Source organism: Pseudolabrys sp. (genome assembly GCF_035943735.1).
In the GTDB taxonomy this organism is placed as follows: domain Bacteria; phylum Pseudomonadota; class Alphaproteobacteria; order Rhizobiales; family Xanthobacteraceae; genus Pseudolabrys.
Map to the genome: position 1 here is coordinate 1 of NZ_DASZBV010000025.1, position 54850 is coordinate 54850.

A 54850-nucleotide genomic window follows, 5' to 3' on the forward strand; every position below is an offset into this window, starting at 1 on the left:
CGCATCTCCGACGCTCCCACCCCGGCCACCGCTCCCCGCCCCGCGTCTGGAGACGCTTGATCAGACGCCCCTCGGTAACGGGACGGGATGGCAGGCATATAAGTCTATCAATATAGGAATGTCAACAGTCCTAGATCACGATTTATTACATCCGGTCGTCCCGGGCGAGCGCAGCGAGGCCCGGACCCATACGCCGCAACAGGTCGAGACGGCGCGGCGATGGGGCCCCGCCGCAAGTCGGCTTTAGCCGACTTGCGCAGTGTGAGCGGCAGACATCGGGTAAACCCGATGCCTGCGCGCGGACGACAGAGCGGCGAGTCACAGCGCCATATCGCCAACGCATTGGCGCTGCGCAGCCGCCCCACTGGCGCGCGCGCGGCGGCTTGGCTAATGCTCGATTCATGACCGATTCCAGCGTGCCCGTGAGTCCCGAGGCCAGGCCCGTCAGCCCCGACGTCGGCGAATTGTTCCTGGCCTTCGTGAAAGTCGCGCTGTCCGGCTTCGGCGCCGCGCTGCCCTGGGCGCGCCGCATGATCGTCGATCGGAAGCAGTGGATGACCGCGCAGGAGTTCAACGAGTCCTTCGCGCTGTCGCAGTTCCTGCCCGGCCCGAACGTCGTCAATTTCTCGGTCGTGTTCGGCGCACGCTTTGCCGGCGTGCCCGGCGCGCTGGCGGCCTTCCTCGGCCTCATGCTGCCGCCGGTCGTTATCGTGCTGATTCTGGGCGTGCTCTACGCGCATTTCGGCGAGATGGCGGCCCTGAGCCGCATCCTCTCCGGCGTCGTCTGCGCGGCGATCGGGCTGTTGATCGCCACGGTCGCCAAGATGGCCAAGCCGCTGTTCACGCAGGGGTGGGACTGGGCGCCGCTGATCGCCATCGCCGCAGTCGTCGGCGTCGCCATCCTGCGCTGGCCGCTGCCTTACGTGTTCCTCGGATTGGCGCCGCTCAGCATCGCGCTCGCCTGGTTCAAGAAGGCAGGTCCATGACCGGCAACATCGGCGGCAACGTTCTCCTCACGATGGCCGGCTACTTCGCGAGCCTGTCGCTGTTTGCGTTCGGCGGTGCCAATGCGGCCATCCCCGACATGCAGCGAATCTCGGTCGACGTGATGCACTGGATGACGGCGAAGGAATTCGCCGACACCTTCGCCATCGCGCAAATGTCGCCGGGACCGAACGTCATCATCGTGGCGCTGATCGGCTATCACGTCGCCGGGCTGCCGGGCGCCGGCGTCGCCACCCTCGCGATGTGCGGACCGACGTGCGTGCTCGCCTTCGTCGTGTCGCGCGTCTGGGACCGCTTCAAGGCGGCGCGCTGGCGGGTCGTGCTGCAGAACGGACTCGTTCCGGTGGCGCTCGGATTGATCGCGGCGAGCGCCATCGTCATCGCGCGCACGGCGGACCACGGCCTCGTCGCGGTGGCGATCACCGTGGTCACGGCTATCGTCGCCTTCGCCACCCGCCTCAATCCAATGTGGCTGTTCGCCGCCGGCGGCGTGATCGGCCTGTCCGGCCTCGTCTGACCTCCGGATTCGAACGCGCTCCGGCGACGGCCAGGCGCCGTGCCGTGTCCGGTCCGTTACCTTTATCGGCGCGGTAGTCCGGCGACTGGACGTGCGACCTATGCGCGTGGCATCACTTTGTCACCTAGCGTACACTGACGTAAATTTCATGGCGCCACGATTTTCGGGTGTGTTCCTGTGCACTATTACAACCACATCCTGTCATATTTGCACCGCCGTTTCCCGGATTTCGTCGGCCAGCGCGCCCGACAGGTGTCGTTCGTGCACGGCGATATCATTGGCGAAACCGGCCGGCCGATCGAGCACGTGTTTTTTCCGAGCTCGGGCATGATCTCTGTCGTTGTCGATCTGCGCGACGGCGGCCGCGTCGAAGCGGCGATGGTCGGGCGCCGGAATGCGATCGGCGCCTCGGTCGTGTTCGGCGGCCGCACGCATCTGAACACGAGTTTCGCGCAGCTGCCCGGCAGCGGCTGGTCGCTGAAGGCCGCGGATGTGATCGAGCTGGCCAATCGCGAACTCGAGGTGCGGAACATTCTGTACGATAACGAGCAGTTCCTGCTGGCGCAGGCGCAGCAGACGGCGGCGTGCAATGCGCGCCACGTCATTCCGCAGCGGCTGGCGACCTGGATCCTGCGCGCCTCGGATGCGAGCGGCGGCGACGAACTGACGCTGACGCAGGAATATCTGGCGCAGATGCTCGGCGTTCAGCGGGCGAGCGTGTCGATGTTCGCCGGTGCGCTTCAGGACAAGGGCCTGATTTTCTACCGGCGCGGCCGCGTCAAGGTGCTCGACCGCAACGGGCTCGAGCATCAGGCCTGCGAGTGCCAGGCGGCGCTGCGCCACCAACACGCCAGGCTGTTCGAGGCTGATGTAAGTCAAACCGCATGATTTGGCGGCCGCTATCGTTAAAACGATAGGGACCACGGCGCACGGCCGTGGAGCGGGGCCGCATGCGCTATTTTTTCCATCTTCTCAGCGGGGACGACCGTCTCGACGACGATGCCGGGGTCGAGCACGCCGATGTCGCGCAGGCGCGGGCGGAGGCGCTGCGCGTGACGCGGGAGATGATCGCCGAATCGTTGCGCCGGAACCTGCCGATCGCCGAGGACGGCGTCATCGAGATCACCGACGAACGCGGCCGGCTGGTCGATCAGGTCCCGCTCATCACGGCCACCTTCGGCGACACCGCCGATCGGCGCTACCGGCGCATCTTCGAGGCCGCTCCGCAGAATTACCTCTTGTTGGCGCCCGACTTCACGATCATCGAAGCCAATCGCGCCTATCTGCGCGCCACGATGACAAATCTCGATGCCATCGTGCGCCGTCCGCTGTTCGACGTGTTTCCCGACAATCCGGGCGATCCGGAGGCGAACGGCGTGCGCAACCTGACGGCGTCGCTCGACGCCGTGCTGTGCGGCAAGGCCGAGCATGCAATGCCGCGGCAGCGTTACGATATCCGCCGGCCCGACGGCACCTGGGAGGTGCGGCACTGGAAGCCGAGGAACATCCCGATCCTCGACGCCAATGGCGAGGTCGAGGTCATCATCCACCACGCCGAGGACGTGACGCAGGCCGTCCTGGCTGGGCACAGGCGCGCCGGCTGAGCGAGCCGCGCGCTTTCAGCCGGCCAATGTCGCGGTGAGTCCCGCCACCCAGATCACGAGCTGGACGCTGAAGGCGGTGATGTTGACGTCCCAGCGCCCGGTGAAGATCGGCACCGGCGCGGCGAAGGGCTGGTAGCCGTTGGCGTCGTAGGCGCGGCCGCCATAGATCGGCATGGCAAGGACGGCGACGAAGAAAGCGGCGTAGACGATCGCGCCCATGATCGCCGCCAGATAGAGCCGTTCGATCGCCAGCGGGCCCGGCCACCAGATCAGGGCGAGCGAGAGCAGGCCGAAGCCGACATAGCTGCAGATCTGCCAGACGACGTGAAAGCGCGCGTGCGGCGTCCATTGCGGGTTGGTCGCGTGCGTCTTGTTGAAATCGGCGATGACGGTGGCGGCGGCGTAGCCGAGCGTCATCAGCGTGAACAGGATACGGGCGACGAGTAGATGATCGAAACTCATGGCAGCCCCCTTCGCAGTCCCCTGCGATCCCTGTGTCCAAGGTTCCGGCCTTGCCGGGCGGCGGTCAAGGGGCGGGGAGGCGTTGATAACGGCTGTGTGGGCGTTGCCGGGCGGGGTAAACTTCCCCATGTTGGCCCCGAGTCTGAATGAGGCCCGCCATGCGCCAATACCTCGAACTGATGGAGCGGATTCTCGATCACGGCGTCGAGAAGCGCGACCGCACCGGCACCGGCACTTTGTCCGTGTTCGGCCATCAGATGCGCTTCGATCTCGGCGACGGCTTCCCGCTGCTGACCACCAAGAAGCTGCATCTGAAGTCGATCGTCCACGAGCTGCTCTGGTTCCTCGCCGGCGACACCAACATCAAATACCTCAAGGAGCACGGCGTCCGCATCTGGGACGAGTGGGCGGACGAGCGCGGCGACCTCGGCCCGGTCTACGGCCACCAGTGGCGCTCGTGGCCGGCGCGCGACGGCTCGACCATCGACCAGATCGCCAATGTCGTCGCCTTGATCCGGCGCAATCCGGATTCGCGGCGGCTGATCGTGACGGCGTGGAATCCGGCCGACGTCGACCGCATGGCGCTGCCGCCGTGCCACTGCCTGTTCCAGTTCTACGTCGCCGAGGGGCGGCTGTCCTGCCAGCTCTACCAGCGCTCGGCCGACGTCTTCCTCGGCGTGCCGTTCAACATCGCCTCCTACGCGCTGCTGACGATGATGGTGGCGCAGGTGACCGGCCATCAGCCGGGCGAGTTCGTGCACACCTTCGGCGACGCGCATCTCTATCTCAATCACCTCGAGCAGGCGCGGCTGCAACTCTCGCGCCCGCCGAAGGCGCTGCCGGCGATGCGCATCAATCCGGCGGTGAAGGACATCTTCGGCTTCCGCTACGAGGACTTCGCGCTCGAGAATTACGATCCGCATCCGCACATCAAGGCCGAGGTGGCGGTGTGAGCGACGTGGAGCATGTGTCCCGGGCGCGGTGCAGCACGCAGTGCTGCTCCGCAGACCCGGGACCCCGGTTCAGCGGTCGCGCGATAGAAACCGGGGTCCCGGCTCAGCGGTGCACCGTTCCGCCAAAGCGCGGCGAAGACGCGCGCGCTTATGGCTGGACGCTGCACCGCATCCGGGACACGGGGTGGATGTCATGAGCCTCGCCATCCGCCGCGCCGCGCCGGCCGATGCGGCGCTCGTGTTCGCGCTGGTATGCGAATTGGCCGACTACGAGAACCTGCAGCACGAGGTCGACGCGACGCCCGAGGAGATCGCCAGGGCGCTGTTTTCGCCCGAGCCGCGGCTCTATTGCGATCTCGCCGAATGGGACGATCAGCCGGCAGGTTTCGCCGTGTGGTTTCTCAATTTTTCCACGTTCCGCGGCCGCCACGGCCTCTATCTCGAGGACGTGTTCGTGCGGCCGGAATTCCGCGGCCGCGGCATCGGCAAGGCGCTGATGCAGAGACTGGCGCGCACCTGCGTCGATAACGGCTATGCGCGCTTCGAATGGGCGGTGCTCGACTGGAACGCGCCCTCGATCGCCTTCTATCAATCGATCGGCGCCGAGATCAAAGGCGAGTGGAAGGTCTGCCGCATGAGCGGTCCGGCGCTGACGAAGTTCGCGGGGCAGGGGTGATGCAGCCGCAGGCCTATCAGCCGGAACAGTGGCGCGACCTCTACGTCATGCTCGGCACGTCGGCGGCGGCGCTGATCGGGCTGTTGTTCGTGGCGACCTCGCTGCACCTCGACGACGTGGTGCGCAATCCCGTCTATCACACGCGCGCCTACAACCAGACGCGCTATCTGGTGCTGCTCCTGGTCGAAGCGGTGTTCGTGCTCGTGCCGCAGCCGCCCGTGGCCTTCGGCATCGAGGTCGTCCTGCTCAACGCGCTCGGGCTATCGCTGCCGCTGAGCAACATCTACAGCTTCGTCTACAAGAACAAGGCGGCGGCCGTGCCGGGCGGCTGGGTGATCGGCCGGGCTTTGCGTTACGTCGTCGCCTTCGCCATCGGCATGGTCGGTGGCGCCATGATCGCGGCGGGTCTGGGCTGGGGGATTTATCTCGTCACGGCCGGCCACGTGCTGCTGCTCGTCGCCGTCATCGACAATGCCTGGTCGATCATGGTCGGCGTCGGACGCAAGGCGTGACGTGTTGAGCGGAGTTGCCATGAAGATCGTGCTCGTCGTCGCCGTCGCCGAAAACAACGTCATCGGCCGGGGCGGCGCCTTGCCGTGGCACCTGAAGTCGGAGCTCGGGCATTTCCGTCGGCTGACGCTCAATCATCCGGTGCTGATGGGCCGCAACACTTATCTCTCCATCGGCAAGCCGCTGAAGGACCGCACCAACATCGTGCTCACGCGCAAGGCCGGCGAGGCGGCGCCCGGCCTGATCTGGGCGTCGAGTCTCGACGAGGGCCTCGCGCTCGCGCGCGCCGATGCCGAGCGGCGCGGCGTCGACGCCGTCATGGTGATCGGCGGCAACGACGTGTTCGCGCGCACGCTGCCGATGGCCGACCGGCTCGAGTTCACCCGCGTGCATGCGTCGCCCGAAGGCGACGTTGTCTTCCCGCCGCTCGATCTGTCGCACTGGATGGAGACGCGGCGCGAGCGGCATGCGCGCGGGCCCGGCGACGACCACGATTTTACCGTGCTCACCTACGAGCGGCGGCGTTGACGGCTGCGGCCTTCCCGCTGCGGCCTTGGGCCACAGGGAAAACGCCCCGCCGCCGGATCGACACAATTGGCATGATCGCTGCGAACCGAACGATCTGACGGGGGAAGGGCGCAAACGGGCTCGCGTTGTAACGGGCCGTGCGGTCACCTATAACCCATGCCGACACGAGGGGTTGCCGGGCAATAAGCGCCGGCGCCGGGAGATTTTGACGAATGCCATGGAATACGCAGGGCGGTGGCCCATGGGGCTCGGGCGGCGGCAAGGGGCCGTGGGGCTCGGGACCGCAGCCGTCGTCGGGGCCGAATCCGCCCGATCTCGAGGAAATGCTCCGCCGCGGCCAGGACCGCCTGCGCCGCGTATTGCCGGGCGGCCAGCTCGGCGGCCGCGGTTTCCTGCTGATCGCGCTCGGCGTCGTCGCGCTGTGGGGCTTCTCCGGCTTCTTCCGCGTCGAGCCGGATGAGCTCGGCGTCGTGCTGCGCTTCGGCAAGGACGTGCGCGAGGTGCAACCGGGCCTGAATTATCATCTGCCCTATCCGATCGAGAGCGTGCTCACGCCGAAGGCGCTGCGCGTCAACAAGATCGACATCGGCATGCGCGTCGTCGACGACATCCGCCGCGGCGGCACCACGACGCGCGACGTGCCCGAAGAGAGCCTGATGCTCACCGGCGACGAGAACATCGTCGACGTCGACTTCTCGGTGCTGTGGAAGGTGAAGCCGACCGGCGTCGGCGACTACCTGTTCAACATCCAGAATCCGGAAGGCACGGTGAAGGCGGTGGCCGAGAGCGCCATGCGCGAGGTCATCGGCCGCTCCGACATCCAGCCGATCCTGACCGGCGCGCGGCAGACCATCGAGACTGCCGTTCAGGACCTGATGCAGAAGACGCTCGACAGCTACGGCGCCGGCATCGTCGTGCAGCAGGTGCAATTGCAGAAGGTCGATCCGCCGCAGCAGGTAATCGACGCCTTCCGCGACGTGCAGGCTGCGCGCGCCGACCAGGAGCGCTCGGTCAACGAGGCGCAGACCTACGCCAACCGCGTGATCCCCGAGGCGCGCGGCAACGTCGCCAAGATCACGCAGGCGGCGGAAGCCTATCGGTCGCAGACGGTCGCCGAGGCCACCGGCCAGACCTCGCGCTTCCTGCAGATCTACGACCAGTACAAGAAGGCGCCGGCCGTGACGCGTGAACGCATGTATCTGGAGACCATGGAGCGCGTGCTCGGCGGCTCCGACAAGGTGATCGTCGACCAGGGCGTCGGCAACACCGGCGTCGTGCCTTATCTGCCGTTGCCGGGCCTGTCGGCTGCGCCGAAGCCGCCGCAACCGCCGGCCGCGCCGCGCGCGCAGACGCCGTCCTCGGGAGGCCGCCAGTGAGAACGAACGTTTTCGGCGGCGTCGTCGCCATCGTCGCGGTCGCGGTCCTGATCGTCGCCTGGTCGTCCGTGTTCACGGTTTACCAGACACAGCAGGCGCTGGTCGTTCGCCTCGGCAAGCCGGTGAGCGTCGTCAGCCAGCCCGGGCTGCACGTGAAGGCGCCTTTCATCGACAACGTCATCGACGTCGACCGGCGCATCCTCGATCTCGAAGCGCCACCGCAGGAGGTGATCGCCTCCGACCAGAAGCGGCTGGTGGTCGACGCCTTTGCGCGCTACCGCATCCAGGATCCGCTGCGCTTCTACCAGACGCTCGGCTCGATCCCCGGCGCCAATTCGCAATTGTCGATCCTCTTGAATTCGGCACTGCGGCGCGTGCTCGGCGAGGTCACGTTCACGCACGTCGTGCGCGACCAGCGCGCCGAACTGATGAGCCGCATCCAGAAGCTGATGGATCAGGAAGCCAAGAGCTACGGCATCCAGGTCGTCGACGTTCGCATCCGCCGCGCCGATCTGCCGGAGCAGAACAGCCAGGCGGTCTATCAGCGCATGCAGACGGAGCGGCAGCGCGAGGCGGCGGAATTCCGCGCGCAGGGCGCCCAGCGCGCCCAGGAAATCCGCTCGCGCGCCGACCGCGAGGTGACAGTACTCACCGCCGACGCGCAGTCTAAAGCCGAGCAGATCCGCGGCGAGGGCGACGCCAAGCGCAACCAGATCTTCGCCGAGGCTTACAGCCAGGATCCGGACTTCTTCACCTTTTACCGGTCGATGCAGGCCTATGAGAACGGGCTCAAGAGCAACGATACCCGCTTCCTGCTGAAGCCGGATTCCAGCTTCTTCCGCTATTTCAATTCACCCGACGGCAAGCCGGCGGCCGCGCCCGGCCCGGCCCCGCAGGCCGGCGCGCCGACCGGCGGTACGCCGGCCGCCGCGGCCCGCTAGGCGGCGTTTGGCGATGGCGGACTTTCTCGCTGCGTTTGGCCTCGTGTTCGTCATCGAGGGCTTGATCTTTGCTGCCTGTCCCGGCCCGGCAAAGCGGGCGATGATGAGCGTGATCGAGACGCCGGAGCAGACATTGCGCCTGATCGGCATCGGTTCGGCGGTGGCCGGGCTGATTGTCGTCTGGCTGGTGCGCTGGACCTGAGGCGGCGTCCGGCGACTCGGCAAAATGCGGACGGGACGGCCTCCGGCCGCCCTTGAAACGCCGCGAAGTGCGGGCCACCTTTCCTCAAAGTTCCCCTCCCAGGAGACAGGACGCCCATGGGCGCACCAATGAGCCGACTGGCCAACCCCATCCGCCGCACGGGGCTGGCTGCGATTGCCGCTGCCGCGATCCTGTGGCCGGCCTTTTCCGAGCCGGCCGAGGCGCGCGGGCCGGATGGCATCTCCGACGTCGCCGAGCAGGTGATCGACGCGGTGGTCAACGTCTCGACCAAGCAATCGGTCGAGATGAACAGCGACGCGATTCCCGACCTGCCGCCGGGCTCGCCGTTCGAGCAATTCTTCGAAGACTTCCTGAAGAAGCACGGGCAGAACGGGCAGAACGGCCAGAACGGCCAGAAGCAGGCGCCGCGGCGCGTGAGCTCGCTAGGCTCCGGCTTCATCATCGACGCTGCGGGATACGTCGTCACCAACAACCACGTCATTGCCGACGCCGACGAGGTCAGCGTCATCCTCAATGACGGCACCACCTTGAAAGCCGACATCGTCGGCCGCGACACCAAGACCGATCTCGCGCTCCTGAAGGTGACGACCGATCACCCGCTGAAGGCGGTGAAGTTCGGTGACAGCGACAAGCTCAGGCTCGGCGAATGGGTGATCGCCATCGGCAACCCGTTCTCGCTCGGCGGCACGGTGACCGCCGGCATCGTCTCGGCGCGGCACCGCGATATCAATTCCGGGCCCTACGACAACTACATCCAGACCGACGCCGCCATCAATCGCGGCAACTCCGGCGGTCCGCTGTTCGATCTCGACGGCGAGGTCATCGGCGTGAACACCGCGATCATCTCGCCCTCGGGCGGCTCGATCGGCATCGGCTTCGCCATCCCGTCGAAGACGGTGGTGCCGGTGATCGAGCAACTGCGCCAGTATCATGAAGTGCGCCGCGGCTGGCTCGGCGTGCGCATCCAGCAGGTGACCGACGAGGTCGCGGAAAGCCTGAGCCTGAAGCCGGCGCGCGGTGCGCTGGTCGCCGGCGTCGAGGACAAGGGCCCGGCCAAGCCGGCCGGCATCCAGCCCGGCGACGTCATCGTCAAGTTCGACGGCAAGGACGTGAAGGAGATGCGCGATCTGCCGCGCATCGTCGCCGACACGCCGGTCGGCAAGGACGTGCAGGTCATCGTCGTCCGCAAGGGCAAAGAAGAGACCAAGACCGTCAAGCTCGGGCGCCTCGATGACACCGAGAAGAAACAGGCTTCGCTGACCACGAAGGAGCAGGCGCCGGAGACGAATTCCTCGGTCAAGAGCACGCTCGGGCTCAATTTGTCCGGGCTGACCGCCGACCTGCGCAAGAAGAACAAGATCAAGGACAGCGTGAAGGGCGTGCTCATCACCGGCGTCGACGACAATTCGCCGGCGGCGGAGAAGCGCCTGGCCCCGGGCATGGTGATCTCGCAGGTCGATCAGGAGGCCGTGAATACGCCGGCCGAGTTCGACAGCCGCGTCGCCAAGCTCAAGAAGGACGGCAAGAAGCTGGTGATGCTGCTGGTCGTCTCGCCCGACGGCGACCCGAGCATCGTAGTGCTGGGGATTAACTAGGCGACCCTAATAAAGTTCGAGACAGGCCGCGGGCTCAGACGCGAAGCGTTCGATAGCTTCGCGGTGTCTGCGCAGGAGGCGCTCTGTCGTGGCGGTCGATTGATTGCCGCGACGGAGCCAAATGACTTTCGGAGGCGCCCCGAACAAGGCGGCCAATTCTGCGAAATCCGCGTCAAGCGTCACAAACGCGTAGCCTTTGTCCCGAGCATAGCGCCAAAGCGTCAGGTCGTCGGCGCGTTCGAAGCCGAGGCGCCGGACATGCTCGCAGTCCGGAAACAGGTCGGACAGAAGCCCGCAGAGACGAAAGCTAAGGTTCTGATCGAAGAGCAGCTTCATTTTGCCGTGACGACGCGCCGCTCACGATCGGCTGCGTAAGCCAGGCAGGCGCGGATGTCGGTTTCGGTGAGTTCAGGATAGTCCTTCAGGATGTCCTGTTCCGACATGCCGGCGGCGAGCCAACCGAGGACGTCGGCGACGGCAATGCGCATGCCGCGCACGCACGGGCGGCCGCCGCGCTTGCCTGACTCGATGGTGATGACGTCCTGGTAAGTCATGGGGTGCATTATAGCACCCTTCGCCGGTCGGCGCGTTCAATTTTCCACGAACTCGCTCCGTGCGTAGCCCTGCACGTACAAGAGCGCCGTGAGATCGGCGTGGTCGATGCGCGCAGCGGCCGCTTCCGCGACCTTCGGCTTGGCGTGGTAGGCGACGCCGAGGCCCGCCTCGACGATCATGTGGAGGTCGTTGGCGCCGTCGCCGACCGCCATCGTCTCTTCCGGCTTGAGGCCGAACTCCTGGCGCAGTTCGAGCAGCGCGGCCCGCTTGCCGTCGCGGCCGAAGATCGGCTCGGCGACCGTGCCGGCAAGCGTATGGCCGTCGAGCACGGTCAGCGTGTTGGCGCGGTTCTGGTCGAAGCCGATCATGGCGGCGACACGATCGGTGAACAGAGTGAAGCCGCCGGAGACCAGCGCGGTGTGCGCGCCATGGACGCGCATGGTGCCGACCAGCGCCCGCGCGCCCGGCGTCAACTTGATGCGCTCGCGCAGCACCTCGTCGACGACGGAGACCTTCAGCCCTTCGAGCAGCGCGACGCGCTCGCGCAACGCCGGCTCGAAGGCAATCTCGCCGCGCATGGCCCGCTCGGTGATCGCCGCGACGTGCGCTTTGAGCCCGACGTAATCGGCGAGCTCGTCGATGCACTCCTGGCCGATCATCGTGGAGTCCATGTCGGCGAGGAACAGCTTCTTCTTCCGGTGCGCGATGGGCTGCACGACGACGTCGACCGGTGCCTCGAGGACGGCACGCATGCGTTGGGCGAGGGCGCGTTGGTCGAATTGGGATTCCGCGGTAAAGGGAACGTCGGCGGCCGTGCCGTCGGCAAGCCAGCGCGGCGCGGCGGCGCGGGCGAGCTGCGCACGCGCGCGGTCGACCAGCGCAGGTTCGAGCGCGCCGGGCCGGCCGGCGATCAGAGTAGCGACGTGAGTCATCGAATGTCCGAGACGAAACGAGCGGTGCTTATTGCAGGCCCGACCGCCAGCGGCAAGTCGGCGCTGGCGCTGCAATTGGCCGAACGGCTGGGCGGCACCATCGTCAACGCCGACTCGATGCAGGTCTATCGCGACCTGCGCATCATCACGGCGCGACCGCCGCCGGAGGAAGAGGCACGCGCGCCGCATCGCCTCTACGGTCACGTCGACGCGGCCGAGAACTATTCGACCGGCCGCTGGTGCCGCGACGTGGCGGAGGTGCTGGACGAGGTCGCCCGCGAAGGCCGCGTGCCGATCCTCGTCGGCGGCACGGGCCTCTATTTCAAGGCGCTGACCGGCGGGCTCGCCGCCGTGCCGCCGATCCCGGCCGACATCCGCGCCGATGTGCGCGGGCGGCTGGCGGCGGAGGGCGTGGCGCCGCTCTACAACGAACTCCTTGAACGCGACCCGAAGACCGCGCACCGGCTGATGCCGAACGACCGTTCGCGCATCTCGCGCGCGCTCGAGGTGGTGTTGGCGACGGGCCGCTCGCTGTCCGACTGGCACGCGCAAGGCTTGCCGCCGCTGATCGTTGGCGCGAGCGCGGCGAAGGTCTTCATCACCTGCGAGCGCAAGGAGCTGGTGCGGCGGATCGAGGCGCGCTTCGCCGCGATGCTTGCGGCCGGCGCGCTGGACGAAGTGCGGGCGCTTGCCGCGCGGCATCTCGATCCGACGCTGCCGGCGATGAAGGCGCATGGCGTGCCGTGGCTGATCCGCCATCTCAACGGCGATATCTCGCGCGACGAGGCCGCGGCCGGCGCGGTCATGGACACGCGTCGTTACGCCAAGCGCCAGGTCACCTGGTTCCGCAACCAGATGACCGACTGGCCCGCGGTCCCGGCCGAGCAGGGTTACGCCGAGATCGAACGGCAGTTGACGGTCGATGCCGGCGGGCAGACAAAGAGCGGCGGCCGGCCGGATTAGGTCCAAATTGGCCTCTTGACCGACATTGCTGCGCTGCCTATAACCCACGCAACGAAAGATCGGACCAGAACTATGTTGCGCAATATTATTACCCTCGTAGGAAAGGTTCGGACGCCTCCCGGCGCCCCTTGAGGGCCGTCGCTGCGGGAAAGCGTCCGGACCATGGGCCCCTTGCGGGCCTTTTTTATTGGCCGGGGCGGACAAGACGGACTGCGTTGGAAGAAGGATGACGAGCATGACCAAGGAAATGACCGGCGCCGAAATGGTGATCCAGGCTTTGGCGGATCAGGGCGTGCAGCACCTGTTCGGCTATCCCGGCGGCGCGGTGCTGCCGATCTACGACGCGCTGTTCAACCAGAAGGCCGTCCGGCACGTGCTGGTGCGGCACGAGCAGGGCGCCGTGCACATGGCCGAGGGCTATGCCCGCTCGACCGGCAAGGTCGGCTGCGTCCTCGTCACCTCCGGCCCCGGCGCGACCAACGCGGTCACCGGCCTGACCGACGCGCTGATGGATTCCATCCCGATCGTCTGCATCACCGGCCAGGTGCCGACGCACCTCATCGGCAACGACGCCTTCCAGGAGGCGGACACGGTCGGCATCACGCGGCCGTGCACGAAGCACAATTACCTGGTGAAGACCATCGAGGATCTGCCGCGCGTGCTGCACGAGGCGTTTCACATCGCCTCGAGCGGCCGGCCGGGCCCGGTCGTCGTCGACATCCCGAAGGACATCCAGTTCGCCAAGGGCGTCTATACGAAGCCGAAGACGTTCGCGCACACCGGCTATCATCCGCGCGTGAAGGGCGACATCGAGCGCATCAAGCAGGCGGTGTCGCTGCTGGCGCATGCCAAGCGGCCGGTGTTCTACACCGGCGGCGGCGTCGTCAATTCCGGCAAGCATGCGACCGAACTGCTGCGCGAGCTGGTGAAGATGACCGGTTTCCCGATCACCTCGACGCTGATGGGGCTCGGCGCCTATCCGGCGGCCGATCCGCAGTGGCTCGGCATGCTCGGCATGCACGGCACCCTCGAGGCCAACATGGCGATGCATGACTGTGACGTCATGATCTGCGTCGGCGCGCGCTTCGACGACCGCATCACCGGCCGGCTCGATGCCTTCTCGCCGGGCTCGAAGAAAATCCACATCGACATCGATCCGTCGTCGATCAACAAGAACGTCAAGGTCGACGTGCCGATCGTCGGCGACTGCGCCAACGTGCTCGAGGACATGCTCCGGCTGTGGAAGGGCGAGGCGCTGCACCCGGACAAGAAGGCGCTGTCGATGTGGTGGACGCAGATCGACAAGTGGCGCGCGCGCAAGTCGCTCGCCTATCGCCCGTCGAACGAGGTGATCAAGCCGCAATACGCGATCCAGCGCCTGTACGAGCTGACCAAGGACCGCGACACCTACATCACCACCGAAGTCGGCCAGCATCAGATGTGGGCGGCGCAGTTCTACGGCTTCCAGGAGCCGAACCGCTGGATGACCTCCGGCGGCCTTGGCACCATGGGCTACGGCCTGCCGGCCTCGGTCGGCGTGCAGCTCGCGCATCCGAAATCGCTGGTCATCGACATCGCTGGCGAGGCGAGTGTGCAGATGACGATGCAGGAACTATCGACGGCGGTGCAGTACCGGCTGCCGATCAAGGTCTTCATCCTCAACAACAAATACATGGGCATGGTGCGGCAGTGGCAGGAACTGCTGCACGGCGGCCGTTATTCGGAGAGCTATTCGGAGGCGCTGCCGGACTTCGTCAAGCTCGCCGAAGCGATGCACGCCTACGGCATCCGCTGCGAAAAGCCGGGCGATCTCGATCATGCGATCAAGGAGATGATCGACGTCGACAAGCCGGTGCTGTTCGACTGCGTCGTCGATCCGGCGGAGAACTGCTTCCCGATGATTCCGTCGGGACGCGCGCACAATGAGATGCTGCTCGGCGACGCCGCCGAGAAGCTGGAAGACGCCATCACCGAAGAAGGCAAGATGCTGGTGTGATGCGCTCTTACCCTCTCCCGGCAAAACTCGGCTCTACCCAAGTTTTGCAAATGTGAGTGGTCGAAGTCGGAAACATCCGACTTCGACTGGGAGAGGGTGGCGAGCGAACGTAGTGAGCGAGCCGGGTGAGGGGGCCTGGCTGGCGTCAAGATCGCCCCCTCACCCGGTCCCTCGCTGACGCTCGGGACCACCCTCTCCCACAAGGGGAGAGGGTCAGTGAAGCAAGGACCGACTGCCGTGAACGCACCGACGACTTCGCATTATCCCACCGCGCCGACCGAGCAACGCGCCGAGACGCACACGCTCTCGGTGCTGGTCGACAACGAGCCGGGCGTGCTGGCGCGCGTCATCGGCCTGTTCTCCGGCCGCGGCTACAACATCGAGTCGCTGACGGTGTCGGAGACCGAGCACGCCAAGCACCAGTCGCTTATCACCATCGTCACCACCGGTACGCCGATGGTGATCGAGCAGATCAAGAACCAGCTCGATCGCCTGGTGCCGATCCACCGCGTCGTCGACATGACGCTCGCCGGCAATACGATCGAGCGCGAACTGGCGATGGTGAAGGTGCGCGGACAGGGCGAGCATCGCGTCGAGGCCTTGCGGCTGGCCGACGCCTTCCGCGCCCGCGTCATCGACGCCACCACCGAGAGCTTCGTGTTCGAGATCACCGGCGCCTCGAGCAAGGTCGAGCAGTTCATCGCGCTGATGCTGCCGCTCGGCCTGGTCGAGGTCGCCCGCACCGGCATCGCCGCCATCCGCAGGGGGCCGGAAGGGTTGTAGCGGGGTCGGTCCGGATATACATTGTATATCCGAACGGAGCGAAAGCCATGAAGGTCAAGATCGCCAAATGGGGCAACAGCTTGGGCGTGCGGCTGCCCAAGCAGTTCGTCGACGCGTTCGACCTGAAGCCAGGCACAACGTTGGATATCGATCGCGACGGCAATCGCCTCGCGATCGAGATTTCGCCGACGCGCATGATTCCGCAATACCGTCTCGCGGATCTGCTGGCGCAGGTGCCATTGGGCACCAAGCAGCCGCAGTTCGAGGATTGGGGCATCCTGCCGTCCGAATGGCCGCAAGAAGATTGGAGTGACCTGGCGCCGACCGATGCGGAATGGGCTGCACATGTACGCCAGGTTGAGCCGCGCGACCGTGCCGAAGGCCGCGTCAGGACGAAGAATGCGTCTAAGACGGCGTCCCGGCGCAGGCGTCGTGTTTGACGCCGGCGATATCGTCTGGCTCGAGTTCGGCCCGCCGTTCGGACACGAGCAAGCGGGCCGGCGGCCGGCGCTGGTAGTCTCGCCGCGCGGTTATAACGAGCGATCATCGTTCCTTCTCGTGTGCCCGATCACGCGCAATGTTTCGCCGTGGTTCTTCAAGGTCGACATCGTCGATCCCGGCCGCATCACGGGCGCGGTATTGGTCGATCAGGTGAGGTCGATTGATTTCGTGGCGCGCTACGCCCAGCGCGCCGAAACAGTGTCGTCCGTGACGCTCGACCGTGTATTCGGGATGTTCGCGGCCATGTTTGGAATTCCTGTCGCTCGCTGACGGCACCTTGCGGAACGCTATGCCCCTCGATCTCTTTCTGGCACTCCTGCTGTTCGCCTGCGTGATGGCGTTCACGCCGGGTCCGAACAACATCATGCTGGCGGCATCGGGCGTGAATTTCGGCTTCGCGCATACGATCCCGCATATGGCGGGCGTGACCATCGGCTTCGCCATCCTGCTCGCCGCCTGCGGCGCCGGGCTCGGCCTGATCGTCACGGCGGTGCCGTCGCTGCATCTCGTGCTCAAGGTCGCCGGCGCGCTCTACATGCTCTGGCTCGCCTTCAAGGTGGCGACCGCGCATATCGGCGGCGACAGCGCCAGAGCCCCGGCGCGACCATTCACCTTCCTGCAGGCGGCGGCTTTCCAGTGGGTCAACCCGAAGGCGGTGGTGGCGGCGGTGAGCGCGATCGCGCTCTATGTCCGCCCCGGCCACGCGACGAGCGACTTTCCGGCCATGCTCGCGGTGCTGACCGCCTGCACCGTCGGCTCGGTCGTGACCTGGACCGGATTTGGCGTCGCGCTGCGGCGGTTTCTGCAAAGTCCCCGGCACGCGCGCATTTTCAACGTCTCGATGGCGCTTCTTCTGGTCGCCAGCATCGTGCCGATGGTGACTTGAGGCCGATTTTAAGCGGCATCCGGGCCTTGTCGGCCGTGTCCGGGCGTCCTAGAAGCATGGCCGACTTTACGCGGTATCTCAGAGGATCATCATGCGTGTTTATTACGATCGCGACGCCGACCTGAACCTGATCAAGGGCAAGAAGGTCGCCATTGTCGGCTACGGCAGCCAGGGTCACGCCCACGCGCTCAACCTGCGCGATTCCGGCGTGAAGGAGGTCGCGGTCGCGCTGCGCAAGGGCTCGGCCTCGGCGAAGAAAGCCGAAGGCGAGAAGTTCAAGGTGATGGACGTCGCCGAGGCCGCCAAGTGGGCCGACGTCGTGATGATGCTCACCCCGGACGAACTGCAGGGCGACATCTATCGCGATCACCTGCATGCCAACATGAAGAACGGCGCGGCGCTGCTGTTCGCGCACGGTCTCAACGTGCACTTCAACCTGATCGAGCCGCGCGCCGACATCGACGTGCTGATGGTCGCGCCGAAGGGCCCGGGCCACACCGTCCGCGGCGAATATCAGCGCGGCGCCGGCGTGCCGTGCCTGATCGCGATCCACAAGGACGCCTCCGGCAACGCGCATGACCTCGGCCTCTCTTACGCCTCGGCGATCGGCGGCGGCCGCGCCGGCATCATCGAGACGACGTTCAAGGAAGAGTGCGAGACCGACCTGTTCGGCGAGCAGGCGGTGCTGTGCGGCGGTCTCGTCGAATTGATCAAGGCCGGTTACGAGACGCTGTGCGAGGCGGGCTACGCACCGGAGATGGCCTATTTCGAGTGCCTGCACGAAGTGAAGTTGATCGTCGACCTGATCTATCAGGGCGGCATCGCCAACATGAACTACTCGATCTCCAACACCGCCGAGTACGGCGAGTACGTCTCCGGCCCGCGCGTCATTACGCCGGAGACCAAGGCCGAGATGAAGCGCATTCTCGCGGACATCCAGTCCGGCCGCTTCACCCGCGACTGGATGCTGGAGAACAAGGTCAACCAGACCTCGTTCAAGGCGACCCGCGCCAAGCTCGCCGAGCACTCGATCGAGCAGGTCGGCGAGAAACTCCGTGACATGATGCCCTGGATCAAGCAGGGCGCGCTGGTCGACAAGTCGAAGAACTAAGATGACGATGCTGCGCATTGCAGCCGTTGCAGCGGCCGCCCTCCTCGGGGCGGCCGTTTCTGCGTCGGCCGGCGACCAGGGCGATCCCGGGCAGGACTGTGGCGTCAGCACGCCGGAGATGGTCGATTGCCTGAACGCACAGACGGCGCAGTGGGACAAAAGGCTGAACGCGGCCTACAAGGCGGCGCTGGACGCGGCGCTGCCGAAACAGCGCGAGCAGTTGCGCGCAGCGCAGCGGCTGTGGATCCAGTACCGCGACGCCAATTGCACCTATTACGCCATGGGCGAGGGCTCGATCGCCCGCGTCGAGGCGGCCGCCTGTATGCAGCGCATGACCAGAGCGCGCGCCGAAGAACTGTCGAGCGGCGGCGCCGGCCCGGACAATCCCGGCAAGGAAGATCGCGACTGACGGGCGGTCACCTCGCTCCGATTTGCCGCCACAGCCATTTCGCCACCGCGTCCGGCGTCATGCCGCTGGCGCCGCGCAGGTTGGCCTCGCGCATCACCGTCACGTCGATGGCGCCGATGAGCGGCTTCAGCGCAGCGATCAGCGTCTCGTCGTGCGCGCGTTTCGGCGCCAGCAGCAGCACGGCGTCGTAGGGCGGCAGCACGTGCTTCGGATCGGCGAGGGTGACGAGATCGTCCTTCGCGATCTGGCCGTCGCTGGAATAGGCCGAGACCACGTCGACGCTGCCGTCGGCGGCGGCGCGGTACATGAAATCCGGCTGCATGGTGCGCTGCTGGCGGAAGCGCAGGCCATAGGCGTCGCGCACCGCCTTCCATTCCGGCCGCGCGAAGAACTCGTAATCGCCGGCGATGCTCAGGTCGGCGGCGTGCGCGGCGAGATCGGCGATGGAGTGGATGCCGAGCGCCTCCGCCTTCGTGCGCGTCATCGCCAGCGTGTAGGCGTTCTCGAAGCCGAGCGGACCGAGCAGGCGGATGCCGTGGGTCGTCTCCAGCCAGGCGGCGAGCTCTTTCAGCACCGCTTCGCGCCCCGGCGTGTCGGTACGATGCATGCGGTTCGCCCACAGCGTGCCGGAATAATCGACCGCGACGTCGACGTCGTTCGCCGCCAGCGCATCGAACAACACGTTGGAGCCGAGCCCCTGCCGCCGGGACGCGGACAGCCCGGCGGCGGCCAGCCGCTGCTCGATCAGCGCGGCGAGCACGTATTGCTCGGTGAAGGTCTTGGCGCCGATGACGTAGCTTGCGCGCTGCATCGCCAGGCCGGGCGCCAGTGAGGCCACAACCAGCGCGGCCAGCGCAACGGCGCCGACGCCGAACTTGAAGCGGCTGCGCTGCGCGATGGCCGCCTGCATCAAGGCCAGCAGCCGGTCGACGACGAGCGCCAGCGCCGCGGCGGCGACGCAGCCGAAGATCACGTAGATCCAGTTCTGCGTCTGCAGGCCGGCGAAGATGTAATTGCCGAGGCTGGTCTGGCCGATCGGCGTCGACAGGGTCGCCGTGCCGATCACCCACACCGCCGAGGTGCGGATGCCGGCCATGATCGTCGGCAGCGCCAGCGGCAGCTCGATATCGCGCAGCGAGCGCGCCGGCGTGGCGCCCAACGTGCGTGCGGTCTCGCGGTATTGCGGGTTGAGCTCGGCCAGCGCGGTGACGGTGTTGCGCAGCACCGGCAGCATCGCATAGAGCGCCAGTGCCAGCACCGACGGCAGGAAGCCGAGCGCCGGAAAGGCGACGCCGAACACGCGCTCGGTCAATGCCGACAGGGCCAGCAGCAGCGGATAGAAGAGGGCGAGCAGCGCCAGCCCGGGAATGGTCTGCACGACGCTGGCGGTGGTCAAAGCGGCGGCGCGCAGCCACGGCCGGCGCAGCGACAGGATGGCGACCGGCAGGCTGATACCGAGCCCCAGCGCCAGCGCCGTCAGGCTGACCAGCACGTGCCCGCCGAGGTAATCGGGAAGGTGGGCGAAGGCGTCGGCGAGGCGGGCGTCGAGGCTCATTCGGCCACTGTGGCTGCCTTTGCATCGGCGGGGCAAGCCGCTAGTTTGCGCGCAACGAGATGGGGAGGAGCGGTTGCCGGGAGCGCACGGGACGCCGAGCGCGGTGGCGTTGCACGACGTCGTCGTCGCCTTTCGCGTGGCGCGCGGCGGCACCTTCACCGCGGTCGAGCGGGCGACGCTCGACGTCGCCGACGGCGAATTCGTCGCCATCGTCGGGCCGACCGGCTGCGGCAAGTCGACTTTGCTCAACGTTACTGCCGGTTTGCTGACGCCGGCTGCCGGCCACGCAGAGATCTTCGGCGCGCGGCTTGCCGGGCTCAACCGGCAGGCCGGCTATCTCTTCCAGGCCGACGCCCTGTTCCCGTGGAAGACGGCGGTCGAGAATGTCGCCATCGGGCTGGAGACGGCCGGCACGCCGGCGAGCGAGGCGCGGCCGCGCGCGAGAGAGTGGCTCAAGCGCGTGGGCCTTGCCGCCTTCGCCGACCGCTATCCGCACATGCTGTCCGGCGGCCAGCGCAAGCGCGTCGGTCTGGCGCAGGTCCTGATCCGCGATCCGAAGATTTTGCTCATGGACGAGCCGTTCGGCCCGCTCGACGCGCAGACGCGGCAGATCATGGGCAACCTGCTGCTCGATTTGTGGAGCGCCGACCGCAAGGCGGTGCTGTTCGTCACGCACGATCTCGAGGAGGCGATCGCGCTGTCCGATCGCGTCGTCATCATGTCGGCGGGACCGGCGGCGCGCATCATCGGCGACTGGCGCGTGCCGTTGCCGCGGCCGCGCGACATCTCCGAGGTGAAGCTCGATCCCGCGTTCCACGACCTGCACCGCGACATCTGGCACAAGCTCAAGGCCGAGGTGGTGAAGGGCTACGCGCAGACGGAGGGGGCCTGAGTCATGTCGCGCGTTACGCTCCTCGCAATGCAAATCCTGGTCGCCGTCGTGTGCATCGGCGCCTGGTACATCTTCTCCACCTATCCGATCGCCGGCCGCGTGCTGCTGCCGCCGTTCTTCTTCTCGAACCCGGTCGACGTGGCCAAGCAGATCGTTGATTGGTTCGTCAGCGGCGTGATCTGGAAGCATCTCTGGGTGACGCTGGAAGAGTCGATCCTTGCTTTCGTCATCGGCTCGGCCGGCGGCATCCTGGTCGGCTTCTGGTTCGCGCGGCAGCCGCGCACGGCAGCGGTGTTCGATCCTTACGTGAAGATAGCCAATGCGCTGCCGCGGGTGGTGCTGGCGCCGATCTTCACGCTGTGGCTCGGCCTCGGCATCTGGTCGAAGGTGGCGCTCGGCGTCACACTCGTCTTCTTCATCGTCTTCTTCAACGTCTACCAGGGCGTGAAGGAGGTCTCGCCGACCGTGCTCGCCAATGCGCGCATGCTCGGCATGAACGAGCGGCAATTGATGCGCCACGTCTACTGGCCGTCGGCGCTGTCGTGGATGTTCTCGTCGCTGCACACGTCGGTCGGCTTCGCCGTGGTGGGCGCGGTGGTGGGCGAATATCTCGGCGCCGCCGCCGGGCTCGGCTACCTGATCCAGCAGGCGGAGGGCGTGTTCGATGTCGCCGGGGTGTTCGCGGGCATGGTTGTGCTGGCCGCCTTCGTCATCGTCATCGATGTCATCGTCAGCATCGTCGAGCGGCGGCTGCTCGTGTGGCGGCCGGCACCGAGCGAGGCGAAGCCCTAGGCAGGGCCACCGTCATTGGAATATCGTCTGCGCCGAAACGGCCCCGGGATAAGGGCCGCAGGCCAAGGGAGTACAACAATGTCTTCACGGATCATCGGGCGAATCGCGGTCGCGGCGGTGGCGCTCGCGCTATCGTCCGGCATGGCGATGGCCGACAAGGTGACGATCGCCATCGGCGGTGCGTCCTGTCTCTGCTATCTGCCCACCATGCTGGCGCAGCAACTCGGCGAATTCAAAAAGGCCGGCGTCGACGTCGACGTCGTGCAGTTCAAGGGTGGTTCGGAGTCGCTGCAGGCGGTGATGGGCGGCTCGGCCGACGTCGCCTCCGGCTATTTCGATCACTGCGTCAACCTCGCCGCCAAGGGCCAGCATCTTCAGTCTTTCGTGGTCTATGACCGTTTCCCCGGCTTCGCGCTGGTGGTCTCGCCCAAGCACACCAGCGAGATCAAGTCGATCAAGGACCTCGCCAACAAGAAGGTCGGCGTTTCGGCGCCGGGCTCCTCGACCGACTTCTTCCTCAAATACACGCTGAGCAAGAACGGCGTCGACGCCAACTCGGTCGGCGTCATCGGCGTCGGTCTTGGCGCGACGGCGATCGCCGCGATGGAGCAGGGCCAGATCGACGCGGCCATCATGCTCGATCCCGCGGTGACTGTGCTGCAGGGCAAGTTCAAGGATATCAAGATCCTCAGCGACACGCGCTCGCAGAAGGATACGGTGGCGGTATTCGGCGGCGAGTATCCCGGCGGCGCGCTCTACGCGCGCGCGGACTGGATCAAGGCGCACGAAAAGGACGTGCAGGGCATGACCAACGCCATCATGGCCACGCTGAAGTGGATCCACACGCATTCGGCCGAGGAGATCACGGAAAAGATGCCGCCGGAGTTCACCAAGGACAAGGCGCTCTACATCGCGGCCTTGAAGAATACGATGTCGATGTATTCGGAGACCGGCCTGATGGATCCGAAGGGTGCGCAGGCCGTCCTCGCGGTGTTCAGCCAGTCCAACCCGGCGATCGCCAAGGCGCATATCGACCTGTCAAAGACCTATACCAACGCCTTCGTCGAGAAGGCGCCAAAGTAACCGGTTCGAACGTGCGAAGCGGCCGCGGTCTTTCCCGAGACCGCGGCCGCTTTTATACGTCGGCGCGCCGGTGCCGCTTTTTGGCGGCGGGGAGTTGCGCGTGAATCTTATCTCCATCCAGTCGCACGTCGTTTACGGCCATGTCGGCAATTCGGCGGCGGTGTTTCCGCTGCAGCGCATGGGCGTCGAGGTGTGGCCGATCCACACCGTGCAGTTCTCCAACCACACCGGGTACGGTCAGTGGCAGGGCCGCGTCTTCGACGCCGGCCTGATCCGCGACCTCGTCGCCGGGCTCGAGACGCGCGGCGTGCTCGGCGAATGCGACGGCGTGCTGTCGGGCTACATCGGCTCGCCGGAGATCGGCGCGGCGATTCTCGATGCCGTCGCGACCGTCAAGCGTGCCAATCCGTCGGCGCGTTACTGCTGCGACCCGGTGATCGGCGACGTCGGCAAGGGTGCCTTCGTGCGCGAGGGCGTGGCGGAATTCATGCGCGACAGGGCGGTCGCCGCCGCCGACATCGTCACGCCCAACCACTTCGAACTCGATTTCCTCACCGGCCGCGCGAGCCGCACGCTCGATCAGGCGCGCGCCGCAGTGAAGACGCTGCATGCGCGCGGCCCGCGCGCGGTGCTGGTCACGTCGCTTGCCGTCGACGACACGCCGGCCGACGCGGTCGATCTGCTGGCCTGCGACGAGACGGGCGAATTCCGCCTGCGCACGCCGAAGCTCGCGGTGGCGGCGAACGGCGCCGGCGATGCCATCGCGGCGATGTTCTGCGCGCATTATCTGCGCTCGGGTCAAATCGCCGAGGCCTTGTCGCGCGCCGCCTCGACGATGTTCGGCGTGCTGGCGAAGACCGCGGAAGCGGGCGCCCCCGAGATTCAGCCGGTGCTGGCGCAGGACGAGATCGTCAATCCGACCCGCGTGTTCGCGGCCGAACGGCTATCGTGAATAGTTGTCATCGAAAGATTTGATGAACTTTCGGCGCGCGGTCGCATTATCCTCGCCGCGCAATGCCACGGGGGCCGCCATGAAACGCCGTTACGTCACATTGGACGTGTTCACGGAGCGCCGCTTCGCCGGCAACCCGCTGGCCGTCGTGCTCGACACCGACGATCTCGACACCGAGGCGATGCAGGCGATCGCCAACGAATTCAATCTGCCGGAGACGGTGTTCCTGCTGCCACCGGAGAACGCCGATCATCGCGCCCGCTGCCGCATCTTCACGCCCAGGCGCGAACTGCCGTTCGCCGGCCACCCGACCGTGGGGACGGCCGTGCTGCTCGCCGCGCGCGACGGCGGCAAGTCGCACGACTTCGTGCTCGAGGAGCAGATCGGCCGCATCCGCTGCCGGGTGACGCCGCGCGAGGGCGGCGGCGAGGCGTCGTTCACGCTGCCGGCCCAGCCGCAGCGGGTCGCCTCTGCGCCGGACAATGACGTGATCGCCGCGGCGCTTGGCGTGACGCCGGACGAAATCGGCTTCGACGGCATCGGACCGAGCTGCTGGAGCGCCGGCAATCCGTTCCTGTTCGTGCCGCTGCGCGGCCTCGAAGCGGTGCGCAAGGCCGCGCCCGATCTCGCGCGCTTCGCCGCGCTGCCGGCGGACAATTCGGCGATGTTCGTGTTCACGCGCGAGACCGTCGAGAAGGATCACGACTTCCACGCGCGCATGTTCGCGCCGCGCATGGGGATTATCGAGGACCCCGCGACCGGCTCGGCGGCGGCGGCCTTCGCCGGCCTGCTCGGCCGCTTCGGCGGCTATGGCGACGGCGAGCACAAAGTCGCGATCGAGCAGGGCTACGAGATGGGCCGGCCGAGCCTGATCCGCCTCGGCATGACCATCGTCGCCGGACAGTTCTCGGCGGTGACGGTCGGCGGCAGCGCCGTCATCGTTGCCGAAGGCACGATCGAGGCTTGACGCAGGCGCGCGCGTCGCGTCGATTGCGCGCGATGACCAGCCTCGCCGTCTTTTCCGTCGACCGCCTCGATCTCGCCTTCGAACCGGCGCCATGGCCGTTCGCGCAAGCGCGGCGGGCGGAGATCGACGCCTGGTTCGCCGAATTGCAGCGGCAGAAGCCGGCGATCTGGAACGGCCGCGTCCTCGTGCTGCATCGTTACGAGATGCGGGACGGCATCTTCCGCGGCGCTTATCTCGAAACCGACTATGCGAGCTTCTCGGCCTGGCGGCACTGGCAGCCCACGGACGCCGGCGTGCACGACTGCTTCGGTGCCGGCGCGGTGATCTCGGCCGACGGCGCCGTGCTGCTCGGCGTCATGGGCGCGCACACCGCCAATGCCGGCTGGATCTACTTTCCTGCCGGCACGCCCGATCCGAGCGACATCATCGACGGCAAGGTCGACCTCGACTGGAGCGTCGCGCGCGAACTCAAGGAGGAGACCGGCCTCGACATCGCCGAGGTGGCGCCGGCGTCCGGCTGGACGACGGTGATCGACGGCCAGCTCATCGTCCATATCAAGACGCTGCGCAGCGCGCTTGCCGCCGACGCGCTACGCGCCAGGATGCTCGAGCACCTCGCGACGGAGGCGCAGCCGGAGCTCGCCGACATCCGCATCGTCCGCGGTCCGGCCGACTACGACCCGGCCATGCCGGCCTTCGTCACGGCGTTTCTGGAAGCGCACTTCGCCGGACCGCTTGCCAAGTCCTGAAACTCGGCGTGAACTGTGCGCATGAAGCTCGACAGCATCGCCAAACGCTTCCGCATCGACAAGCCCAAGCATTTCCGCATCGCCGACCACGATCCGGCCGAATGCTGCGGGCTGACCGTCGACAAGGCCGAGGCGAAGGTGCTGCTCGACGAAGGCATCAAACGGCTGACGGAATTACAGCAGCGGCTCTATGCCAGCAACACCTGGTCGGTGCTCATTGTGCTGCAGGCGATGGACGCCGCCGGCAAGGACAGTCTGATCAAGCACGTGATGACAGGGGTCAATCCGCAGGGCGTCGAGGTGCATTCTTTCAAGCAGCCGAGCGTCGAGGAACTCGACCACGATTTCCTCTGGCGCATCACGCAGCGCCTGCCGGCGAACGGCCGCATCGGCATCTTCAACCGCTCACATTACGAGGAGGTGTTGGCGGTTCGGGTGCATCGCGAGTTGCTCGCCGCGCAGAAGCTGCCCGACAGCCTCGAGCACAAGAAGATCTGGAAACATCGCTTCGACGATATCCGCGGCTTCGAACAGCATCTCGCCCGCAACGGCACCTTGATCCTCAAATTCTTCCTCAATGTCTCGCGCGAGGAGCAGCGCAAGCGCTTCCTCGACCGGCTCGATCTGCCCGACAAGTACTGGAAGTTCTCTCTGAGCGACGTTGCCGAACGCAAGCTCTGGCCGAAATATATGGCGGCCTACGAGGAGGCGATCCGCGAGACCGGCCGCGATCATGCGCCGTGGTATGTGGTGCCGGCCGACAACAAGTGGTTCACGCGCATGGTGGTCGCGGCGGCGCTGGTCGATGCGCTCGACCGGCTGAAGCTCGATTATCCGAAGGTGACGGGACAGGCGCTCAAGGATCTGGACAAGGCGCGGCGGGCGCTGTCGCGCAAAGGCGCGTGAGCGTCACCACACGCCGGGCACCAGCCGCCAGCGCACGTGCGCGCAATAGTCCGCGTAGCCGGGCAGGTCGCGCCTGAGCACGCGTTCCTCGTCGATGAGGCGCCAGACGAGCGCGGGCACGATCGCAAGCGCCGGCAGCAGAGCCCAATATGAGCCGAGCGCCGGCGGGATCGCGATCGTCAGCGGCAGCGTGCCCATGTACATCGGATGGCGCACGACGCCGTAGAGGCCGGTCGAGATGACCGTCTGGTCGCGCTCGACGCGCACCGTGGCGGCCGCGAAGCTGTTCTGCTTCATCACGAAGAAGAAGATGACGAAGCTCGCCGCGATGACGCACTCGGCGGGGACCGTCAGCCAGGCCGGGACATCCGACCAGTGCCAGCGGCGGTCGAAGCCCGGCACGATGAGCATCGCCACCAGGGCCACGCAGACGATGCCGATGGCGATCTTCTGCGCCGGCTCCTGCTCGGCGGCGGGGCCGACTTTCATGCGCCGCTCGACCAGCGCCGGGTCGTGGATCACGAAGTAGATGCCGAGCGGGACGGTGCAGCCGGCGAACACGGCGAGGAACAGCCAGGCCTGCCAGTAGCGCAGGGTGCCGGCCGGCGCGAACAGCAGCGCGGCCATGAAGACGAGAAACATCAGCTGACGCGGCCAGGCCTGGCGCATCAGAGCAGCGGTACGGCCGTCCATGCGTCCTCGCTTTCCGCCGGAAACAGACAGCAATGCTGACCTATCTCGGCGCTTGATCATGGCGGGGCCCTTCCGCTAGAAGCACTCCGTTCCCAACTGCGGTTAACGCGGGCTTCACCGGCCTCCGTCATTATAACCGCCGAAGCAACAGAGGGTTTTCGTCAGGCCATGTCGACGCGCCACGACATTTGCGCGATCGAGCGGGCGGCTTCCACAGCCGGCGCCGCGGCCACCCTCATTCTGGGCTCGCTCCTTCTCCTTATCTGCCCCTGAGGGCCGGCAGGGCATTGCGCCTGGGCACTCGGGGGGACTGACGGAGACACCCCTTAGGAGCGCCCTGAAGCGGCGCATGAGCTTTTAGAGAAGGATCACGACCATGAGTACGACCGCCAAGTCCGACAAGGACCGCGTCGTCATCTTCGACACCACCTTGCGCGACGGCGAGCAGTGCCCCGGCGCGACCATGACGCACGAGGAGAAGATCGAGGTCGCCGAGCTGCTCGACACGATGGGCGTCGACATCATCGAGGCCGGCTTCCCGATCGCCTCGGAGGGCGACTTCGCAGCGGTCAACGAGATCGCCAAGCGCTCGAAGAATGCCGTGATCTGCGGCCTGTCGCGCGCCGCCTTCAAGGACATCGATCGCTGCGCCGAGGCGATCAAGCCGGCCAAGCGCAAGCGCATCCACACGTTCCTCTCCACCTCGCCCGTGCACATGAAATACAAGCTCCAGAAGGAGCCGCACGAAGTCTACGAGATGGTGATCGCGCAGGTGACGCGCGCACGTAGCCACACCGACGACGTCGAGTGGTCGAGCGAGGACGGCACCCGCACCGAGATCGACTTTCTCTGCCGCTGCGTCGAGGCGGCGATCAAGGCCGGCGCCACCACGATCAACATCCCCGACACCGTCGGCTACACCGTGCCGGAGGAGTACTTCCATCTGTTCAAGACGGTGCGCGAGCGCGTGCCGAATTCCGATCTCGCGGTGTTCTCCACGCACTGCCACAACGACCTCGGCATGGCCGTGGCGAACTCGCTGGCCGGCGTGAAGGCGGGCGCGCGGCAGATCGAGTGCACCATCAACGGCATCGGCGAGCGCGCGGGCAATGCGGCGCTCGAGGAAGTCGTGATGGCGATGAAGGTGCGCAACGACGTACTGCCGTTCTGGACGAGCATCGACGCCACCATGCTCACGCGCGCGTCTAAGCTCGTTTCGGCGGCGACCTCGTTTCCGGTGCAGTACAACAAGGCCATCGTCGGGCGGAACGCCTTCGCGCACGAGAGCGGCATCCATCAGGACGGCATGCTCAAGAACGCGCAGACCTACGAGATCATGACCCCGGAGACGGTCGGCGTGAAGCAGACCTCGCTGGTCATGGGAAAGCATTCTGGCCGCCACGCCTTCGCGCATAAGCTGGAGGAACTGGGCTATCAGCTCGCCGCCAACCAGCTCGAGGACGCCTTCGTGCGGTTCAAGGCGCTGGCCGATCGCAAGAAGCAGATTTACGACGAGGACATCGAGGCTCTGGTGGACGAGGAGATCGCCACCGCGCACGACCGCGTCAAGATTGTCTCCATGACGGTGATCGCCGGCACGATGGGCCCGCAGACAGCGACGCTGACGCTCGATATCGACGGCAACCAAGAGACGACGCAGTCGACCGGCAACGGCCCGGTCGATGCGATCTTCAATGCGATCCACGCCCTGGTGCCGCATGAGGCCAAGCTCGAGCTCTACCAGGTGCACGCGGTGACCGAGGGCACCGATGCACAGGCCGAGGTATCGGTGCGGCTGGCGCATGACGGCCGCTCGTTCACGTCGCGCGGCGCCGATCCCGACACCCTGGTCGCGTCGGCGAAGGCCTATCTGGGCGCGCTCAACAAAATGACCAGCCGGCGCAACAGGGAGCCGGGGATCGAGCGGCGCATTCACTCACAGGAGGCCGGCTAGCTCCACCGCCGCGCTTCGGACATTTGACAGGGCGGCCGCGGGAAAACGCGGCCGCCCTTTGCATATCCACGCGGACTTTCGTGTCTTTTGACATGTTTGCGGTCGTCTGGGGAGCTTTTGGTTCCGCGGCGGGCCAAAAATCACATTTCGTCCGCAATTCGCACGCCTTGGTGGCGAATTGTCACGGTACTTGCATCCCCATACGCCGGGGCCTGAGAGGCCGCGTGTAGATCCAAGTTCAACGTCACGGGGAACTCTGAAGGATGAAGAAAACACTTTGCGCGGGCGCCCTTGCGCTCGCGATGACCGGTCTGTTGCCGTCACTTCCGGCCACCGCAAGCGACTACGGGACCTACGCAGAGCAGGGCGCTGCGACCACGATTAACGTGGCGCGCATCAAGAGCGCGCTGCACCTTCGTCCCGACCAGGAGCGCTACTGGCCGGCAGTCGAGTCGGCCTTGCGCCGGCTGGCTGGTCGGCAGCACACGAGCGAGACAGGCGGTATCGTTCATCGTATCAGCAGCCGTGTCGTCTCGGTTGTGCTCGATAATGCCGCTGTCGCACGGCTGGCCGCGGCGGCGCGGCCGCTGATTGCGGTGCTCGATCCCGAGCAGATGCAGGCGGCCTCCGGTCTCGCCAACGAGATGGGCCTCGGCTCGGTCGTCGCAGCCCTGCGGTAATCGGCCGCGATGCAGACCAATTGATGATGGATGGCGGCCCCGGCCGCCGTCTTTACGGTCTTGATCCTCCGTCTTGGTTGTGGACTATTCCACGACTTGCCGCCTTACGGGTTTAATGCCAGTTTGGCGGTACAAAGACAGAAAATACCCCTGTTCTGGGGCATAACGGAGGAAACAGGCCTATGCGCAAGTTTGTGCTTGCTGCTGCAATTGTAGCCGCTGTGATGGCTTCGGGTTCGGCGATGGCCCAGAGCCCGATCGTGATCAAGTTCAGCCACGTCGTCGCGAACGACACGCCCAAAGGCAAGGGCGCGCTGAAGTTCAAAGAGCTCGCCGAGAAGTACACCAACGGCAAGGTCAAGGTCGAAGTCTATCCGAACTCGACCCTCTACAAGGACAAGGAAGAAATCGAGGCGCTGCAGCTCGGCTCCGTGCAGATGCTGGCGCCGTCGACCGCCAAGTTCGCGCCGCTCGGCGTGAAGGAATTCGAGGCGCTCGACCTGCCGTGGCTGTTCAAGGACGACGCCACCTACGATGCGGCGATGAAGGGTGCCGTCGGCAAGTACCTGTTCAAGAAGCTTGAAGCCAAGGGCATCACCGGTCTCGCTTACTGGGACAACGGCTTCCATATGGTCTCGGCCAACCGCCCGCTGATCCATCCGGCCGACTTCCAGGGCCTGAAGGTCCGCATCTCGGGCTCGAAGATTGCCGATCGCTACTTCCGCGATCTCGGCGCGATCCCGCAGATCATGGCCTTCTCCGAGGTCTATCAGGCGCTGCAGACCGGCGTCGTCGACAGCTGCGAAAACACGCCGTCGAACTATCTGACGCAGAAGTTCTACGAGGTGCAGAAGGACATCACCGTGTCCTATCACGCGCACCTGCAGTACGCGGTGATCGTCAACACCAAGTTCTGGAACGGCCTGCCGCCCGACATCCGCAAGGAACTCGACAAGGCAATGGCCGAGGCGACCGATTACACCAACTCGATCGCCGCCACGGAGAACAAGGACGACCTCGAGGCCATCAAGAAGTCGGGCAAGACGACGCTGCACTATCTCACCGATGCGCAGAAGGTCGAATGGCAGAAGGCCATGCGCCCCACCTACAAGTGGGCGAAGGGCCGCGTCGGTCAGGAAGTACTCGACCTGATCGCCAAGGAACTGCACGTCCAGATGTAATCCGGACGGCGATCAACGCCGTCGCATCGACAGCGGACCGGGAGTGTCACCACTCCCGGTCCCCAACGTTTCTTGTGGGGGGAACGTGCCGTGGGGAAAGTACTCTCTCGCGCGCTTGATCATCTCGAAGAGTGGCTGATCGCCGCTCTTATCATGGCCGCGACACTCCTGATTTTCGTCGCGGTGCTGCATCGCTACGGCACCGGGCTGTCGATCGCCTGGGCGAAGTGGGCGACCGCGCACGGCTTCACGTTACTCGCCGCGGTCCTAACCTCCATTTTCAAGTGGCTCGCCGGCCGGGATCTGTCCTGGGCGCAGGAGCTCTGCATCTACATGTTCATCTGGATGGCCAAGTTCGGCGCCGCCTACGGCGTGCGGACCGGCATCCATGTCGGCGTCGATGTGCTGGTGAACATGCTGCCGGCCGGCTCGCGTCGGCGCGTGGTCACCTTCAGCCTGCTGTGCGGCGCGCTGTTCACCGCGATCATTGCCGCTTTCGGCACCTCGTTCGTCCGCGAGATGTGGCATACAGGGCAGCAATCGAACGACCTCGAAGCGCCGATGTGGATCGTCTATCTGGCGATCCCGCTCGGCTCGGCGTTGATGTGCTTCCGCTTCCTCCAGGTCGCCTGGTCCTTTTATTGGACGGGTGAACTGCCGCACCACGACACCAGCCAGGTCGAGGGCGTCGAAGTCGAGCCGCTCCATCCCGCCGACGCGCCCGCCGCGGCGCTCAAGGGCGAGGGCTACAGCCCGCTCGGTCTCATTTTGATGCTGTTGCCGATCCTGATTGCCGGCATCTGCTTCGCGCACGCCGCGCATCTGATTGTGCTGCCGCAGTTCATGCGCGTCGTCATCGTCTTCGGCCTGTTGCTGGCGCTGATGGTGACCGGCATGCCGGTGTCGATCGCGCTCGGCCTCACCGTGCTTACTTTCATGTTCACGTTGACCGACGTCCGCACCGAGTCGGTCGCGATGAAGCTGTTCACCGGTCTCGAGAGCTTCGAGATCATGGCGATCCCGTTCTTCATCCTTGCCGGAAACTTCCTCACCCACGGCGGCGTCGCGCGGCGCATGATTCATTTCGCCACGACAATGGTCGGGCATTGGTACGGCGGCCTGGCGTTGGCGGCCGTGCTCGCCTGCGCCTTGTTCGCGGCCATCTCCGGCTCGTCGCCGGCGACCGTGGTGGCGATCGGCTCGGTCATCCTCCCGGCCATGGTGGCGCAGGGTTTCCCAAAGCGGTTCGGCGCTGGCGTCATAACCACCTCCGGCTCGCTCGGTATCCTCATCCCGCCGTCGATCCCGATGGTGCTGTTCGCCGTGTCGACCAATTCGTCGGTCGGCAAGCTGTTCATCGCCGGCATCGTGCCGGGCATCGTGCTAGCGACGATGCTCGGTGTCACGACCTGGTATCGCGCCTGGCGCAACGACTATCCGCGCATGCCGAAGGCAGGCATCGCCGAACGCTTCAAGGCGTTCCGTGATTCCTTCTGGGGCCTGGCGCTGATCGTCATCGTCATCGGCGGCATCTACTCCGGCCTGTTCACCCCGACCGAGGCGGCGGCGGTGAGCGCCGTCTACGCCTTCGTCGTCGCGGTGTTCGTCTACAAGGACCTCAAGCTTCGCGACGTGCCGCGCGTGCTGCTGTCGTCCGCCAACCTGAGCGCGATGATCCTCTACATCATCACCAATGCGGTGCTGTTCTCGTTCCTGATGACCTACGAGAACATCCCCAATCAGCTCGCCGGCTGGATGATCGCGCAGGGCTTCGGCTGGGTCGGCTTCCTGCTGATCGTCAACGTCCTGTTGCTGATGGCCGGCAACGTGATGGAGCCGTCGTCGATCATCCTGATCATGGCGCCGATTCTGTTCCCGGTGGCCATAAAGCTCGGCATCGATCCGGTGCATTTCGGCATCCTGATGACCGTGAACATGGAGGTCGGCCTCTGTCATCCGCCGGTGGGCCTCAATCTCTATGTCGCCTCCGGCATCGCCAAGATGGGCATAACCGAATTGACGATCGCGGTGTGGCCGTGGCTGCTGACGATGCTGGTGTTCCTCGGAGTCGTCACCTACTGGGAAGGCCTGTCGACCTTTCTGCCGCGCCTGCTCGGGATGTAAATATATAAAGCGGCGCCCGCGATCCGGTTTTCACATTTGCGAATGTACCGGCGTTCGATGAACGCCGGTACATCTACATTGCGCGGCGGTAATCTCTGTCCAAACTTTAACTTGATAAGGCAGAGCCGTGGCTCTCTGCTGATGCCACGTTCAATTCTCCATTGGAGGTGGCACATGTGGAAGACAATACTAGCCGGTACGACCGCGCTTGCGATCGCCGGCGGCACCCTTGCTTACGCGCAGCAGGGACCCGATCACGGACCGCGCGGTCCGCACTGGCGTCCGAGCGCGCAAGACATCGGCGCCTTCGCCGACGCGCGCGTCGCCGCGCTGCATGCGGGCCTCAAGTTGACGCCCGACCAGGAGAAGAACTGGCCGGCCGTCGAGAGCGCGCTGCGCGATCTCGCCAAGCAGCGTGAGGACCGCTTCGCCGCGCGCGCCAGCGCCGACAAGCCGAAGGATCCGATCGAGCGTCTCGGCGTGCGCGCGCAGGCGATGGAGAGCCGCGGTGCGGCGCTCAAGAGGCTCGCCGATGCGTCCGAGCCGCTCTACCAGAGCCTCGACCAGGCGCAGAAGCATCGCTTCATGATCCTGGCGCGGCTCTCGCACTCGTTCGGCCGTCACGGCCACCATCACGGCTGGCGCGGCCGCGAAGGTTTCCGCCATCGCGGCTTCCAAGGCGGCCCGATGGGCCCCGAGCAGGGTCCCGGCGCGCAGTAAGCGCCGGCCTCGAGTAGCAGGCGGAGCAGCGGAGGCGAGTTCGCCCTTCTGCCGACCGCCGAGGGAGCCGCCGGGCCGATCCCGGCGGCTTTTCCTTTGTTTGGCGGCACTTGCAGGGCATTTCGATGGCTTGCGCTGCTGGACAGGTCCCCCCACCTTTGCTACAGAGCCGCGTCCGCGAAGGCCGCGTGCTTTCTCGGATTTCCGGGCTCAACGCTCGGGGCGCATAGCTCAGTTGGTAGAGCAGCTGACTCTTAATCAGCGGGTCCCAGGTTCGAGCCCTGGTGCGCCCACCACTTCTTCCCAAAACACCGGCAGTACCCGACGCGGCGGCGCCGCGCCCTGCTTCGGCCCGAGCGCAAGGTGACGCTGTAAAGCGACACGCGCTTCGCGTCCTGCGCGCGTCCGGCGGCAGCGTATTACCTGCGTGCCGCGCCGCGGAATCGTCCCGTCGCGTGCACATTTGCGACGCATTGCAATCACGTTCTCTGGGAAGAGTTGGCTCGTCTCGAACGAGGGGGGCCAGTGATGCGTAAGTCGATTCCGGGACCGGCGGCGATTGCCGCGCTACTGACTGCGCTCGTCGCCGGCCACGGGGCCTCGCATGCGGCGCCGAACGACTGCCTGTCCGCGCCGAACGGCGCGGCGCCGAAGGGGCAGCACTGGTATTATCACCTCGATCGCGCCAACAATCGCAAATGCTGGTATCTCCGCGACGTCGGTGCGGCCGCGGCAACGCCGTCTGCGGCGCCATCGCAACAGGCCGATAACCCCGCGCCGGCGCAGCCCGATCGGGGCGCGGCGACACCGACGGTGAATTCCGCTGCGACCATGCAACCGGTCCAGCCCCCCGCGCTGTCACAACCGGCTGCGGATCCTGCGCCGTCCGTTGCCGCGACGACCGTGCAAACCGCGACTCCTGCGCCCGCGCCATCCGCAGCGGCACCACATGCCGCGACGGTCTGGACCGATCCGACGTCGGCCGCCGCTAGCGATGTCGAGGCCGCGGCTGCCGCGGCACCCGGCCAAACCCAACCCGTGGCGACGGATCAGCCCGTGCGCCAAGCACCGGCTAAGAAGCGAGCGGCCGCGCGGCGTGAGACACAGGCGGCAGCGGCGGCGCCGGCTTCCGACACGGCGTCCGCCACGCCATTCGCCCAGAACGTCCTGGTGATCCTGCTCGCTGCGCTGCTCGCCGGCGCCGTGTTTGCGGTGTTCGCGATCCTGCGTCGGCGCAAGCCGGTGAAAATCCGCGCTGCCGGCAGCGGACCGCGCTTCGGCTCACGGCGCGAGGGCGACGAGGGTTTCTGGCTGAAATGGCCGCGCCACAGCAACGACGCGCAGCGGGCCGCTCCGATTCAAAGCTCGCTGATTCCGCAGCAGGTGAGCATGACGCGGCAGTCCGCGTCGCGCCGCTAGGAGGCGCTGGACGCTCAGGTTTCGACGGTCTGACGCTGCTTCGGCCGCACGCGGTCGCCCGACCAGCGGCGCACCTTGCCGACGTCGATGTCGAAGAGATCGAGCACGCGACCGAGCGTGTGGTCGATCATGTCCTCGAGCGATTGCGGCAGCGCGTAGAATGCCGGCACCGGCGGGTAGACGATTGCGCCGGCTTCCGTCACCGCAGCCATGTTGCGGATATGGCCGATGTGCAGCGGCGTCTCGCGCAGCATCAGCACGACGCGGCGTCGCTCCTTCAGCGCCACGTCGGCCGCGCGCGACATCAGGCTGCCGGTGTTGCCGGTGGCGATCTCCGACATGGTTTTGATCGAGCAGGGGGCGATGATCATGCCGCTCATCTTGAACGAGCCGCTTGAGCAGGCCGCGCCGATGTCGCCGTTCGGGTAGACCACGTCGGCGAGCTTCTCGACGTCGGCAACCTTCAGGCTGGTCTCGCAGGCGAGCGTCACCTGCGCCGCCTTGGACATGACCAGGTGGGTCTCGGCCCCGTAGTCGCGCAGGAGCTCCAGGAGCCGGATACCGTAGATGGCGCCGGAGGCCCCGGTAATGCCGACCAGGATGCGCGGCTTCGATTGAATCGGGCGGTGATGGTTCATGCGCCGCAAAATAGCGTCCGGGCCGCCCCCCGCCTAGCGCTATTTGCTAGGCTCGGCAGCGATTTCCGTCCATCTCACGCGGGGTTCCGCCGTGCTTCAGCTCGAAAACCCGTTCTGGACCTTCTCCCTTGACGTCTATGCCCGGGCGGGCGTGGCGGAGGAATGCCTCGGCCTGCAGGCGCGGCACGGTATCGACGTCAATGCGCTGCTGTTCTGCGCCTGGGCGGGGGCGGGCCGGAGGGCGCTTCTGAGCGAGCGGCAGGTCGCCGGCATCGTTGCCCGGGTCGAAGCATGGCAGCAGCGGACCGTGCTGCCGCTGCGCACGGTGCGGCAGACGCTGAAGGAGATGCTGGCGATCGGAGAGCCCGTCACGACCCTGCGCAAGGATGTTGCGGCCGTGGAATTGAAAGCCGAGCAGATCGAGCAGGCGATGCTGTTCGCCGATGCGGCGGCGCTGCTCGAAGGCGCCGGCGCCGCGCGCGCGGCGGAGGCCGTGCCGGCGAACCTCGCCTGCTTCCTGAGTCATCACGGCGCCGTGGTAGCCGCGGCCGGACAACTGGCCGCCGCCGCCCGGGCGTTTGCCGCGGAGCACCCAGCCGAACGTTGAGCGGCGACAGCGACGGGCGGCAACAGGCTACCAATTTGCTCTGCTGCGATGCGGTAGCGACTTTATCAAAATCTCGCAGTGCAAGACGGATTAAATCGAACGCGTCGTGTTCGAATGTCGTTCCATGGGCGCGCACGAATTTTAATTCTTGCGCCATATCGTCACATTCCGATGCGTCGCACGGTTTCACGTGTTGTTCCGCTGCAGCGATGCTTGCCCGTTTTGACCAAAACCTTCATCATCGCGCGTCGATCCGGTGCCTGTCCGCGAATTGACTGCGGAAACGCTGTCGTCGCTGCCGATGATCGAGCACTCAAAAGAGTGGGGCGACAGGGAGAAACGTGATGAGTTTTCTGAAGCGCACAACTGCGTCGCGCTGGCAGCTGCTTGCCGGCGCTCTGACGGCGTCGGTCATCGGCGTCGGCATTAGCATACCGGTCCATGCGGCCGATAAACCGATCAAGATCGGCGTCATTGGTGAGGACGCGGCGGTTGCCGGTACGTCGATTACCAAGGCGGCGCAACTTGCCGCCGACGAGATCAACGCCAAGGGCGGCATCCAGGGCCACAAGGTCCAGGTCATTACCTACGACGACCATTCGTCGGCGGCGGACGCCGTGCGCGCCTTCCAGCGCGCGGTCAACCAGGACAAGGTCGATGCCGTCATCGGCAGCTACATCAGCGAGGTGGCACTGGCGATCGAGCCGTGGTCGGCGCGTCTGCACAAGATCTTCATCACGCCGGGCGCGGCCTCGACCGACATCTCCAAGCACGTGCACGACGACTACGCGCACTACAAATACACCTTCCACGGCTGGCTGACGTCGGCCTTTATCGCCCAGTCGATCTGCGACTTCTCGAAGGACACCCTGGTCAAGACCTACCACATGAAGTCCTCTGCGGTGATGAGCGAGGATGCGGCCTGGACCACGCCACTCGACGCGCAGTACCTCAAATGCCTGCCGGAAGCCGGCCTCAAGGTGCTCGACCACATCCGCTTCAATCCGGATACGACCGACTTCACGCCGATCTTCAACAAGATCGAGGGTGAGCATCCGGACGTGATCATCACCGGCATCAGTCATGTCGGCGTGCAGCCGACAGTGCAATGGCACGATCAGCGGGTGCCGATCGCGATGGCGGGTCAGAGCTCGCAGGCGACCACGTCGACCTTCTGGAAGGACACCAACGGCGCGGCCGAGGGGGTCATCACGGCGACCGCGGCAGGTCCCGGTGTGGCGATCACCCCGAAAACCATCCCGTTCATCGAGGCCTACCAGAAGAAATACGGCGCGACGCCCGCCTATAGCGGCTTCGCTGCCTATGACGACGTCTACATCATTGCCAACGCCGCGGTTGCTGCTGGCTCGACCGATCCGGACAAACTCGTCGCCGCGATGGAGAAGACCGACTACGTCGGCACCATCGGCCGCGTCCAGTTCTACGGCAAGGACAGCCAGTACACACACGCGATGAAGTACGGGAAAGACTACGTCTCGGGCACCTTCATCCAGTGGCAGAACGGGAAGCAGGTGACCGTGTGGCCGACCGACAAGGCCAACGGGAAAATCAAATTCCCGGATTTCGTGAAGCTGCCGCAACAGGCTGCCGCCAAGTAAGCGCGCCGCCGTGACCCATGCGCGGACCGTGACCGGGAAACGAGGTTTTCCGGCCGCGGTCCGCGATGGCCCGGATTAATCGCGGCGGAAAGCCGCGGCCGCGCTGCGACGAGGATTCCGATGGTCTACTTGCAGATTTTGATCGATGGCTTTGCCATCAGCTCGCTATACGCGCTTGGCGCCATGGGCTTCACACTCATCTTCGGCGTCTCCGGCGTGCTCAACCTGTCGCATGGCGGCATCATGGTCATCGCCGCGGTGATCGGCTGGCTCGCCGCCGGCGATCTCGGCTTCGGCGTCTATCTTGGCACTCTGACCGGCGTCATCGCCGGGCTCGTCGCCTCCTACGTCACCTATTTCATGGTCATCCTGCCGATCCAGCGGTCGAAAGCGATCCCGCGCGACGAGACCGAGATATTCATCCTCACCGGGACGCTTCTCTGGGGCATCATGATCCAGGTCGGGCTCGCCTACCTGTTCACCGACAATCCGGTCACGATGCGGCCGCTGATCGACGGCGTCACCTACATCGCCGGCGTGCGCTTGCCGAAGAACGAAATCATGATCGCGGTCATTTGCTGGGTCGTCATCGGGCTCCTCTGGCTCCTCGTCAACCGCACGCCGGCCGGCAAGAGGCTGCTGGCCGCGTCGATCAATCCGCGCGGCCTGACGCTGCTCGGCTTCGACCTGTCGAGCATCTACCTGTTCGTCTGGAGCATCTACGGCGTGCTCGCCGGCATCGCCGGCGTGCTGCTCGCGTCCTTCCTCGGCGTCAGCTCGGCCAGCGCAGGACAACTCACCGCCAGCGCGTTCTCGATCGTGGTGCTCGGCGGCATGGGCAGCGTGTCGGGTTCCCTGATCGCGGCTTATGTCGTCGGCTATCTGGAGACGATCACCGCCTATCTGATCGCGCCGACCTTGCGGCCGATCCCGGCGCTGCTGCTGCTGGTGTTGGTCGTCTACGTGCGGCCGCAGGGCATCCTGGGACGGCGGTGAGGGCACGACGATGAAGAACCTCTTACGCTCGCCGGCGCTCTATATCGCCATCGGCGTCACCGTCGTGGCCGCGCTCCTGCCGCTGTGGGTCTCCGAATATCTGCTCGCCATCCTGACCGTCGCCTATTACTTCGGCGTGTTTTCGATGTCCTGGGATCTCCTCTTTGGCTTCGCCGGTGAGGTCAATTTCGGGCCGACCTTTCTGATCGGCCTCGGTGCGTACACCGCCGCGATCCTCGACAACCAGTTCGGACCGCCGATCTTCGTCTGCGTGCTGGCCGGCGCCGTCGTCGCGGTGCTCGGCGGCCTCGTTCTCGCGGTGCCGGCGCTCAGGCTCAGTGGGCCCTATTTCGGCCTTGTCACGCTGGTCGCCGTGCTGCTGCTGCAGAACGCCATTGTCATCTTCGCCCACTGGACCGGCGGCGAGATCGGCATGACGGTGCCGGACGTCCTCTCGATCGACGCCAGCCAGAACTACTGGTATGCGCTGGCTTTCCTCGTCGTCAGCGCCATCCTGCTGTTCGGCCTGTCGCGCTCGTCCGTGGGTTTGATCCTGCAGGCGAGCGGACAGGACAGGATCGAGGCGCAGGCGCTCGGCTTCAACGTCACCAAGCACAAGATTGCCGCGTTCTGCATCAGCGCGCTGTTCTCCGGCGTCGCCGGCGCCATGCTCATCTTCTATATGGGCACTGCCTCGGTCGACACCGTCATCGACATCTCCATCGGCGTGCAAGTGATCATCGCCGCCGTGCTCGGCGGCCGGCGCACCATCCTCGGCGCGCCGCTCGGCGCCATCTTCCTGATCCTGGCGACCGAGTTCCTGCGCCCGCTCGGCCAGCTCAATACCTTCGTCGTCTCGGCGGTGGCACTGGCGGTGATCCTGTTCTTCCCCGACGGACTGTTGGGCTACGTGCTGCGTGCGGGAGAGCGCGAATGAACGCGCCCGTCCGTCTGCAGGTCGAGAACCTGAGCAAGCGCTACGGCGGCCTCGTTGCGGTCAAGAACATCACGCTGCAGGTGCGTGCCGGCGAAATCGTCGGCCTGATCGGGCCGAACGGCTCCGGCAAGTCGACGCTGATGAAGCTCGTGATGGGCATCGAACCGTGCAGTGCCGGAACGGTCTCGCTCGAAGGCACCGACATCACGCGCTGGCCGTCGCACCGCGTCGCGCGCGCCGGCGTCGGCATCGTGTTCCAGCATTCGCGGCCGCTGCACCGGCAGACCGTGCTGGAGAACATCAAGCTGGCGCTGCTGCCGGATTCGCTGCTGCGCCTGTTCGCGGACCGTGACGTCGACGCCCGCGCGCGCGCCATTGCCGACCGCGTCGGCCTCGCCGCGGTGGTCAACCGCCATCCCTCGACGCTGCCTTTCGCCGATTTGCGGCGCATGGAGATGGCGAAGGCCATCGCGCGCAATCCGAAGGTCGTGCTTGTCGACGAACCCTTTGCCGGGCTGACCATGTCCGAGGTGGGCGTGTTCTCGGACCTCATCCGCAGCTTCCGCGACGAGGGCCGCGCCGTGCTGCTGGTCGACCACAACGTCAAGAGCGTCGCAGCGCTGGTCGACCGCGTGTTCGCAATGTATCTCGGCGAGCGCATCGCGGAAGGCACGGCCGATGAGGTTATGCGCAATCCGACCGTGCGCCGCGTTTATCTCGGCGGTGAGATCACGGCCTCGCAGCACCGGGCTGCCGCAGGCGCTGCCAAGCCGCCGCTGCTCGAGGTGGAGGATGTCAGCGTCTTCTATGGCAAGGCGCAGGCGCTCGACAAAGTCGGCCTGCATGTCGGGCAGGGCGAGTTCGTCTCCATCGTCGGCCTCAATGGCGCCGGCAAGACGACGCTGTTCAATGCGATGTCCGGCCTGGTGCCGTATTCCGGCAAGATCACCTTCGACGGCAACGACCTGCGCCGCAAGACGGCCGGCGCTATCGCCCGCGACGGCCTGGTGCAGTGTCCGGAGAGCCGCGAACTGTTCGGCGACATGAGCGTGCACGAGAATCTCGATCTCGGTGGCCAGCATCTCTCCGCCGCGCGCCGGCGCCAGCAGTTCGATTGGCTGCTCGAGTTGTTCCCGATCCTGAAGGAGCGCCGCGGCCAGGCCGCGCGGACGTTATCGGGCGGTGAGCAGCAGATGCTGGCGATCGCCCGCGCGCTGATGATGGACCCGAAGCTGCTGATCCTCGACGAGCCGACGCTCGGACTGGCGCCGGTCATCCTCGAACAGCTCGGCCGCGCGCTCGAGCGCTTGCGCGAGAGCTCGCCGGTGACGATCGTGCTCGGCGAGCAGAACGTCACCTTCGCGCTGCCGCACGCCGACCGGGTCTACGTGCTGGAGCACGCACGCATCGTCTGGGAGGGCGATCCCGTGCGTTTCGCGCAGGAGATGGGCACCGGCTATCTCTGAGCCGGCGCCCTGCGTTAGGCGACCGCGATCTCGAGCGGGAAGTTGTCGACGATCTCGTGCCCGGTCTCGTTCACGATGAAGGTGTGGCCGAGGAAGATGCCGAACATGCCGTCGGCGGTGATCGGGTTCGGCTCGGCCATGATCACCATGCCGGGCTTGAGGATCATGTCGGCCTGGACGCCGCGCACATGCTCGGCGGCGACGTGCGGATTGTCGGTGACGAGATCGATGCCGTGACATTGCGTCGGCCGCGACTGCACGCCGTTGTCGCGGAAGAATTTCGACGCCTCGCGCATCGCCTCCGCCGGTCTACCCGGGGCGATCTCGGCGACGATCTTGTGATAGCCGGGCACGGTGATCTCGTTCCAGAACTTGCGCACCATCTCGGTCGGCTCGCCCAGGGTGATCGGTGAGCCGATCTGCGCGGTGTAGCCGCGATAGCCGGCGGCGAGCTCCATGTTGATGATGTCGCCCTTCTTGAGCACGCGGCTTGAGGGCCGTGGATTGCCGAAGATCATCGCCGGATTGTCCATCGGCGTCGACCCGATGATGAGGAAGTCGATGTCGCCGCCGCCGTCGAGGATGGCGGCTCCGGCCGCGGCGCGAAGCTCATACTCCTTCGCGCCGGGCTTGGCGCGCGCGATCATCGCTTCCATCGCGCGCTCGCACAGCACGCCCGCCTTGCGGATGCAGTCGAGCTCTTCGGCGGAATGAATGACGACGAGGTCGTGCAGGAAGTTCTTGGTGAAGACGAGCTCGGCGTCGGGCAGGCCGGCGCGCAACGTGTTGTACTGGTTGACCGGCATGTAGTCTTCGTGGCGCGGGTCGATCTCCATCAGGCCGATGCGGCCGCGCTCGAGCTTGAGTTCCTGCAGGCGCTCGACCATCACCTCGGCGTAGCGGCCATTGCGGCTGTGGCGCACATCCTTGATCGCCGGTGCGACGTGGCGGCGCACCGCCTCGGCGTGCGTGCCGCCCATCGAGTAGATCATGGTCGGCTCGCCGTCGCGCGGCACCAGCACGTAGGAGGCGAGCGCGTGCCATTCGACATGACCGGTGAGCCAGAGCGACCCGGCGCCGAAGCTCCAGTGACTCGGACCGCCGGCGGCGATCACGCAATCGAGCTTGTGCTCCTTCATCTTGTCGCGCAGCGCGGCGTAGCGGCGGGCGTATTCCTGCTCCGAGAACTGCTCCCAGACGGCATCGTGGTAGTAGGGCGTGCCGCGCATGTTGGCGAAGGGCAGGGACTGGTCGAGCTTCGTGCGCACGACTTCCCACGGCTGCGGGCCGAGCGGCTTGCGGGGCGTCTGGATGTTCATGGAGTTGTCCTGATGACGTGGCGATCGGTTCGGCACGGCTCAGGGAAGAGGTGCAACGCGGGCTGGCCGGCGGTCGCGTGACCGGACGGCGGGCGCCTGCGCTGCAGTGTTACTCCTCCCGCGGAGCGTGTCCGGACTGATGCCGGAGTTGGCGCCAACATTCTGCCCGCAGCCGGGGGAGTCAAGTGGTGCGGCGCCACCGGCCATGCGGTGGCGCCGTGTCGTAGATGCCAGCCGGCGTCGTCTACTTGGCCGGCGTTGCGGGCGCGGAGCGGTTGGATGGAGCCGGTGCGTCCATGGACGTGGGCGCCGAGCCCGTCGTCGCCGGTGCGGTGCCGGTCGTCGTGGCCGGCGGATTGTTGTTGGCCGTCTGCGGTCCGTTGCCGCCCGTGCCGGCGTACCACCAGACGCCCAAGCCGATCAGCACGATCACGATGATGCCGATGATCCAGCTGCCGGAGCCGTCGCCGCCCACAGGGCGACGCGGAGAATTCGGATTGTATGTGGACATAAGATTTGCCTCGGTTGGTTGCGTTCGAAGAGTCCAACCACGCGCCGGGGCGATGCGTTCCGACCTACCGGCAAGGTCAACCGGTATATGGGTACCGCCGCGCGGCAGATTGCGGTCGATTTGATCGACTTGCAGCGGTGAAATCCCGGCGGCGGCGGGCGGTCACAGCCGGTCTTCGATGCCTGGCGCGGCATTGTCGGCCGCCGACAGGGTCACCTGCGCACCGCACACCTTGCATTCAAAAACGTAGGAATTGCCCGACGCGCCGTCGCCGTCGAGGACATGTGTGAGCCACATGTCCACCCCACAGGCGTCGCAGTGGGGCCGCTCCGCAGCCTCAGTGTCCGGCACAGATCGATCCCTCCGGCCGTCGTGCGCGGCGCTGTTTGTGCAATTAGAGCCGCGGAAAGCGTGCCGGTCGGTACGCTAGCTGACCGACATTGCGGCAGAATCTCTTTTACCTCTGAGGCTTCCGGCGGCGGCGCAATTCCGCGCCACCCCATCCCGCCGCCAATTCGCCCCCGTCCCTGGGAGCGACGAGGACATATCTTGCCGACCGACAATTTGATCCTGGATGGCCTGCCCGAAGGGGTGAGGGCGAGCCTCGAACCACATCTGACCGCCGTCGAGCTGCCGCAGTCGCTCGTCCTGCAGGAGGCGGGCCGGACGGTCTCGCAGGTCTATTTCCCGCTCAGCGGGATGGTGTCCCTGCTTGCCGTCACGCCCTCGGGGGAGTCGATCGAGACCGGCATCGTCGGCCGTGAAGGCGTGGTCGGCGGCCTCGCCGTCGGCGACCTGTCGTCCTTTGCGCAGGCGATCGTACAGATCGAGGGCCGCGCGCTGCGCATCGGGCCCGCGCAGTTCCGCGCTTTGTGTCAGGAGCACCTGGTGCTGCGCGAGCGCGTGGATCGCTACCAGGCGTTCATCCTGACCCAGGCGCAGCAGAACGCCGCCTGCCATGCGCTGCATTCGCTCGAGGGCCGCCTGTGCCGCTGGCTGCTCCAATCCGAGGATCTGATCGAGAGCAACCAGATCGCCCTGACGCAGGAGTTCCTTTCCTACATGCTGGGGGTGCGGCGGCCCACAGTGTCGGTCGCTGCCTCCGAGCTTCAGCGCGACGGGCTGATCACTTATCGCCGTGGCACTATCACCGTGCTCGAGCGTGCCGGCCTGCTGAAGCGCAGCTGCCAGTGCTACGAGGTCCTCCGGGACGAAATCCACGCCCATCGCCGCTGATATGGCTGCCAGGTCACCCGCCATGCCCCGGCCGCGGCTTGATCTGAGACAATCCTTCTAACGGTATCCTGCGACTACACTGCCGAGTTCCCGCACGGAACAGCCGGCTTGTCCGGTCGTTGAGTCGCGTCGGTTTTGCGTTGGAGGGAAAGCCCATGGCACCGCGTGCGTACTGGAAGGGATATCTGCGCCTGTCGCTGGTGTCGTGTCCGATCCAGCTTTTCCCGGCGGCGTCCGAGCGCGAGAAAGTGCGCTTCCACCAGCTCAACCGCGATACCGGCAACCGCATCCGCTACGTGAAGGTCGATGCCGACACTGGCGACGAGGTCGCCGCCGACGATATCGTCAAGGGCTACGAGGTCTCCAAGGGCAACTACATCGAGGTCGAGCCGGACGAGCTCGAGGCGGTCGAGATCGACTCGACGCGCATGATCGACATCGATCAATTCGTGCCGCGCAAGGAGATCGACGACCTCTACATGAAAGATCCTTATTATATCGTGCCGGACGGCGAGGTGGGGCTGCAGGCCTTTGCCGTCATCCGCGACGCGATCAAGAAGCAAGGAATGGTCGCGCTCGGCCGTGTTGTCTTCACCAACCGCGAGCATGTGATTTCGCTCGAGCCACGCGGCAAAGGGCTGATGGGTGTCACGCTGCGCTACCCCTACGAGGTGCGCGCCGAGAAGGACTATTTCGACGACATTCCGAACGAGAGCGTGCCGAAGGACATGCTCGAACTGGCGACGCACATCGTCCAGACAAAGGCCGGCCATTTCAAACCGGACAAATTCGAGGATCACTACGAAAGCGCGCTGCGCAACCTCATCAAGCGCAAACAGGAAGGCAAGCCGATCGAGCGGCCGAAGGAGCAAGAGCCGGCGAAGGTGATCGACCTGATGGAGGCGCTGCGGAAAAGCGCCGGCAAGGAAACGCCGGCGCGGCGCACGCAAGCGCGGTCGACGACATCGCACCGGCGTACCACGAAGAAGAGCACGCGCTCGAGCGCGCGGCATCGCAAGGCCGGTTGAGGCTAGCGCCGCTTCCGGCGTGTCGACGCCTTCTTTTTGCGCTTGAAGGGGACGACGTCGGCCGAGGCGCCGGCGCTGCGGCGCAGGGCTTCCTTCAGGCTCGCCGGACGGCCATGTTTTTTCAAAAGGTCGCGGAAAGCCTCGTCGGCCAGCTCCTGGAAATCCATCATGCGGTCGCGCGCCAGCATGTCGAGCGAGGCCCAGGTCTCGTCGTGGAATTGCACCCGTTTGCCAGGCATTTGGACCATCCGCGGATTTGAGATTGCGATAATAAATTCCGGGCAACCTATCACGGCGGGCCGCGCCGCGCGGAAAGCGGCCATCAAAAGAAAGCCCCGGCACAACGCCGGGGCTCTGAGTCAGTGAACCCTGAGGGGAGGGGGAGGAGCCAGGGTTCGCTTCATCAATGGCGGACCGCGGTGTTTGGTTCCGCAGCGTCCGGAAGGGCCGGAACGACAGCCGCGATTGCGGCGTTCTCCGGCCGGAACATCCGGTAGCCGAAACGGAGCAGGGACATGGCCGAAGTGACCACCGACCACCGGAAAATCAAAAAATGGGCCGAGGCGCATGGCGCCAAGCCGGCAGCTGTGGACCGGACGCATCAGAAGAACGACGTGGGGATTATCCGCCTGATGTTCCCGGATGTGCCCCAGTCCGAGCACACCCACCTGGTGCCGATTTCATGGGATGAATTCTTCAAGGAATTCGACAACCGCAAGCTGGCGCTGATCTACGACCCCGATTCCATGTTCAGCAAAATCGTCGGCCGCGACTCCATTGCCGAGAGCAATCCACGCATGCGGCACTGACGGCGGGATTCACCCGAGCGCCTTGGCCGCAAGCCGCGCCAGCAGCGACGCCAGCATCTTCTCCCGTTGCGCCGCCGACGTCGGAATGCCCGAGCGCCGCGCGAGGCGGCGCAGTTCGCCGCTCTCGAACGCGTCGACGATGACCGCGTGCACGTAGCTGCGCCGGCAGACCGCCGGCGTGTTGGCGAGCTCGGCCGCGACCGACCGCATGATGGCGAGCAATTGACGCCGCCGGCCGCGGTCCGATGTCTTCGGCTCGATGGTCGCCAACTGCGCCAGCGCGGTCGCCGAGGCGATCAGCGTACGGAAATCCTTGAGCGAGACGGGCCGGCCGGTGACCTCCTGCAGCGCGACGTTCACGTCGCGCCGGCGCAGCGGCACGACCTGGCCGTTGCCGTTGCGATACTGGAAGATGCGCCGGCCCGGCAAATTGGACAGGCGCTTGAGCGCCGCGGCCAGACGGCGTGAGCGGACGGCCTTCTCGATCGCCTTGCCGCCCTTGCCGATGAAGCGCAGCGTCACCGTCTCACCCGAAATCGCCATGTTCGATTTGAGCAAGGTCGCGGCGCCGCGCGTGCCATGCTCCCTGGCGTAAACCTCGCTGCCGGGCCGCAGCGCGGTGAGAGCGATCAGCTCGACCAATGCCGCGATGGCGCGCTCGCGCGTCGCCTCCGCGTCCTTGAGATGGCGCGAGATCCAGGAACGAAGCCGCGGCAGGATCTCGGCGAGGCCGGCCACGCGCCGCGCCTTGCGCAATTCGCGCACCTTTTCCCAATCCGGATGATAGCGATATTGGTCCCGCCCGGCGGCGTCGCGGCCGACGGCTTGCAGATGCGCGTGCGGGTCGGCGGCAAAGGCGACGTTCTCATAGGCGGGCGGAACGGCGAGACGCTTGAGCCGGTACAGCGTGCGCTCGTCGCGCAGAGGCCCGCCGCTGCCGTTGATATAGACGAAGCCCATGCCGCGTCGGCGGCGCTGGATGGTCAACTCCGTTCTGGATACGTAACGCAGTCCGAGCCGGCGGAGCAGGCGTTCGGGCGGTCGCGTGGATCGATCGAGTTCGTTCATGGCAGGAACGCGAATGATCGAACGGCCACCTAAGTTCCACCCGTGCGCAACATGAAATGAAAAAGGCCGCCCCCAACAGGAGCGGCCTTTCCGATGGCGGGCGCAGAGAGCGCTTAGACGGCGGCCTGCTGGTTGAGCTGGGACTCCGCGATCTTGGTCAGCTTCTGGTCGGCGGCTTTCTCCTCCTTGAGCGTCTGCTCGAGCACGCTGGCGCAGTCGGCACGGCCGAGCTGCTTCGCCCAGGCGACCAGGGTTCCGTAGCGCGACATTTCATAGTGCTCGACGGCCTGCGCCGCCGCGGCCAGCGCCGCATCGAGCACCTGCTTGTCGTCCACGTCGGAGGCGACGTCATTGGCCTCCTCGATGATGCCGTCGATGGCGGGGCAGTCGACACCTTTTGGCTCCTGGCCGTGCATCTTGAACACCTGCTCGAGCCGTCTCACATGGCCCTTGGTCTCCTCCAGATGCGATTTGAAGGCGGTCTTGAGCTGAGCATTGCTCGCCTTCTGCTCCATCTCCGGCAGCGCCTTCAGGATCTGCTTCTCCGCGTAATAGATGTCCTGCAGCGTGTGGACGAACAGATTGTCCATCGTTTCGATGTCTTTGCCAAAAAGGCTCATGTGTATCCTCCGGATGTGTGGGGTCTCCCCGTATGAACGATGCGCCGGCGGGTCCGTTCCGGATATTGACCTTCAATCGCTCGGGCGAGCGCGTGTCCGCACCCTGACGGTGAACCTTGCGATGAACTTTGCATCCGCCTCGGCGGTTAAGCAGGAGAGAGTCCGGGTTCCACCTGCATGCATTCGCAGAAAGCCCGAACGATCTGCGAATTTCTGAAGGCAGGAGGGGAACCTTGGGCAAAGACATGACACTCCGTGAAGAGAGTCGCGGGACGGGTGCGATGTTCGTGTGGGCGTCGGTGGTGGCGATCGCAGTCGGCATCGGGCTGGTCGTATGGTTCTTCGTCGTCGGCTTCAACCAGTCGAACACCCTGAACCTCGCCGCCAACGGCCCGCGCAGCAATCAGACTCAGGGCATGAGCGTGACGGCCCAGCAGACCCAGCCGTTGCCGCAGACAACGGCACGGTCGACCGATCCCGCCACGGTCGGCCGAAAGGAGTCGTTGACGGCGTCGGCGACGCCCAATCTCAATCTGAGCCCGGACCAGATCAACGCGATCAAGTCCTACGTCGCGCAGCATAGCGATCAGCGCGTTGACAGCGTGAATTTCACGATGACGGTTGGCGCGGCGGTCCCGCAGAGCGCGCCCTTGCATCCCATTCCGCCGCAGCTCGGCCGGTCGTTGTCGTCGTTCAAGAATGACCAGTACATCCTGGTCGGCAGTCAGTTCCTCATCGTCGAGAAGGATACGCGGCGCATCATCGCGATCGTGCCGGTGCCGGCCTGAACGTCAAGAAAGGATATTCGGATGGACAAAGAAGAGAGGCGCGTGTCCGAGCGGGCGCGCAGATTGTGGGAGGAGGCCGGCCGCCCGGCCTCGGGTCCGCGGGACTATGTCGGTCGCGCGCGCGAGCTCATTGCCATCGAGGAGCACCAGAAGGATACGTTGAAGCCGGTCGGCGCGCAGGCGCGCGAAGCCGTCGAGGATATCCCGCTGGCGTCCGACGACGTGCTCGGCCCGGAAGGTGAGCCGATCGAGCCGACACTTGCGGTCGAGAACGAGGGCGAATTCCCGACGCTGACGGATCAGGGCGAAGGCGATCAGGTGCCGCACCGACAGGGCAGCAAGCGCTAGCTCACGCCTCGCAGTAGCCGACCGTCGACATCAGCGCGATGTTGGGGTGCCGGGAGTCGAGCCGGGTGTGCTGCACGACGATTGGAACGCTCGATTCGATGACCGATGAGTACTCGGTATCGCGCGGTACCGGCGCCGGATCGGTCAGATCATTGAAGCGCAGGTGCAGCGTGCGGCGGGCGCCGACCGTGACATTGTAAGGCCCGACCGGGTCGCGATCCTTGAAATAGAGCGTCACTTTCACCTGGGCATCGCTTTCGCCGGCGTTCAGCAGACAGATGGTCTCGTGCGAGACCAGAGCAAGGCTTTGGTTGAGGCTCTGGCCGGGGATATAGCCCTCGGCGATGGCCCAGCGACGATGGCCGATCTCGGGCATGCGAAACTCCAGGAAAGATTAAGGCTGGGCCATCAGTTCGCGATCGTGTCCTGCGGCGCGCATTGCGGGAACGACATTCGGCGCCATCGGCAGCACGTTCGGCTGCGGCGATTTCAATTCGCTCAGGAAGTTCGCGAACCAACGGTGGATCGAATGCCGGCGCAAGCTCGCCGCCATCGTCTCCCAGCGAGCGCAGCGCTCGCTGCGCGGCATGGCCAAAGCTTCAGCAATCGCGCGGCTGATGCCGTCGATATCCTGCGGATCGACCAGCAGCGCGGTCTCGAGCTCGTCGGCCGCGCCGGCATAGCGCGACAGCACCAGCACGCCGGGATCCTCCGGGTTCTGCGCGGCGACGTATTCCTTGGCGACCAGGTTCATGCCGTCACAGAGCGGTGTGACCAGGCCGACCGCCGAGGCGCGGTAGAAGCCGGCAAGGGTCGACTGGCAGAAGCCCTTGTTGAGATAGCGGAGCGGCGTCCAGTCGATTTCGCCATGGCGCCCGTTGACGGCGCCGACGCGCTCCGCGACCTCGCGCTGCAGTTCGCGATACGTGTCGATGGTCTCGCGCGACGGCACGGCAATCTGCAGCATCGACAGCTTGCGGGAGAGGTCCGGGTGCTGAGTCAAGAGGCGGTCGAAGGCGTGGATGCGTTGCAGCAGGCCTTTCGAGTAATCGAGGCGATCGACGCCGATGATCAGCTTGGCGCCGTCAAGACTCGCACGCAGGCGCTGCACCAGGGGGTCCTCGAACGATTGCTCGGCACGGGTCGCGAACTCGCGCGCATCGATGCCGATCGGGAAGGTGGCGAGCCGACAGACGCCGCGCGGGGTGCGGAACGTCGTGCCGTTCCCGCGCAGGTGCAGTTCGGTGCGCAGCAGGTCGGCGAAATTGTCGCGGTCGCGATCGGTCTGGAAGCCGATCAGGTCGTAAGCCAACATCGCCTGTGCCAATTCGCGGAACTGCGGCAGCCGCGTGATGATGCGGCGTGACGGCCATGGCGTGTGCAGGAAGAAGCCGATCTCGCGGGTGATGCCGAGCTTGCGCAGCTCGGCCGCCAACGGGAGGAAATGATAATCGTGGATCCAGAAGGTCGAGTCGGCGCCGCCGAAGGTCGCGAGCGTGCGCGCCATGTAGGCGTTCACCTCACGATAGGCGGCATAATCGTGCGCGCTGGCGCGCGATAGATCCGGCCGCGAATGCATAAGCGGCCACAGGGCGGAATTCGCAAAACCTTCATAGAAGCCGGAGTAGTGCTGCTCGGGAAGGTCAACGGTGGCGATGGTGCCGCGGCCGTAGGTCTCCACCTGCACCAAGGGGCTGGCGCCGGGCACGACTTTACGCAATTTGCCGCTCGAGCCGAACCAGACCACGCCGGATTTGCGCACAGCCGGTAACAAGGCGGAGGCGAGTCCGCCCATCATCGGTCCACCGGGCGTCAGTTTCGCCACCCGATTGGAAACAATGACGTCCACGGAACTGTCTCCCCGTCTTTTTGCCTTTGCGCTTGCAGCGCGCTGTCTAGGCAACGGCCTTGGGGCTGCGGAGTTCCTTTGTGAACACGATGAATACGCGAAAAAACGCCGCTTATATGCGCAGTAAAACGGCTATCGGGATTGTCGAAAATAAATTGGAAAGTTCCGCGCGACCGGCGAATGTGACGCCTGTGGTCTGCAGCGCGTCCCGGTAGTGCGCACCTTGCGGTAACATTATCACGGCGCGCCAATCGGACGGCCAGCGCCGGCCTCCGTCCGCGAGCGGCGCGAAATGGCGACCGACGGCAACGACGATCTCGTGCTGGCGGAAGGTACGTGCGTTGGCGACGACATGCGCGGCGTGCTCGCCGGAAACCTCGAGCGCAATGCAAGTGCCGCGCTGAAACACGTCCGGATGGCGTTGGCGCAGCTCAAGAAATTTATGCGTAAGGGCCTGCTTGATGCGGCCGTCGCGCCAGTCCGCGGCGAGATCGGTCCACGGAACCTGGCTTGCCGACTGCATCCGCTCGCGCGCGGCGAAATCGACCGGACGGCGGTTGTCGGGATCGACCAGCGAAAAATCCCAGCGTTCGGTGCCCTGATAGAAATCGGGCACGCCGGGCAGCAGGCTCTTGAGCGCGAGCTGCGACAAACTGTTGAGCGCGCCGAGCAGGGCGGTCCGCCGCGAGAAGGCGTCGAAGCCGGCGAGAAATTCGGCCGAAACGGCAGGGTCGAGCAGTTGGTGCACAAATCGCTCGAGCGCCTCCTCATAATCGGGATGAGGATTGGTCCAACTCGTCTCGTCCTTGCCTTCACGTGCAGCTTTTAGCGCGAAGGCCTGCATGCGCTTGCGGAAATCGTCGTCGGCGCAGCCTTCCCAGGCGCCGATCAGCGCCTGGTAGATCATGTATTCATGCGCCCGGGTCGGGCGCCTCTTGCCGCCGGCGTTCTCGGCGAGGGGCGCGTTGACCCGCGCCCAGTCGTTCACCGCGGTGCGCCAGTCCTCGGGGATCTCCGATAGGGCGAGGATGCGGGCGCGCGCATCTTCGCCGCGCTTGGTGTCATGGGTAGCGGTTGCCGTAAGCGCGGCTGGCGCCGTCTCGGCGCGGGCGGCCTGCATCTGATGGAACTCGGGCAACGAGATTGCCGGGGCGTCGGGATCGCCACCAACCTCGTTCAGCGCGAGCAGCCGGTGGTGCCGGTAGAAGGTCGTATCTTCCAGCGCCTTGGCCATCAACGGCCCGGTGAACTGCTGCAGCTTGAGCGCGAAATTGCGCAGGCGCGGCGCGCTTGTGCCGGGCATCGCCGCGAGATCGAGGGTGATCGCGTCGCGCAGGAAATCGAAGATGTTTGGATCCGGCGCGGTCCAGCGGGCGCGGGCGCGCGCGATGGTCTCGTCGATGATGGCCCGGTCGCTGACCGAGGCGCCGGCAGCGGTGACATAGGTGCGGTAGACCGGGAACTCGACGACGTAGAGTTGCAGGGCGGCGCGCAGGCGGTCCAGGGTGTAGTCGCGCGTCGAGTAATGGCCGGCGGCGATGCGCGACAGCGCGCGGGTGAGCACGGTGAACTCGCTCGCCAGCATGGTGTCGATCACCCGCTGCTTGGCGGCTTCGAGCATGGCCGGCAACTCTGCGCGCTCACCGGTGAAGGCCCGCCAGGTCTCGTCCAGCGATGCGATGCCGCCGCCGTCGACCAGCGCCCGCGAAATGACATTGAGCCATTCGTAGCCGGTCGTGCCGGCGACGCCGGGCAAAGGTGGCATCGGCTCGCCCGGTTCGAGGATCTTCTCGACGACGATATAGAACTCCGGCGGCAGCCCGGCCTCACGCCGCAGCTTGCGCACCAGCGCGCTGAGACGGCGGGTGTATTGCGCCGGGTCGCGCAGGCCGTCGATATGGTCGAGGCGCAGGCCTTGCAGCCGGTCTTCGGCGATCAGGCGCGACACCAAAGTATGCATGGCGCGGAACGTCGCCGGGTCCTCGGGCCGGATGCCGGCGAGATCGCTGATATCGAAGAAGCGCCGGTAGTTGACCGCCGAGAAGGCGACGCGCCAGTAGGCGAGGCGGTAGTGCTGGCGCTCGAGCAGCCGGTGCAGCATGCTGGCGCCGCCGTCGCCATCGCCGCGATAGGCGACGAGGCCGCGTTCGATCACGGCCGGTGCGCCCTTGATTGCGGCGAGGCGATGCTTCAGAGCCGGCGCGTCGCGGTAGGAGGGTTTGCTCGGATCGCGATAATCGTGCGCCAGCGTGATCAGTTCGTGGCCGGCCGGGTCGTCGGCCGCGGCCGCCGCACCGACGATGGTGCGCAGCATCTCGCTGTAGCGCTGCGGATTGACCGGCAGCTTGTTATCGAAATACCAGAACGCGAAGCTGCCGCCGTCGGCATCGTATTTCAGTTCGATCTCGCCGGCCTGCAAAGCATCGCCATAAGGGCGGCCGAGGATCGGCAGCAGTACGCCGGGGTGCCGCCGATACGGTAGCCCGTCCCAGTCGATGTCGAACGACGGCGCGTGCGGCGACTTCTGGCCCCATTCGAGCACGTCGAGCCACCACGGATTGTCGGCGTGGCCGACGCCCATATGGTTCGGCACGAAATCGAGGATGAGGCCGAGGCCGTGCGTCTTCAGCGCATCGGAAAGGCGCTGGAAGGCTTCTTCGCCGCCGAGTTCGGGATTGAGCTTGTCGTGCTCGACGATGTCATAGCCGTGCGTCGAACCCGGCCGCGCCTTCAGGAAGGGCGAGGCATAGAGGTGCGAGACGCCGAGCTTCTTCAGGTAAGGGACGAGCTTCGCCGCGTCATCGAAGGTGAAGTTCTTCGTCAGCTGCAGGCGATAAGTGGCAAGTGGTACGGCGGGAGGCATCATTCGCCTCCGATGGCCGCATAGACCGTCCATCGCCGCAGCTCCTGCGGCGGCACCTCGCCCCAGATCGGCATGCCCCAGCTCAGGGTCGGGCGCGGCCTCGGGCTGCCGGAGAGATTGGCGACGATCTGCAAACGCTTGCCGCCGGCGCGCCATTCGGCGACGAGCACGTCATTATCGATGCGGGCGTCGGCGCCGCCACGCATCTGCCGGACCAGCGGCACGATGTGTTCGCGGCGGACAGCGAGCAGCGCGCGGGTCAGGGCGAAGCGCTCGCGGTGTGGGCTCATATCAATGGCCGCCCAATCGAGCACCGCCAGATCGCGCGTCGCCTGCGCCAGCGGATCGGGGATGTCGGTCCCGCCGTGCTTCGCATAAGCCTCGGCGAATTCCTTTTTCCGGCCGTTGCGCACGGCGTCGGCGAGTTTGCCCTTGAAGTCGCAGAAGAACGAGAACGGTTCGGTCGCGCCCCATTCCTCGCCCATGAACAATAAAGGCGGGGAGGGCTGCAGCAGCAGCACAGTCAGCGCAGCGGCCAACGGCTCCGGCTTCGCGAGCACGGTCAACCGTTCGCCCTTCGGCCGGTTGCCGATCTGGTCGTGGTTCTGAATAAAATCGACGAAGGCGGTCGGCGGCAGATGGCCGCTCGGCTCGCCACGCGCTTTGCCCTTGCGGTTCGCGGACGGCTCGCCCTGCCAGGCAAAGCCTTCGCGCAGCGAGCGCACGATGCGCGCCGGCGCATCCTGATAGTCGCGGTAATAGCCGGCATCCTCGCCGGTCATCAGCACGTGCCAGGCGTGGTGATAGTCGTCGTTCCACTGGGCGCGGTAGTGCCCCGCCGGCGGCTCCTCGCGCGGATCGAGCAGGACGGCGCGGTTGTCGTCGTTCTCGAGCACGAGATGGATGTGGCGGCCTGTCCGCTTCGCCAGGTCGCCGACCGCCTGGCTCAGCGCCT

At 65.9% G+C, this 54850-nt stretch carries 60 protein-coding genes and 1 tRNA gene (1 of these 61 cut by a window edge); 44 read left to right on the plus strand and 17 right to left on the minus strand.

What is annotated here, in order from left to right; translation table 11 throughout:
* The first annotated feature begins 401 nt into the window (after window positions 1-401).
* The 4 genes from VGV41_RS18550 (at window position 402) to VGV41_RS18565 (ending at window position 3126) form a co-directional block, all read left to right on the plus strand.
* Complete coding sequence (locus tag VGV41_RS18550) at window positions 402-986, plus strand: chromate transporter (protein ID WP_326865475.1); 585 nt, start codon at window positions 402-404, stop codon at window positions 984-986.
* Entirely contained in the window at window positions 983-1522 is a 540-nt protein-coding gene (locus tag VGV41_RS18555) for a chromate transporter (RefSeq protein WP_326865476.1), read from the plus strand. Before VGV41_RS18550 ends, VGV41_RS18555 begins: the two co-directional genes overlap by 4 nt.
* A gap of 177 nt (window positions 1523-1699) precedes the next feature.
* Window positions 1700-2410 (plus strand): Crp/Fnr family transcriptional regulator, encoded by a 711-nt coding sequence (locus tag VGV41_RS18560; RefSeq protein ID WP_326865477.1) that lies wholly within the window; start codon window positions 1700-1702, stop codon window positions 2408-2410.
* Window positions 2411-2472: 62 nt separating this feature from the next.
* A complete protein-coding gene (locus tag VGV41_RS18565) occupies window positions 2473-3126 on the plus strand; it encodes a DUF6894 family protein (protein ID WP_326865478.1) in 654 nt (217 codons plus the stop codon).
* Window positions 3127-3141: 15 nt separating this feature from the next.
* On the opposite strand, the gene VGV41_RS18570 is transcribed toward VGV41_RS18565, so the two are convergent.
* The gene (locus tag VGV41_RS18570) at window positions 3142-3588 is read right to left on the minus strand and encodes a DUF6640 family protein (RefSeq protein WP_326865479.1); all 447 of its coding nucleotides are present in this window, start codon (window positions 3586-3588) and stop codon (window positions 3142-3144) included.
* Window positions 3589-3746: 158 nt separating this feature from the next.
* Here VGV41_RS18570 and VGV41_RS18575 point away from each other — a divergent pair, with 158 nt between their 5' ends.
* The 8 genes from VGV41_RS18575 to VGV41_RS18610 all read left to right on the plus strand — a co-directional run bounded on the left by VGV41_RS18575 (window position 3747) and on the right by VGV41_RS18610 (window position 10390).
* The gene (locus VGV41_RS18575) at window positions 3747-4541 is read left to right on the plus strand and encodes a thymidylate synthase (RefSeq protein ID WP_326865480.1); all 795 of its coding nucleotides are present in this window, start codon (window positions 3747-3749) and stop codon (window positions 4539-4541) included.
* A 193-nt stretch (window positions 4542-4734) separates the two neighbouring features.
* Window positions 4735-5217, plus strand: a complete 483-nt coding sequence (locus tag VGV41_RS18580) for a GNAT family N-acetyltransferase (RefSeq protein WP_326865481.1) — start codon at window positions 4735-4737, stop codon at window positions 5215-5217.
* Window positions 5217-5729, plus strand: coding sequence for a hypothetical protein (locus tag VGV41_RS18585; protein WP_326865482.1), 513 nt, complete (start codon window positions 5217-5219; stop codon window positions 5727-5729). The genes VGV41_RS18580 and VGV41_RS18585 overlap by 1 nt, the downstream gene beginning before the upstream one ends.
* A gap of 19 nt (window positions 5730-5748) precedes the next feature.
* A complete protein-coding gene (locus VGV41_RS18590; RefSeq protein ID WP_326865483.1) occupies window positions 5749-6255 on the plus strand; it encodes a dihydrofolate reductase in 507 nt (168 codons plus the stop codon).
* 212 nt (window positions 6256-6467) lie between these two features.
* Window positions 6468-7631 carry an FtsH protease activity modulator HflK gene (gene hflK / locus VGV41_RS18595; RefSeq protein ID WP_326865484.1) on the plus strand — a complete coding sequence of 388 codons (1164 nt, stop codon included), beginning with the start codon at window positions 6468-6470 and terminating at the stop codon, window positions 7629-7631.
* Window positions 7628-8572 carry a protease modulator HflC gene (gene hflC / locus VGV41_RS18600; protein WP_326865486.1) on the plus strand — a complete coding sequence of 315 codons (945 nt, stop codon included), beginning with the start codon at window positions 7628-7630 and terminating at the stop codon, window positions 8570-8572. Before hflK ends, hflC begins: the two co-directional genes overlap by 4 nt.
* Window positions 8573-8585: 13 nt before the next feature.
* A complete protein-coding gene (locus VGV41_RS18605; protein WP_326865487.1) occupies window positions 8586-8774 on the plus strand; it encodes a DUF2065 domain-containing protein in 189 nt (62 codons plus the stop codon).
* A gap of 116 nt (window positions 8775-8890) precedes the next feature.
* Window positions 8891-10390, plus strand: coding sequence for a DegQ family serine endoprotease (locus VGV41_RS18610; RefSeq protein ID WP_326865488.1), 1500 nt, complete (start codon window positions 8891-8893; stop codon window positions 10388-10390).
* Window positions 10391-10396: 6 nt separating this feature from the next.
* Here VGV41_RS18610 and VGV41_RS18615 read toward each other — a convergent pair whose 3' ends face one another.
* From VGV41_RS18615 to serB, 3 genes are read right to left on the minus strand one after another with little or no spacing between them, the layout of a single operon-like run.
* A complete protein-coding gene (locus VGV41_RS18615; RefSeq protein WP_326865489.1) occupies window positions 10397-10726 on the minus strand; it encodes a DUF5615 family PIN-like protein in 330 nt (109 codons plus the stop codon).
* The gene (locus VGV41_RS18620; RefSeq protein WP_326865700.1) at window positions 10723-10944 is read right to left on the minus strand and encodes a DUF433 domain-containing protein; all 222 of its coding nucleotides are present in this window, start codon (window positions 10942-10944) and stop codon (window positions 10723-10725) included. Before VGV41_RS18620 ends, VGV41_RS18615 begins: the two co-directional genes overlap by 4 nt.
* A gap of 36 nt (window positions 10945-10980) precedes the next feature.
* A complete protein-coding gene (gene serB / locus VGV41_RS18625; RefSeq protein WP_326865490.1) occupies window positions 10981-11877 on the minus strand; it encodes a phosphoserine phosphatase SerB in 897 nt (298 codons plus the stop codon).
* 3 nt (window positions 11878-11880) lie between these two features.
* Here serB and miaA point away from each other — a divergent pair, with 3 nt between their 5' ends.
* From miaA to VGV41_RS18665, 8 genes are all read left to right on the plus strand, one after another.
* Window positions 11881-12840, plus strand: coding sequence for a tRNA (adenosine(37)-N6)-dimethylallyltransferase MiaA (miaA, locus tag VGV41_RS18630; RefSeq protein WP_326865491.1), 960 nt, complete (start codon window positions 11881-11883; stop codon window positions 12838-12840).
* A gap of 235 nt (window positions 12841-13075) precedes the next feature.
* On the plus strand, window positions 13076-14836 hold the full coding sequence (locus VGV41_RS18635) for an acetolactate synthase 3 large subunit (RefSeq protein WP_326865492.1): 1761 nt from the start codon (window positions 13076-13078) through the stop codon (window positions 14834-14836).
* A 237-nt stretch (window positions 14837-15073) separates the two neighbouring features.
* Entirely contained in the window at window positions 15074-15619 is a 546-nt protein-coding gene (gene ilvN, locus VGV41_RS18640) for an acetolactate synthase small subunit (protein WP_326865701.1), read from the plus strand.
* A 47-nt stretch (window positions 15620-15666) separates the two neighbouring features.
* Window positions 15667-16059: an AbrB/MazE/SpoVT family DNA-binding domain-containing protein gene (locus VGV41_RS18645; protein ID WP_326865494.1), complete on the plus strand. Its 393-nt coding sequence runs from the start codon at window positions 15667-15669 to the stop codon at window positions 16057-16059.
* Complete coding sequence (locus VGV41_RS18650) at window positions 16052-16390, plus strand: type II toxin-antitoxin system PemK/MazF family toxin (RefSeq protein ID WP_326865496.1); 339 nt, start codon at window positions 16052-16054, stop codon at window positions 16388-16390. Before VGV41_RS18645 ends, VGV41_RS18650 begins: the two co-directional genes overlap by 8 nt.
* 19 nt (window positions 16391-16409) lie before the next feature.
* Window positions 16410-17006, plus strand: a complete 597-nt coding sequence (locus VGV41_RS18655; protein WP_326865498.1) for a LysE family translocator — start codon at window positions 16410-16412, stop codon at window positions 17004-17006.
* A gap of 91 nt (window positions 17007-17097) precedes the next feature.
* Window positions 17098-18117 carry a ketol-acid reductoisomerase gene (ilvC, locus tag VGV41_RS18660; RefSeq protein WP_326865499.1) on the plus strand — a complete coding sequence of 340 codons (1020 nt, stop codon included), beginning with the start codon at window positions 17098-17100 and terminating at the stop codon, window positions 18115-18117.
* 1 nt (window position 18118) lies between these two features.
* On the plus strand, window positions 18119-18526 hold the full coding sequence (locus VGV41_RS18665) for a lysozyme inhibitor LprI family protein (RefSeq protein ID WP_326865500.1): 408 nt from the start codon (window positions 18119-18121) through the stop codon (window positions 18524-18526).
* 7 nt (window positions 18527-18533) lie between these two features.
* Here VGV41_RS18665 and VGV41_RS18670 read toward each other — a convergent pair whose 3' ends face one another.
* Window positions 18534-20081 (minus strand): ABC transporter permease/substrate-binding protein, encoded by a 1548-nt coding sequence (locus VGV41_RS18670; protein ID WP_326865501.1) that lies wholly within the window; start codon window positions 20079-20081, stop codon window positions 18534-18536.
* 73 nt (window positions 20082-20154) lie between these two features.
* Between VGV41_RS18670 and VGV41_RS18675 the strand changes: the two genes are divergently transcribed.
* From VGV41_RS18675 to VGV41_RS18705, 7 genes are all read left to right on the plus strand, one after another.
* Window positions 20155-20973 carry an ABC transporter ATP-binding protein gene (locus VGV41_RS18675; protein ID WP_326865503.1) on the plus strand — a complete coding sequence of 273 codons (819 nt, stop codon included), beginning with the start codon at window positions 20155-20157 and terminating at the stop codon, window positions 20971-20973.
* Between the two features lie 3 nt (window positions 20974-20976).
* Entirely contained in the window at window positions 20977-21765 is a 789-nt protein-coding gene (locus VGV41_RS18680; RefSeq protein WP_326865504.1) for an ABC transporter permease, read from the plus strand.
* 78 nt (window positions 21766-21843) lie between these two features.
* Complete coding sequence (locus VGV41_RS18685; RefSeq protein WP_326865505.1) at window positions 21844-22848, plus strand: ABC transporter substrate-binding protein; 1005 nt, start codon at window positions 21844-21846, stop codon at window positions 22846-22848.
* Window positions 22849-22948: 100 nt separating this feature from the next.
* Entirely contained in the window at window positions 22949-23800 is an 852-nt protein-coding gene (pdxY, locus tag VGV41_RS18690) for a pyridoxal kinase PdxY (protein ID WP_326865506.1), read from the plus strand.
* 79 nt (window positions 23801-23879) lie between these two features.
* Window positions 23880-24767 (plus strand): PhzF family phenazine biosynthesis protein, encoded by an 888-nt coding sequence (locus tag VGV41_RS18695; RefSeq protein WP_326865507.1) that lies wholly within the window; start codon window positions 23880-23882, stop codon window positions 24765-24767.
* Between the two features lie 32 nt (window positions 24768-24799).
* Window positions 24800-25516 (plus strand): NUDIX hydrolase, encoded by a 717-nt coding sequence (locus tag VGV41_RS18700; RefSeq protein ID WP_326865508.1) that lies wholly within the window; start codon window positions 24800-24802, stop codon window positions 25514-25516.
* Between the two features lie 21 nt (window positions 25517-25537).
* The gene (locus VGV41_RS18705) at window positions 25538-26422 is read left to right on the plus strand and encodes a polyphosphate kinase 2 family protein (RefSeq protein ID WP_326865509.1); all 885 of its coding nucleotides are present in this window, start codon (window positions 25538-25540) and stop codon (window positions 26420-26422) included.
* A gap of 3 nt (window positions 26423-26425) precedes the next feature.
* Here VGV41_RS18705 and VGV41_RS18710 read toward each other — a convergent pair whose 3' ends face one another.
* Window positions 26426-27115 (minus strand): isoprenylcysteine carboxylmethyltransferase family protein, encoded by a 690-nt coding sequence (locus tag VGV41_RS18710; RefSeq protein ID WP_326865510.1) that lies wholly within the window; start codon window positions 27113-27115, stop codon window positions 26426-26428.
* A 376-nt stretch (window positions 27116-27491) separates the two neighbouring features.
* On the opposite strand from VGV41_RS18710, the gene VGV41_RS18715 reads away from it, so the two are divergent.
* The 7 genes from VGV41_RS18715 (at window position 27492) to VGV41_RS18745 (ending at window position 35193) form a co-directional block, all read left to right on the plus strand.
* Window positions 27492-29069 carry a 2-isopropylmalate synthase gene (locus VGV41_RS18715; RefSeq protein WP_326865511.1) on the plus strand — a complete coding sequence of 526 codons (1578 nt, stop codon included), beginning with the start codon at window positions 27492-27494 and terminating at the stop codon, window positions 29067-29069.
* 263 nt (window positions 29070-29332) lie between these two features.
* A complete protein-coding gene (locus VGV41_RS18720) occupies window positions 29333-29749 on the plus strand; it encodes a hypothetical protein (protein ID WP_326865513.1) in 417 nt (138 codons plus the stop codon).
* A 182-nt stretch (window positions 29750-29931) separates the two neighbouring features.
* Window positions 29932-30930 carry a DctP family TRAP transporter solute-binding subunit gene (locus VGV41_RS18725; protein WP_326865514.1) on the plus strand — a complete coding sequence of 333 codons (999 nt, stop codon included), beginning with the start codon at window positions 29932-29934 and terminating at the stop codon, window positions 30928-30930.
* Between the two features lie 90 nt (window positions 30931-31020).
* On the plus strand, window positions 31021-33054 hold the full coding sequence (locus tag VGV41_RS18730) for a TRAP transporter large permease subunit (protein ID WP_326865515.1): 2034 nt from the start codon (window positions 31021-31023) through the stop codon (window positions 33052-33054).
* Between the two features lie 174 nt (window positions 33055-33228).
* Complete coding sequence (locus tag VGV41_RS18735; RefSeq protein ID WP_326865516.1) at window positions 33229-33774, plus strand: Spy/CpxP family protein refolding chaperone; 546 nt, start codon at window positions 33229-33231, stop codon at window positions 33772-33774.
* 220 nt (window positions 33775-33994) lie between these two features.
* Window positions 33995-34070, plus strand: a tRNA-Lys gene (locus tag VGV41_RS18740).
* A 232-nt stretch (window positions 34071-34302) separates the two neighbouring features.
* Entirely contained in the window at window positions 34303-35193 is an 891-nt protein-coding gene (locus VGV41_RS18745) for a hypothetical protein (protein WP_326865517.1), read from the plus strand.
* A gap of 14 nt (window positions 35194-35207) precedes the next feature.
* Here VGV41_RS18745 and VGV41_RS18750 read toward each other — a convergent pair whose 3' ends face one another.
* Entirely contained in the window at window positions 35208-35831 is a 624-nt protein-coding gene (locus VGV41_RS18750) for a UbiX family flavin prenyltransferase (RefSeq protein ID WP_326865518.1), read from the minus strand.
* 91 nt (window positions 35832-35922) lie between these two features.
* On the opposite strand from VGV41_RS18750, the gene VGV41_RS18755 reads away from it, so the two are divergent.
* From VGV41_RS18755 to VGV41_RS18775, 5 genes are all read left to right on the plus strand, one after another.
* Window positions 35923-36438: a TIGR02444 family protein gene (locus tag VGV41_RS18755; protein ID WP_326865520.1), complete on the plus strand. Its 516-nt coding sequence runs from the start codon at window positions 35923-35925 to the stop codon at window positions 36436-36438.
* Between the two features lie 344 nt (window positions 36439-36782).
* The gene (locus VGV41_RS18760; protein WP_326865522.1) at window positions 36783-38057 is read left to right on the plus strand and encodes an ABC transporter substrate-binding protein; all 1275 of its coding nucleotides are present in this window, start codon (window positions 36783-36785) and stop codon (window positions 38055-38057) included.
* A 120-nt stretch (window positions 38058-38177) separates the two neighbouring features.
* Complete coding sequence (locus VGV41_RS18765; RefSeq protein WP_326865524.1) at window positions 38178-39053, plus strand: branched-chain amino acid ABC transporter permease; 876 nt, start codon at window positions 38178-38180, stop codon at window positions 39051-39053.
* A gap of 10 nt (window positions 39054-39063) precedes the next feature.
* Complete coding sequence (locus VGV41_RS18770) at window positions 39064-39990, plus strand: branched-chain amino acid ABC transporter permease (protein ID WP_326865525.1); 927 nt, start codon at window positions 39064-39066, stop codon at window positions 39988-39990.
* Complete coding sequence (locus VGV41_RS18775) at window positions 39987-41456, plus strand: ATP-binding cassette domain-containing protein (RefSeq protein ID WP_326865526.1); 1470 nt, start codon at window positions 39987-39989, stop codon at window positions 41454-41456. The genes VGV41_RS18770 and VGV41_RS18775 overlap by 4 nt, the downstream gene beginning before the upstream one ends.
* 14 nt (window positions 41457-41470) lie before the next feature.
* Here VGV41_RS18775 and VGV41_RS18780 read toward each other — a convergent pair whose 3' ends face one another.
* The 3 genes from VGV41_RS18780 to VGV41_RS18790 all read right to left on the minus strand — a co-directional run bounded on the left by VGV41_RS18780 (window position 41471) and on the right by VGV41_RS18790 (window position 43583).
* Window positions 41471-42775: a Xaa-Pro peptidase family protein gene (locus VGV41_RS18780; protein ID WP_326865527.1), complete on the minus strand. Its 1305-nt coding sequence runs from the start codon at window positions 42773-42775 to the stop codon at window positions 41471-41473.
* A gap of 244 nt (window positions 42776-43019) precedes the next feature.
* Entirely contained in the window at window positions 43020-43286 is a 267-nt protein-coding gene (locus VGV41_RS18785) for a hypothetical protein (protein ID WP_326865528.1), read from the minus strand.
* A gap of 162 nt (window positions 43287-43448) precedes the next feature.
* Window positions 43449-43583 (minus strand): hypothetical protein, encoded by a 135-nt coding sequence (locus VGV41_RS18790; protein ID WP_326865530.1) that lies wholly within the window; start codon window positions 43581-43583, stop codon window positions 43449-43451.
* Window positions 43584-43835: 252 nt separating this feature from the next.
* Between VGV41_RS18790 and VGV41_RS18795 the strand changes: the two genes are divergently transcribed.
* Both VGV41_RS18795 and VGV41_RS18800 read left to right on the plus strand, forming a co-directional pair.
* Window positions 43836-44522 carry a Crp/Fnr family transcriptional regulator gene (locus VGV41_RS18795; protein ID WP_326865532.1) on the plus strand — a complete coding sequence of 229 codons (687 nt, stop codon included), beginning with the start codon at window positions 43836-43838 and terminating at the stop codon, window positions 44520-44522.
* Window positions 44523-44677: 155 nt separating this feature from the next.
* A complete protein-coding gene (locus VGV41_RS18800) occupies window positions 44678-45550 on the plus strand; it encodes a Ku protein (protein ID WP_326865533.1) in 873 nt (290 codons plus the stop codon).
* Between the two features lie 2 nt (window positions 45551-45552).
* Here the strand turns inward: VGV41_RS18800 and VGV41_RS18805 are convergent, their stop codons facing one another.
* Window positions 45553-45789: a hypothetical protein gene (locus VGV41_RS18805; RefSeq protein WP_326865534.1), complete on the minus strand. Its 237-nt coding sequence runs from the start codon at window positions 45787-45789 to the stop codon at window positions 45553-45555.
* Window positions 45790-46065: 276 nt separating this feature from the next.
* On the opposite strand from VGV41_RS18805, the gene VGV41_RS18810 reads away from it, so the two are divergent.
* The gene (locus tag VGV41_RS18810; protein ID WP_326865535.1) at window positions 46066-46359 is read left to right on the plus strand and encodes a hypothetical protein; all 294 of its coding nucleotides are present in this window, start codon (window positions 46066-46068) and stop codon (window positions 46357-46359) included.
* Window positions 46360-46368: 9 nt separating this feature from the next.
* Here VGV41_RS18810 and VGV41_RS18815 read toward each other — a convergent pair whose 3' ends face one another.
* Window positions 46369-47427, minus strand: a complete 1059-nt coding sequence (locus VGV41_RS18815; RefSeq protein WP_326865536.1) for a DNA topoisomerase IB — start codon at window positions 47425-47427, stop codon at window positions 46369-46371.
* Between the two features lie 113 nt (window positions 47428-47540).
* Window positions 47541-48047 (minus strand): ferritin-like domain-containing protein, encoded by a 507-nt coding sequence (locus VGV41_RS18820; protein ID WP_326865537.1) that lies wholly within the window; start codon window positions 48045-48047, stop codon window positions 47541-47543.
* A gap of 233 nt (window positions 48048-48280) precedes the next feature.
* Between VGV41_RS18820 and VGV41_RS18825 the strand changes: the two genes are divergently transcribed.
* Together VGV41_RS18825 and VGV41_RS18830 are read left to right on the plus strand one after the other, a co-directional pair.
* Window positions 48281-48835: a DUF1236 domain-containing protein gene (locus tag VGV41_RS18825; RefSeq protein WP_326865538.1), complete on the plus strand. Its 555-nt coding sequence runs from the start codon at window positions 48281-48283 to the stop codon at window positions 48833-48835.
* A gap of 21 nt (window positions 48836-48856) precedes the next feature.
* Window positions 48857-49183, plus strand: coding sequence for a DUF2934 domain-containing protein (locus VGV41_RS18830; protein WP_326865539.1), 327 nt, complete (start codon window positions 48857-48859; stop codon window positions 49181-49183).
* A 1-nt stretch (window position 49184) separates the two neighbouring features.
* Here VGV41_RS18830 and VGV41_RS18835 read toward each other — a convergent pair whose 3' ends face one another.
* From VGV41_RS18835 to treZ, 4 genes are all read right to left on the minus strand, one after another.
* Entirely contained in the window at window positions 49185-49559 is a 375-nt protein-coding gene (locus VGV41_RS18835) for a sensory rhodopsin transducer (protein ID WP_326865540.1), read from the minus strand.
* 18 nt (window positions 49560-49577) lie between these two features.
* Entirely contained in the window at window positions 49578-50981 is a 1404-nt protein-coding gene (locus tag VGV41_RS18840; protein ID WP_414705162.1) for an alpha,alpha-trehalose-phosphate synthase (UDP-forming), read from the minus strand.
* Window positions 50982-51144: 163 nt separating this feature from the next.
* Window positions 51145-53895 carry a malto-oligosyltrehalose synthase gene (gene treY, locus VGV41_RS18845; protein WP_326865542.1) on the minus strand — a complete coding sequence of 917 codons (2751 nt, stop codon included), beginning with the start codon at window positions 53893-53895 and terminating at the stop codon, window positions 51145-51147.
* Window positions 53895-54850 carry the 3' portion of a malto-oligosyltrehalose trehalohydrolase gene (gene treZ, locus VGV41_RS18850; protein WP_326865543.1) on the minus strand. Its footprint extends 793 nt past the window's final position, so only the last 956 of its 1749 coding nucleotides appear in the window; its start codon lies beyond the right edge, outside the window; it ends in the stop codon at window positions 53895-53897. The genes treY and treZ overlap by 1 nt, the downstream gene beginning before the upstream one ends.

Excerpts from the sequence above, each read along its gene's own strand:
- VGV41_RS18550 (WP_326865475.1), top strand. The coding sequence starts at position 402 with ATGACCGATTCCAGCGTGCCCGTGAGTCCCGAGGCCAGGCCCGTCAGC.
- VGV41_RS18555 (WP_326865476.1), top strand. The coding sequence starts at position 983 with ATGACCGGCAACATCGGCGGCAACGTTCTCCTCACGATGGCCGGCTAC.
- VGV41_RS18565 (WP_326865478.1), top strand. The coding sequence starts at position 2,473 with ATGCGCTATTTTTTCCATCTTCTCAGCGGGGACGACCGTCTCGACGAC.
- VGV41_RS18570 (WP_326865479.1), bottom strand. The coding sequence starts at position 3,588 with ATGAGTTTCGATCATCTACTCGTCGCCCGTATCCTGTTCACGCTGATG.
- VGV41_RS18575 (WP_326865480.1), top strand. The coding sequence starts at position 3,747 with ATGCGCCAATACCTCGAACTGATGGAGCGGATTCTCGATCACGGCGTC.
- VGV41_RS18580 (WP_326865481.1), top strand. The coding sequence starts at position 4,735 with ATGAGCCTCGCCATCCGCCGCGCCGCGCCGGCCGATGCGGCGCTCGTG.
- VGV41_RS18585 (WP_326865482.1), top strand. The coding sequence starts at position 5,217 with ATGCAGCCGCAGGCCTATCAGCCGGAACAGTGGCGCGACCTCTACGTC.
- VGV41_RS18590 (WP_326865483.1), top strand. The coding sequence starts at position 5,749 with ATGAAGATCGTGCTCGTCGTCGCCGTCGCCGAAAACAACGTCATCGGC.
- hflK (WP_326865484.1), top strand. The coding sequence starts at position 6,468 with ATGCCATGGAATACGCAGGGCGGTGGCCCATGGGGCTCGGGCGGCGGC.
- VGV41_RS18605 (WP_326865487.1), top strand. The coding sequence starts at position 8,586 with ATGGCGGACTTTCTCGCTGCGTTTGGCCTCGTGTTCGTCATCGAGGGC.
- VGV41_RS18610 (WP_326865488.1), top strand. The coding sequence starts at position 8,891 with ATGGGCGCACCAATGAGCCGACTGGCCAACCCCATCCGCCGCACGGGG.
- VGV41_RS18615 (WP_326865489.1), bottom strand. The coding sequence starts at position 10,726 with ATGAAGCTGCTCTTCGATCAGAACCTTAGCTTTCGTCTCTGCGGGCTT.
- VGV41_RS18620 (WP_326865700.1), bottom strand. The coding sequence starts at position 10,944 with ATGACTTACCAGGACGTCATCACCATCGAGTCAGGCAAGCGCGGCGGC.
- serB (WP_326865490.1), bottom strand. The coding sequence starts at position 11,877 with ATGACTCACGTCGCTACTCTGATCGCCGGCCGGCCCGGCGCGCTCGAA.
- miaA (WP_326865491.1), top strand. The coding sequence starts at position 11,881 with ATGTCCGAGACGAAACGAGCGGTGCTTATTGCAGGCCCGACCGCCAGC.
- VGV41_RS18635 (WP_326865492.1), top strand. The coding sequence starts at position 13,076 with ATGACCAAGGAAATGACCGGCGCCGAAATGGTGATCCAGGCTTTGGCG.
- VGV41_RS18645 (WP_326865494.1), top strand. The coding sequence starts at position 15,667 with ATGAAGGTCAAGATCGCCAAATGGGGCAACAGCTTGGGCGTGCGGCTG.
- VGV41_RS18655 (WP_326865498.1), top strand. The coding sequence starts at position 16,410 with ATGCCCCTCGATCTCTTTCTGGCACTCCTGCTGTTCGCCTGCGTGATG.
- ilvC (WP_326865499.1), top strand. The coding sequence starts at position 17,098 with ATGCGTGTTTATTACGATCGCGACGCCGACCTGAACCTGATCAAGGGC.
- VGV41_RS18665 (WP_326865500.1), top strand. The coding sequence starts at position 18,119 with ATGACGATGCTGCGCATTGCAGCCGTTGCAGCGGCCGCCCTCCTCGGG.
- VGV41_RS18670 (WP_326865501.1), bottom strand. The coding sequence starts at position 20,081 with ATGAGCCTCGACGCCCGCCTCGCCGACGCCTTCGCCCACCTTCCCGAT.
- VGV41_RS18680 (WP_326865504.1), top strand. The coding sequence starts at position 20,977 with ATGTCGCGCGTTACGCTCCTCGCAATGCAAATCCTGGTCGCCGTCGTG.
- VGV41_RS18685 (WP_326865505.1), top strand. The coding sequence starts at position 21,844 with ATGTCTTCACGGATCATCGGGCGAATCGCGGTCGCGGCGGTGGCGCTC.
- VGV41_RS18695 (WP_326865507.1), top strand. The coding sequence starts at position 23,880 with ATGAAACGCCGTTACGTCACATTGGACGTGTTCACGGAGCGCCGCTTC.
- VGV41_RS18700 (WP_326865508.1), top strand. The coding sequence starts at position 24,800 with ATGACCAGCCTCGCCGTCTTTTCCGTCGACCGCCTCGATCTCGCCTTC.
- VGV41_RS18705 (WP_326865509.1), top strand. The coding sequence starts at position 25,538 with ATGAAGCTCGACAGCATCGCCAAACGCTTCCGCATCGACAAGCCCAAG.
- VGV41_RS18710 (WP_326865510.1), bottom strand. The coding sequence starts at position 27,115 with ATGGACGGCCGTACCGCTGCTCTGATGCGCCAGGCCTGGCCGCGTCAG.
- VGV41_RS18715 (WP_326865511.1), top strand. The coding sequence starts at position 27,492 with ATGAGTACGACCGCCAAGTCCGACAAGGACCGCGTCGTCATCTTCGAC.
- VGV41_RS18720 (WP_326865513.1), top strand. The coding sequence starts at position 29,333 with ATGAAGAAAACACTTTGCGCGGGCGCCCTTGCGCTCGCGATGACCGGT.
- VGV41_RS18725 (WP_326865514.1), top strand. The coding sequence starts at position 29,932 with ATGCGCAAGTTTGTGCTTGCTGCTGCAATTGTAGCCGCTGTGATGGCT.
- VGV41_RS18735 (WP_326865516.1), top strand. The coding sequence starts at position 33,229 with ATGTGGAAGACAATACTAGCCGGTACGACCGCGCTTGCGATCGCCGGC.
- VGV41_RS18745 (WP_326865517.1), top strand. The coding sequence starts at position 34,303 with ATGCGTAAGTCGATTCCGGGACCGGCGGCGATTGCCGCGCTACTGACT.
- VGV41_RS18750 (WP_326865518.1), bottom strand. The coding sequence starts at position 35,831 with ATGAACCATCACCGCCCGATTCAATCGAAGCCGCGCATCCTGGTCGGC.
- VGV41_RS18760 (WP_326865522.1), top strand. The coding sequence starts at position 36,783 with ATGAGTTTTCTGAAGCGCACAACTGCGTCGCGCTGGCAGCTGCTTGCC.
- VGV41_RS18765 (WP_326865524.1), top strand. The coding sequence starts at position 38,178 with ATGGTCTACTTGCAGATTTTGATCGATGGCTTTGCCATCAGCTCGCTA.
- VGV41_RS18770 (WP_326865525.1), top strand. The coding sequence starts at position 39,064 with ATGAAGAACCTCTTACGCTCGCCGGCGCTCTATATCGCCATCGGCGTC.
- VGV41_RS18775 (WP_326865526.1), top strand. The coding sequence starts at position 39,987 with ATGAACGCGCCCGTCCGTCTGCAGGTCGAGAACCTGAGCAAGCGCTAC.
- VGV41_RS18780 (WP_326865527.1), bottom strand. The coding sequence starts at position 42,775 with ATGAACATCCAGACGCCCCGCAAGCCGCTCGGCCCGCAGCCGTGGGAA.
- VGV41_RS18785 (WP_326865528.1), bottom strand. The coding sequence starts at position 43,286 with ATGTCCACATACAATCCGAATTCTCCGCGTCGCCCTGTGGGCGGCGAC.
- VGV41_RS18790 (WP_326865530.1), bottom strand. The coding sequence starts at position 43,583 with ATGTGGCTCACACATGTCCTCGACGGCGACGGCGCGTCGGGCAATTCC.
- VGV41_RS18800 (WP_326865533.1), top strand. The coding sequence starts at position 44,678 with ATGGCACCGCGTGCGTACTGGAAGGGATATCTGCGCCTGTCGCTGGTG.
- VGV41_RS18805 (WP_326865534.1), bottom strand. The coding sequence starts at position 45,789 with ATGCCTGGCAAACGGGTGCAATTCCACGACGAGACCTGGGCCTCGCTC.
- VGV41_RS18810 (WP_326865535.1), top strand. The coding sequence starts at position 46,066 with ATGGCCGAAGTGACCACCGACCACCGGAAAATCAAAAAATGGGCCGAG.
- VGV41_RS18815 (WP_326865536.1), bottom strand. The coding sequence starts at position 47,427 with ATGAACGAACTCGATCGATCCACGCGACCGCCCGAACGCCTGCTCCGC.
- VGV41_RS18820 (WP_326865537.1), bottom strand. The coding sequence starts at position 48,047 with ATGAGCCTTTTTGGCAAAGACATCGAAACGATGGACAATCTGTTCGTC.
- VGV41_RS18830 (WP_326865539.1), top strand. The coding sequence starts at position 48,857 with ATGGACAAAGAAGAGAGGCGCGTGTCCGAGCGGGCGCGCAGATTGTGG.
- VGV41_RS18835 (WP_326865540.1), bottom strand. The coding sequence starts at position 49,559 with ATGCCCGAGATCGGCCATCGTCGCTGGGCCATCGCCGAGGGCTATATC.
- VGV41_RS18840 (WP_414705162.1), bottom strand. The coding sequence starts at position 50,981 with ATGATGGGCGGACTCGCCTCCGCCTTGTTACCGGCTGTGCGCAAATCC.
- treY (WP_326865542.1), bottom strand. The coding sequence starts at position 53,895 with ATGCCTCCCGCCGTACCACTTGCCACTTATCGCCTGCAGCTGACGAAG.